31 protein-coding genes are annotated in these 44,270 nt (G+C 50.2%); 11 read left to right on the top strand and 20 right to left on the bottom strand.

The window, feature by feature from the left end; genetic code table 11:
- Together ACCI49_RS15950 and ACCI49_RS15955 are read right to left on the bottom strand one after the other, a co-directional pair.
- A partial coding sequence (locus tag ACCI49_RS15950; protein ID WP_371840075.1) for a SpvB/TcaC N-terminal domain-containing protein occupies positions 1-5,759 on the bottom strand: 5,759 nt, incomplete at its 3' end.
- 1,175 nt (positions 5,760-6,934) lie between these two features.
- A complete protein-coding gene (locus ACCI49_RS15955) occupies positions 6,935-7,276 on the bottom strand; it encodes a hypothetical protein (protein WP_371840076.1) in 342 nt (113 codons plus the stop codon).
- A gap of 1,332 nt (positions 7,277-8,608) precedes the next feature.
- On the opposite strand from ACCI49_RS15955, the gene ACCI49_RS15960 reads away from it, so the two are divergent.
- Together ACCI49_RS15960 and ACCI49_RS15965 are read left to right on the top strand one after the other, a co-directional pair.
- Entirely contained in the window at positions 8,609-9,034 is a 426-nt protein-coding gene (locus ACCI49_RS15960; RefSeq protein ID WP_371840077.1) for an acyl-CoA thioesterase, read from the top strand.
- Positions 9,035-9,186: 152 nt separating this feature from the next.
- Positions 9,187-9,618: a DUF1810 domain-containing protein gene (locus ACCI49_RS15965; RefSeq protein WP_371840078.1), complete on the top strand. Its 432-nt coding sequence runs from the start codon at positions 9,187-9,189 to the stop codon at positions 9,616-9,618.
- A gap of 27 nt (positions 9,619-9,645) precedes the next feature.
- Here ACCI49_RS15965 and ACCI49_RS15970 read toward each other — a convergent pair whose 3' ends face one another.
- Positions 9,646-10,983 carry a dicarboxylate/amino acid:cation symporter gene (locus ACCI49_RS15970; RefSeq protein WP_371840079.1) on the bottom strand — a complete coding sequence of 446 codons (1,338 nt, stop codon included), beginning with the start codon at positions 10,981-10,983 and terminating at the stop codon, positions 9,646-9,648.
- Between the two features lie 484 nt (positions 10,984-11,467).
- A complete protein-coding gene (locus ACCI49_RS15975) occupies positions 11,468-12,418 on the bottom strand; it encodes a LysR family transcriptional regulator (RefSeq protein ID WP_371840080.1) in 951 nt (316 codons plus the stop codon).
- A gap of 92 nt (positions 12,419-12,510) precedes the next feature.
- On the opposite strand from ACCI49_RS15975, the gene ACCI49_RS15980 reads away from it, so the two are divergent.
- Genes ACCI49_RS15980 through ACCI49_RS15990 form a run of 3 tightly spaced genes read left to right on the top strand, consistent with a single transcriptional unit; the run spans position 12,511 to position 15,666 of the window.
- Positions 12,511-13,425, top strand: coding sequence for a CmcJ/NvfI family oxidoreductase (locus ACCI49_RS15980; RefSeq protein WP_371840081.1), 915 nt, complete (start codon positions 12,511-12,513; stop codon positions 13,423-13,425).
- A gap of 58 nt (positions 13,426-13,483) precedes the next feature.
- Positions 13,484-14,812 (top strand): aldehyde dehydrogenase family protein, encoded by a 1,329-nt coding sequence (locus tag ACCI49_RS15985; protein WP_371840082.1) that lies wholly within the window; start codon positions 13,484-13,486, stop codon positions 14,810-14,812.
- Positions 14,813-14,838: 26 nt separating this feature from the next.
- Positions 14,839-15,666, top strand: a complete 828-nt coding sequence (locus ACCI49_RS15990) for a prolyl hydroxylase family protein (protein ID WP_371840083.1) — start codon at positions 14,839-14,841, stop codon at positions 15,664-15,666.
- A 57-nt stretch (positions 15,667-15,723) separates the two neighbouring features.
- Here ACCI49_RS15990 and ACCI49_RS15995 read toward each other — a convergent pair whose 3' ends face one another.
- The gene (locus ACCI49_RS15995) at positions 15,724-16,368 is read right to left on the bottom strand and encodes an SOS response-associated peptidase family protein (protein WP_371840084.1); all 645 of its coding nucleotides are present in this window, start codon (positions 16,366-16,368) and stop codon (positions 15,724-15,726) included.
- Between the two features lie 434 nt (positions 16,369-16,802).
- On the opposite strand from ACCI49_RS15995, the gene ACCI49_RS16000 reads away from it, so the two are divergent.
- On the top strand, positions 16,803-17,051 hold the full coding sequence (locus ACCI49_RS16000; protein WP_371840085.1) for a hypothetical protein: 249 nt from the start codon (positions 16,803-16,805) through the stop codon (positions 17,049-17,051).
- A 339-nt stretch (positions 17,052-17,390) separates the two neighbouring features.
- Here the strand turns inward: ACCI49_RS16000 and ACCI49_RS16005 are convergent, their stop codons facing one another.
- Positions 17,391-19,304 carry an MFS transporter gene (locus ACCI49_RS16005; protein WP_371840086.1) on the bottom strand — a complete coding sequence of 638 codons (1,914 nt, stop codon included), beginning with the start codon at positions 19,302-19,304 and terminating at the stop codon, positions 17,391-17,393.
- 1,255 nt (positions 19,305-20,559) lie between these two features.
- Here ACCI49_RS16005 and ACCI49_RS16010 point away from each other — a divergent pair.
- Complete coding sequence (locus ACCI49_RS16010; RefSeq protein WP_371840087.1) at positions 20,560-22,062, top strand: tetratricopeptide repeat protein; 1,503 nt, start codon at positions 20,560-20,562, stop codon at positions 22,060-22,062.
- Between the two features lie 130 nt (positions 22,063-22,192).
- Here ACCI49_RS16010 and map read toward each other — a convergent pair whose 3' ends face one another.
- Both map and ACCI49_RS16020 read right to left on the bottom strand, forming a co-directional pair.
- Positions 22,193-22,969 (bottom strand): type I methionyl aminopeptidase, encoded by a 777-nt coding sequence (gene map / locus ACCI49_RS16015; protein ID WP_371840088.1) that lies wholly within the window; start codon positions 22,967-22,969, stop codon positions 22,193-22,195.
- On the bottom strand, positions 22,962-23,168 hold the full coding sequence (locus tag ACCI49_RS16020; RefSeq protein ID WP_371840089.1) for a ParD-like family protein: 207 nt from the start codon (positions 23,166-23,168) through the stop codon (positions 22,962-22,964). The genes map and ACCI49_RS16020 overlap by 8 nt, the downstream gene beginning before the upstream one ends.
- 153 nt (positions 23,169-23,321) lie before the next feature.
- On the opposite strand from ACCI49_RS16020, the gene ACCI49_RS16025 reads away from it, so the two are divergent.
- The gene (locus ACCI49_RS16025) at positions 23,322-25,025 is read left to right on the top strand and encodes a phytoene desaturase family protein (RefSeq protein WP_371840090.1); all 1,704 of its coding nucleotides are present in this window, start codon (positions 23,322-23,324) and stop codon (positions 25,023-25,025) included.
- Between the two features lie 81 nt (positions 25,026-25,106).
- Here ACCI49_RS16025 and ACCI49_RS16030 read toward each other — a convergent pair whose 3' ends face one another.
- From ACCI49_RS16030 to ACCI49_RS16055, 6 genes are all read right to left on the bottom strand, one after another.
- Entirely contained in the window at positions 25,107-25,676 is a 570-nt protein-coding gene (locus tag ACCI49_RS16030; protein ID WP_371840091.1) for an OmpA family protein, read from the bottom strand.
- A gap of 110 nt (positions 25,677-25,786) precedes the next feature.
- Positions 25,787-26,434, bottom strand: a complete 648-nt coding sequence (locus tag ACCI49_RS16035; RefSeq protein WP_371840092.1) for an HAD family hydrolase — start codon at positions 26,432-26,434, stop codon at positions 25,787-25,789.
- A 14-nt stretch (positions 26,435-26,448) separates the two neighbouring features.
- A complete protein-coding gene (locus ACCI49_RS16040) occupies positions 26,449-26,814 on the bottom strand; it encodes a hypothetical protein (protein ID WP_371840093.1) in 366 nt (121 codons plus the stop codon).
- A gap of 52 nt (positions 26,815-26,866) precedes the next feature.
- Positions 26,867-27,613 carry a 16S rRNA (uracil(1498)-N(3))-methyltransferase gene (locus tag ACCI49_RS16045; protein ID WP_371840095.1) on the bottom strand — a complete coding sequence of 249 codons (747 nt, stop codon included), beginning with the start codon at positions 27,611-27,613 and terminating at the stop codon, positions 26,867-26,869.
- A 136-nt stretch (positions 27,614-27,749) separates the two neighbouring features.
- On the bottom strand, positions 27,750-30,881 hold the full coding sequence (locus ACCI49_RS16050) for an efflux RND transporter permease subunit (RefSeq protein ID WP_371840096.1): 3,132 nt from the start codon (positions 30,879-30,881) through the stop codon (positions 27,750-27,752).
- Entirely contained in the window at positions 30,881-32,122 is a 1,242-nt protein-coding gene (locus tag ACCI49_RS16055; protein ID WP_371840097.1) for an efflux RND transporter periplasmic adaptor subunit, read from the bottom strand. Before ACCI49_RS16055 ends, ACCI49_RS16050 begins: the two co-directional genes overlap by 1 nt.
- Positions 32,123-32,414: 292 nt before the next feature.
- On the opposite strand from ACCI49_RS16055, the gene ACCI49_RS16060 reads away from it, so the two are divergent.
- Positions 32,415-34,769, top strand: a complete 2,355-nt coding sequence (locus ACCI49_RS16060) for a Tex family protein (RefSeq protein WP_371840098.1) — start codon at positions 32,415-32,417, stop codon at positions 34,767-34,769.
- 76 nt (positions 34,770-34,845) lie between these two features.
- Here ACCI49_RS16060 and ACCI49_RS16065 read toward each other — a convergent pair whose 3' ends face one another.
- The 6 genes from ACCI49_RS16065 to ACCI49_RS16090 form a co-directional block, all read right to left on the bottom strand.
- Positions 34,846-35,298: a hypothetical protein gene (locus ACCI49_RS16065; protein ID WP_371840099.1), complete on the bottom strand. Its 453-nt coding sequence runs from the start codon at positions 35,296-35,298 to the stop codon at positions 34,846-34,848.
- Positions 35,299-35,426: 128 nt separating this feature from the next.
- The gene (locus ACCI49_RS16070) at positions 35,427-36,110 is read right to left on the bottom strand and encodes a pseudouridine synthase (protein ID WP_371840100.1); all 684 of its coding nucleotides are present in this window, start codon (positions 36,108-36,110) and stop codon (positions 35,427-35,429) included.
- Between the two features lie 77 nt (positions 36,111-36,187).
- Positions 36,188-37,027, bottom strand: coding sequence for a methylenetetrahydrofolate reductase [NAD(P)H] (gene metF, locus ACCI49_RS16075; RefSeq protein WP_371840102.1), 840 nt, complete (start codon positions 37,025-37,027; stop codon positions 36,188-36,190).
- 61 nt (positions 37,028-37,088) lie between these two features.
- Positions 37,089-38,474, bottom strand: coding sequence for an adenosylhomocysteinase (gene ahcY, locus ACCI49_RS16080; protein WP_371840103.1), 1,386 nt, complete (start codon positions 38,472-38,474; stop codon positions 37,089-37,091).
- Positions 38,475-38,570: 96 nt separating this feature from the next.
- Complete coding sequence (metK, locus tag ACCI49_RS16085; protein WP_371840104.1) at positions 38,571-39,791, bottom strand: methionine adenosyltransferase; 1,221 nt, start codon at positions 39,789-39,791, stop codon at positions 38,571-38,573.
- Positions 39,792-39,862: 71 nt separating this feature from the next.
- On the bottom strand, positions 39,863-40,819 hold the full coding sequence (locus tag ACCI49_RS16090) for a metalloregulator ArsR/SmtB family transcription factor (RefSeq protein ID WP_371840106.1): 957 nt from the start codon (positions 40,817-40,819) through the stop codon (positions 39,863-39,865).
- A 257-nt stretch (positions 40,820-41,076) separates the two neighbouring features.
- On the opposite strand from ACCI49_RS16090, the gene tkt reads away from it, so the two are divergent.
- Together tkt and gap are read left to right on the top strand one after the other, a co-directional pair.
- Positions 41,077-43,077, top strand: a complete 2,001-nt coding sequence (gene tkt, locus ACCI49_RS16095) for a transketolase (RefSeq protein ID WP_371840107.1) — start codon at positions 41,077-41,079, stop codon at positions 43,075-43,077.
- An 86-nt stretch (positions 43,078-43,163) separates the two neighbouring features.
- On the top strand, positions 43,164-44,186 hold the full coding sequence (gene gap, locus ACCI49_RS16100) for a type I glyceraldehyde-3-phosphate dehydrogenase (protein ID WP_371840108.1): 1,023 nt from the start codon (positions 43,164-43,166) through the stop codon (positions 44,184-44,186).
- The last annotated feature ends 84 nt before the right edge of the window (positions 44,187-44,270 follow it).

Raw genomic sequence — 44,270 nt, forward strand, 5'->3', positions numbered from 1 at the left:
CCGTATTGCAGGGTCAGCCCGGAGGGATAGCTGAGCCCTTTTAGGCGGCCGTAATTACTGTCGTAGTGGTTGACCGTAACAAAGTCTTCGCCGTCGATGGCGGTGGTGACTTTGTAGGGGCGGCTCAGGGCGTCGTAGCTGTAGCTGCGCGCATAGCTGGCATCGCTGCGGCTCTCCCTCGCGGGCAGGCCTTTGCCGTTGGCGGCACTGTCGTATATCCAGCTGGCTTCCTCTGTGCCATTGACACTGCGGCTGTCTATACGGCCGAGGCGGTCGTAGGTAAAGCTGGTGATATCCAGGTTGCCGTCAACCTCGGTTTCCACTTCGCCAAAGCCGGTATAGGTGAACGATTTAGCCCCCATATTGGGGTCGTCCACCCATTCCTTTTGACCGAGGGCATTGTACTTGGCGGTGATGCGATTGCCGCTGGCATCCTGTAAGACAATGGGATTGCCGGCACCGTCGTAGGCATAGCGGGTAGTGCCGCTTAGGGCATCGACAGTTTCAGTGAGCTGCTGCAGGCCGTTGTAGGTGCGGCTCATCAGGCGGCCATTCACCTGAATACTGGTGGTAAATCCACTGGCCTGTTCGTGGGTGTAGGTTACATCCAGCTGCTGGCCATTGGTCTGGTTCACCGTCTTGTGCAGGGCGCGGCCGAAGGTGTCGTAATCCAGGTAGCGGGTGCCATAACTGGTGCCACTGCTGGCATAGTGCGGTACCGATTCGAACGTGGTCTGGCCCAGGGCGTTATAGGTAACCGTTCGTGCAATCCAGTCGCTGCCGTCGAAGGCTTGAACTTCGGTGCGGATTACGCGGCCGAGCTGATCGTGGTAGGTAATCTGCTCCGGCGTGCCGGACTGCTGCTGAATAGTTTTAAATACCGCACCCGGCGCGCGGCTACAGCCGGAACTACACCATTGCAGGGCAGTATAAATATCCGGTGCGACCTTGAGTCCGAGATCAGATCGATAGGGTGTTGTAACCTTAGTGGCGCGGCCAAAGGCATCGTAACTGTAGCGAGTGGTCAAACCATTGGCATCAGTGACGGAATCCGGTTGGCCGAACCTGGCGTTGGTCTCGGTGGTTACCGTGTGGCCCAGGGCATTTTTAACCGTTTTGGGGAAGTAACCATCGGTGCTAAACGCGGTGGTCTCCGCAACCCGTGTCTGCGCTTCCCCTTCTGCAGAGGTGGTGACCTTGGTGGGCAGGCCGTAATTGTTGTAAACCGTATCCACCTGGGTCCACTTGCCATTAGACGGCGTGGTTTTTACCTGCTTGGGTTTGCGGGCGTTGCTGTCCCACTGCAGGAAATCCACCACTACGGATTGCTGTGTATCCGTATTTGCGGCAATGGCTACCCCTTTGCGGCTCTGGATGGATTTTTTGGTGACCGTCTGCTTTGAGGGCTTATTGATCCACCAGTTGGTCTGATCCGCAGCAGCATATTGGGTATTGGTAGTGGAAACCACAATATGAGAACTGTTGGCCTCCTCATAGCGATTTTCCGCCAACAGCACGTTGCCCCAGGCATCAAAGCTTGTGGTTTGGCTCTGGGTGTACAAATGCGTGCGGCTGTTGCCCGACCTTTTTAGGGTGCGGTGAATCGAACTCTGTTCTTTAGGCCCTACAAAGTAAGGATCATTGGCGGAGACATTCCACGAGTCCGCAAGGGCATCCACCACTGTTGGTGACGAGTGACCACCCTTAAGCCAGAACTGCCATTCAAAAGTGGATTCCTTAAAGGCATTGACGCTGCTGGTATCGGAAGTGCGATCTGCCAGCTCCCATTGACGCTGTTTATGCAGTTTGCCCGCCAGCGGGAATATCTGGTGGAAGTCGGATTGAGCTTCAATATCCGCGGCCAGATCTTCCTCAATAATGCTGTGGAAGCCCTGGAAGCCGCGGCCTTTATTATTAAATACCGCGCCCTTGTAGCGGTATTGCTTTTTGTTCAGGCCACCCAGGCCATTGGACTGGCGGTGTTCTGCCACCACATACATGCTGGAAGTAAACTCGAAGTGATCTTCCTGAACCGAGGAGGATAAGCTATCAAGGTATCCGCCACGCTCGTAAAAGGGTTTTGCACTGGAGTGGTAGCGGTCGTCGCGAGAAGACAAGGGCCGGTAGTGCCATTCATCCCGAGTACCGAAGCCATTTTCTACAGCGATAAGCATATCAGTAGGTTCGTAGCGACTCTCATCGCTCACCGAACCACGATTGCGCAGAATATAAACTCCTTGCGCCTTGCCTGCCATAACGCCACCGGCAGTTTCGATACGACAGTCGTTATCTCCTATGTCACAGCCATAGGCAAAGACAAAGTCCATCAGGCCGTTGCCCGTGGCATCTACCACTGCGGATTGATAAGCAGAGCCCACAATGTCGGAGGTAAAGTATTCGGCCGCAATACTGCCGTTTGATTGCTCAACAAACCGAATGCCATCGAACTGATAAATACCGCGATCAAAGTTACTAGCGGCGATATTATCGTAGGTAGGTGGCTCCAAGTCGTAGGGACGGCGCCAGCCATAGAGATCATCGCCACAAAACTCTTTAAAGTCCTGATAATCAAAACGTGTTTGACAGCTGGTGACCAGGCGCTGCCCGGGGAACAGCAGTTCCGCGCGGCCATCATTATCGGTATCCATCTGCTTGAACGCGCTCATATATTTGGGCGCCCGCACATGTGCAATCGCCGGATCGCCCATACTCACATTGTAGCGATATGACCTGGAGGGAATGGCATCGGGCAAGCCAAGGTCAATCCAGCCAGTCATCTGACGATTGCCTTTATTTAAACGATACTGCAGGTTTTCCCCTGCACCACTCCACTTTAGCCAATCCGTAAGGCCATCGGCATTCATGTCGATAAAGGTGTAGTGATTGATGGTGAGATCATCGACCGTCAGTGCAGGCAGTTCAGTTGTAGCATCCACCGGAACAAAATTGACCGAGGTTCCGTCACTTTCTGCATAGAGAAAATAACTTGGGCGCGGCTGAGGTGCGCTGACAACATCAGCACCAGTAATATTGATCCGGACTTCCGAAACCAGCAGGTCCGGGAGGCCATTGCCATCAACGTCTCCCATAAACTGCACGTCGTACTTAGCGAGCCTTTCTACAATGTGATATTCATAATCAACAATTTCTCTACCATTGTTGATAAAGGCATTGTCGGGATTGCCAGTATGCAAATAGAGGTATAGGAGTTTATTCGTGGGCGCTGCAGGGCCTACATCTCGTAAAATAAAGAGATCCGGCCATCCATCACCGTTATAATCGTCACTGTTAACGATTCGATCGTAGTTTGTTAACGCGATTGATGTACTGCTCCAGATAAAATTACCGGCGCTATCACGCTTAGTGGCAATTTGTAACTGATCACTTTGCCGGCGCCAACCATCGGTTTTACCGTCTTGGTCGATATCTATCTCCGCACACTCATAGCGGCCGGCATAACTATTACGGAAACAATTTTCCTCGCCAGCAATAAAGGTCCCGGTAAGCTCACCCTCCGCAGAGATATGGTATCCGGACCAATCACGTACACCATCGCCGTTAAAATCTCCGCGCGGCAGCGCCTGGTCAATACGGCGGACATCCTGGAGTATGCCTGTTGGCTCTGCCCCATTCTCTTGCCAATTCCCTGCACCAAACTTATAGCCAAACTTCTCCAATAGGTAGGCATTATTACTATCCTGCCAGGTGAAGTTGGTGGGTTCTCCACACTGGAAGAACCCTAGGGCATCGTAACCACACTCAGTAATACTATTTAATAAACTGCGGCTGGAGGCGGCACTTGTGCCGTAGGCGAGCTGATATTCACGCACCGGTAAGCCATCCAAGCTGATCCGTACGCTAGTAAGACGTTGAGTTTGTCGGGTGAGCCCTCCAGCCAAGTACTGCGATGTGCGATCGGGTCTACCACTATAAATAAACTCTATGTGGCGATTACCAACCGTACTGCTGGTTCCTGTGTAATAAATATCCGCTAATTCATACTCCCCAGAACCAAAGCTTTGGTACTCATAGTGAATGGAATTATTACCATTCGCTAAACCATCCTCACGGGATAGAGCCCAGGTAAGCACTTGGGTGCGACCACTGGCAATATGTCGGCTGTTAGTGTTAACACCGTAGTGGCGTACACGGCCGTCCTTCATTTCCACTTTAAAAGAGGTGCCAGAGCTATTAATGGCCCCGCTTTGAATAATACGAGCGAAGGTGTCCAGCTCTGTTCGATACTCGGCGCCAGACTGGCCATAAGTGCCCGCTACCAGGAGCAATCGCTGGCCATCGATGCACAGGCGATCATTGGTAGCATTGTATTGAACACCAATTTTACGGCCATCATGAATTAGGGTTTGAGGGCAGCGACTGATTGCAGACCCCGCGGCCAAACTCCAACCCATCCCCATTGTGCTACTGCCAGACCGGCTGGAATATGCGAAGGATACCGAGGGCATTACATTGTTACGCCCTAGAGGCAGAGTTAGCGGAACTTGATAACTCGCGGCACCACCGCTGACACTACCCTCACCTGCAAGAACCTGAACATTGTGATGACTTGCCAGTGAGGGCTGGATTGTTGCGCTGCCCGGAATGTAAAGCTCCGGAGAAGCGCGTTTGGCCCATCCAGGAGAGCTCGGATCAGGGTCCACATAGTCGTAGCTAACGGCCACGGGATCCGAACATTTCCTGCCCTCTGGAATTAAGTTACAAGCGCGTACATCAAACTGGTATAAACCATAGCCACCTATACGCTGAGTGGTGCCAGTGAGAGTGTCTGTCGCCTGCCATCCTTCCCCGTTTAGCCGGAATTCATAGCCATCATCGTTACCATCGGCAGATCTTATCCAGCTTAAATGCAATTCGCCGCTTAAGTGCTCGACTTTTAATTCGGTAGGAGGTTGCGGTTGAGGGTGAGCAATACGGAGGCTACCAGTACTGACCTCAGGACCGCAGCCTTCGGTATTACATGCACGAATTGCATATTCATAAGTACCATCTGGCTTTGTGATAGGCCCCAATTTCTGCGCTAAGTCTATACCCTGGTAATCAAGCCAAACTTCGTTAAGCTTTTCCCGGTACTCATAATAGTCTACCGGGCCCGTAGGACTACTCCAGGTAATTGTATATTCACCATTTTCCAGATCTCCAGTAACAGCCAAATTGCTAACAGTACTGGGTTTTCGCAATAGCACTATACTCTGACTATCACTCCAATCACTACAGGAATCATACTTATTACAGGCACTATAAATGTAACTGTAATTCCCGTTATTACGGTTGGAAAATACCGCCTTGAGGGCCGGTTCATTGATTTTTTGGAGGGCCCCTGAAGTAACTTCCTTAACGTTATAGTAATCAGTATTGGGCTCCGCCTGCTCCCAGCTTATGGAAATATCGCCAGTATCTGTATCCGCTGAAACTGAAAGTCCTCCTTGGATTTCTGGCTTGGACAAGATTTCTATGGGGGCACTGAGTGCACTCTCACTACCGCACACAATTATTGTAGCGTCATCGCCACCCGGCTCCGGAACTCTATCACAATAGGCAATCGTATACTGGAAGATTCCATCCTCAGTGGGGTTGATGGTAGTGGAAAGCTCATAATTATAAAAATACAGAGTTCCCCCACTGGGGTAGCTGCGGAGCTTACGTATCTCGCCACTTCCCATAGGCCAAGACACAGTGTACTTACTGCCATCACTGTAACTCGGAAGCGTAGGCGCTGTATCGGCACTTGGGTAGGCCACAGTAGTACTTGAGCTGGGACTAGTCGTGCAAGCCCATGAAAATTCATTACAAGCTACAATACGAAAAAGATAATTTCCTTCCTCATACGATTGAATCGTATAAGGTATACTTGTAACAGTATCAATGGTTAGCCAGCCACTACCATTTACAGACTCCTGGATGTTGTAGTGCGTCACCGTGCCAGTAGCTTCCACCCACCGTACGGTAAAATACCCCGTGCTACTTTGACTTGGGACAGTGGGGGCCGATAGACCTGTAGGCTTTTGCCGTACAGTTATATTAGTGCTGTACCCCGAGTAATTTGAGCATGCCCAACTATACCCATTACATGCCCTAATCCGAATATTCCATATCCCGTCTGTTAATCCCGGTATAGTCCCGGAGTTTCCAGCCGCACCCGAAATAGCAATAGCCTCGCCACCACTGCTCTTTTTTAAAATGTCATAATAAGTAGCACTTCCCACGGCATTCCAAGATAGATTCAGACTACCTGTGCTGGTCGTTGCGCCAGGTATTGGCGCAGATGGGGTGGACGGTATAGCCCTCACCACTACATCACTGCTGTAGACACTATAGGCAGAACAAGACCAGCTGTACTGGTTACAGGCGCGCAAACGGAAATCCGTTGTACTATCGGGCAGGCCCGTCACGGTCTTTGACGTACCACTAATGCCGGACTGCACCAAAGAAAGGCTGCCATTGACACGTTTCTGAAGATCGTAATAAGTTGCCTTAGAAACTGAATTCCAAGAGAGACCAACACTTCCACTCGTGCTTGTGCTCGCAGAAAGCGTGGGAGTCGCAGGGGATGACGGTTTGAGGCGGACAATTGCAGTACTACTTACACTGCTATAAGAGGAACAGGCATTGACGTGTGAACAGGCTGCTACTTGGAAGTTCCAATTACCATCAGAAAGGCCTGTGACATAGGCTGAGGTACCAGCGACATTGGTATTTTGATTGACCCAACTACCATTATCCTTCCGTTTCTGTAGCTTATAAAAAGTTGCCCCACTAACCGCACTCCAGGAAACATTAGTACTCGAGGTCGTAATTTGAGTAGATGAAGAGGGCTTGCCAGGGGCTGCCGGAGGCCGGTAAACCTTAACATTAAGCGACGAAAAATTATCCGAAGAGCTAGCGCTAGATACTACAGGTTGAGTTGTTGACTTTGCTACAACCAGTGGAATCGGGCCACCACCACCGCCACCGCCACCATAGCCACGGATTTGATATTGCCACTCGCCGGTGCTCCTTCCCGTAACAGTAAGCTGGTTTTATTGTTGAGCTCCCAATCTCGCTGTAACACACCATTTTTATATTCTTGCAAAACATAGTTGGTGTAGCCACTACTCCAAGTGAGCGTAAAGGTACCTGTAAAGTTCTCTGATGGGCCTCTAAGGTAGAGGAGAGCATGAGCTTGCGAACACCAAAAAAGCACGGCCACATAGATGAAAAAACGCACAATAAAAAAAGAAGCTATAGAATTACGAAACCCCAAAAATAAAGAGAACACGCTACACCCTAAATATTATATTTTTAATAATTGTCACATATGGGACAAAAGATCTATATGCAAAATCCTATAAAGATGCCCTTGAGGGCTGGCATCCATATCAGGTAGTAAGTCAGGGCCAGGAGTGCCCAAATTCAACCATTGAATCATCAGTCATTAGAGAGGGTGTGATACCCATAATCCTCCATAGATTGGCTATGAGGATTTTTCTTAAAGTCACCGTGAAGCAGTCTGCCTAACCTATTTCTAAGCTAATAAACCGCTTATTCTGTTTTTTAACAGCGCTTAATTATTGTTCTATGCCAGTCACAAAAGCCCCATTACCCGAAAAATATTGACATTGAGCGGACGCGAACACTAACTGAATTAGTGGACCAAGTAAATGACGCTCCATTACGCGCTCAGAGCACGCTCATTAAAGTGACTCACCCACAAGGAAAATATGGATGCTCATTGATTGAGGAGGGGATTAATTGATCAACTGGGTTTAATTCAGGTTAATATGACAAAAAACATTCTATTTCATCCTCGCATTCTGACAACCAAGCTGTAACAACTGATGCATGATATACCCTAAGGTTATCCAGAATTAGAGGACTTCACGGCCAGTCTTCTTGATCAATCGCTTGAAGTACGCACAATACGTAGTCAAGCTTGAACTGATCCGACTATTTTTCCATGATTTATTTTTGAAGATTTTTCCTAGTGTTAAGATGCGACTTATACTTTCGGGTCGCCCGCATCTTTTAGGCATTAATATCTTGAAAACACCTACTTTATAAGCATTGATTCAGATTTGCACTATTCGACTGAAAACATCCAAGGTCCGCACAATTTATTTTATAGACTCTGAATTTCCCCAAAGCGTCACAGCGATTCGACGTTTATCCGCCTGGACTCAGGCAGACATTCTTGCGTATTGGTTACAGCTGCTATCAAAGCAACTAATGGTATAGGTCAGGTTGTCTTAGGGATCGCAGCTGCGATATCTATTCTGTTTGTATATTATTCAGGGATGATTGGCTTTAATACATTGGCCTCAGGACAGCTAGAGAAATATAAATTAAATAATGAGTTAGGTTTTTGGCTTGTACTCACACTAGCTTTCCTAATTCCAAGTGCGCTCCTCTTCGGGCTTATTACTGCAATATTAAGTTTGATACCGCAATAAAGCTCGATTCAATTAATGCAGTAGAGACCATAAGGAATCATATAGACCTAACTTTCGCCAACAGCCATTACAATTCAAACAGCGTACATAATTAAACTATCAACAATAAAGAGAGCCAGTTAAACTTAGCTCACTAGTTAATGAATTACAGTGGAATGATAATGAACGAAGCACCTCGCAATCTTTTACACCAGGAAAAATTAGTAGTTCGCTGGGGAGATATGGATGCACTAGGGCATACTAATAACGCCATATACTTCACCTATTTTGAACAGTGTCGTTGCGGCTGGCTAGCGGCTATAAATCGCTCTGGCGCAGTAAGTAGTAATCTAGGCAATGGCCCGGTGTTGTTGAATGCAGCGGCCAGCTTCCATTTGCCATTGATATTTCCTGCCAATATTATTGTCAGTATGTATGGGGGTACTCCCGGGCGCAGTAGTTTCAATAGCTATTATGAAATCAGAGATGCAGATGATACCGATACGCTATACACCACGGGCGAAGCAAAGGTTGTCTGGGTCGACCAGCAAGCTGGAAAATCAGTGCCCGTACCTGAAGACATACGAGCTCTACTACCAAGCAACTAAAATAGAAAGCCCTCAGTGGTGAGGGCTATTTCAAGTGCTTGGCAATACTTTCCATAATTATAACTACGATTTATCTTCATAATTTAACCAAGCTTCTTATTACTGCTATCCTAACATCCAACTATATTTTTTCTTACTCAAGGGTGATGGAATTGGCGGAAAAATTTAATCTTGCTCGATTTGTTGAAGCGCAAAGAAATTCCTATGAGACCGCTCTTGCTGAGTTACAACGTGGAAAAAAGCGTTCCCACTGGATGTGGTATATATTTCCACAAATTGTTGGACTTGGGCATAGCGCTATGGCTCAACAATATGGGGTAAAAACCCTGGGGGAAGCAAAGGCATATCTAGACCATCCCCAGCTAGGTAAAAGGTTGAAGGAGTGCTGCGATACTCTTTTGGAAATACAGGATCGCACAGCACACCAAGTTTTTGGCAGCCCCGATGATATGAAATTAAAGTCCTGCATGACCTTATTTGCATTAGCCTCAGGTAGTGGCAATATATTTGAAAAGGTTCTGCAGAAATATTATCAAGGACAGAAAGATCCTCGAACTCTGGAAATACTGCAAAAACTGCACTGATAATATCCAGAAACTATCATTTTTAAACTAAGCTGTCTGGGTGGCAACCTCTTCCAGCTTATCGCTCCCCAATAGTTTATCCATCACCAGGCAGGCCGTCAGGTCACCAGTGACATTCACCGCAGTCCGGCACATATCCAGAATCCGGTCCACACCGATAATCAAGGCAATTCCCTCTGGGGGAACGCCAATTCCAGCAAGGATAGTCGCAAGAATAACAATGCCCACACCTGGCGTACTGGGCGAGCCGATGGAGGCTCCCACGGTAGTTACCGTCAGCCCCACCAGTTGGGCAGTGCTGAGATCAATTCCGTATACCTGAGTCAGGAATACCGCCGCTATTACCTGATAGAGTGCAGTACCGTCCATATTCACTGTAGCGCCAAGTGGCACAATAAATTTAGTGATTGAGGGTTTCACTCCAAGAGAGCTCTCCGCAGTTCGCATAGATAACGGCATCACTGCCGCGGAGCTGGAAGTGGAAAATGCGAGAAGTTGTACACCGCTAATACGCTGGAGGAATCTCAGCGGTCCGGCTGGGGAAACCAGGGTGACAATTACCAGGTAAAAAACCAATAGGATCAGCAGCCCTAGAATTACCGTGCCAACATAGACTGACATTCCGAGGATTGCGGTCAAGCCAACACGAATGGCGATATCCGCCAATAAACCAAATACGGCAAGGGGCGCAAATAACATGGCCCAGCCGACTATCTTCAGGGCAATCTCCTGAGCTATACCAAAGGCGTAAACTGCCGTTTCACGCTGCTTCTGTGGCAGCAGCATCACGGCAATGCCAGTAAAGATGGCGTAAACCACCAGCTGTAACATATTGCGCATAGCGATGCTTTGGTTCAGGTTGGCTGGTATTAGCTCGGCGATGCGCTCGGGGAGGGGTTTTGGTTCCAGTAACTGTGGAGCGGTAGTTCTGGGTAGTTCGGTTGCTGCAGTGAGCAGCGATTCATCAATATAGTTTCCAGGTTGAATCAACTGGACCAATAGAATGCCGATAATAACGGCAACTGTGGTTGTGGCGATAAAATAGGGCGCTATGCGTAAACCCACCCGCTTTAGCTGGCTCACATTGCCGCTACCACAAAGCCCGAGGATGATAGATGAAACAATCAGGGGAATAACCACCATCTGAATCATATTCAGGAACAGTGCGCCGGGCAGCTTGAACCAACTGGCCAACACTACACTGAGATCCTGATTCACCAGGGCTGCACCTTCCGGGGAAAGCAGTAGGCCCACACCCAACCCCAGAACCATGGCCACCAAGATCTGCATCCACAGGCGCTTTCGAACCAGCAAGCCCAGGGATTCAACCATTCTTATCAGGTAAATATTGGTGCTGTGGTGCATAAATTGAGTACCGGTTTCCAAGTGACTCGTCATCAGTGGAAGAAAAGGGAAGATTATGCCCTTGACCGGAATCCATACGTTTGGGTCAGATCAAGCCCTCGAGAGAAAGTAGCGTATCTTTCCGGGCGATGGTATTTCCACTGATAAAAGATAAAAGGGTAGGAAGTAAAGGTTTCAACTTTATAACCTGCCTGATTTTGGTGCAGCGTTTCAAATATTCATAGTAGTTTTTTGTTGTTGAACTCTATTCAGGTTTCTGTGGTTTTAGGGCCCTGCTGCCGGAGAAATTGCACTGGTTCTGGTTTTTGCCCAGCGCACATCCCCTCTCTCCCTTCAGGCAGTGCAGGATATCGTTTTCCGCTGCGAGATTGGCGCGATAATGAAACCCAAGGATGGCGGGCTTTATCACTATGAGGAGAGACTAGGACACTGTACAAAACCAAGACAATATCCCAATTCTCATGATCTCCACCCCTGGGCGGCACTATGTCACGGTGGCTTCCGGTGTAAATTGCCCGGCTAACAATTGCCTTACCCACTTGTTTAATGGGTCCTGCCCGCTACGAGTGTGCCAGGCGGCGACCACATCAAAGCCAGGTGGCTGCTCACTAATCGGTAAGGTATCCAGGCGCGGATCGGGCAGCAGGCGAGACGGCAGAAAAGCGACCGTATTGGTGGAGGCGATACATTCAGCTGCGGCGGCAAAAGAGGGAACCGACAACACAACATTGCGCTTTAATCCAAACTGCTCGAACCAGCTATCCACCATGCCACGCAAGTCACCGCGGGAAGGCGACACAACCAGTTGGGGAATCTCTGCCAGCTTGTCCAAGCCCAAGGGTTCTCGACTTTCCAGTTGCATCCCTGTATGCCGGCAACACACGCATACGTAGTGCTCACGATATAACAACATGCTGGGGCAGCTATCCGGCACAAAACCTGGTGTACTAAACACCAGATCCACCTCACCGGTTTGCAGCTGCTGGGCCATGCGGTCAATTTCCAGCTTGAGCACCACCACTTTGAGGCCCGGCGCCCGTTCACGCAACTCCTTGAGCAGGGCCGGCAACACCACTCGCTGCTCGAAATCGGTGGCACTGATGGTGAAAATCCCGTGGTGCTCCGCGGGATCGAATTCATCGCCGCGCAAAAGAGCGGCGATATCATTGAGAATACTATCCAGCTTGGGCGCCAGGCGCTCGGCTAGGGGCGTTGGAATAACACCATTGCTGGTTCTAATGAACAGTCGGTCGTCAAATATTTCCCGCAGACGCTTCAGCTGTTCGCTAACTGTCTGCTGGCTAACCCCTAGCTGATCTGCCACCCGCGATAGGTTCAATTCCCGCAAAATGGCCTGCAATAGGCGCAACTGTTTCAGTTCCAGCCTGCCCAGGCGATCAATACCATGATTTCTGCTCAAACCTGTATCACTCACAACTGTTACTTGGTTTTCATTGTATCCATCTGAACCTAGCATTGCCCATAAGACATGATGTATTCGCCATCAACCCTTGGGAGGAAACCACTATGCTGACCGCGACTCTGCACTCATCGCCGAGCCGACTGCTCAAGGCGACAATCAATTACGCAAATACCGATAGTGAATTGGTATACGACCAGCGGCAGGCGGGGCCTGGTCCCACCCACCTGCTCGATCAGGTAAACCCACAACCTATGCCGATTGAGGATGGCCGCACCCTGCAAGTTACGGGGGAAAAATTCAACTTGGATATTCAGGGTTTTGAGCTGGTGAAGCCACAACTAACAATCGACCTACACCAGTTTGACGATGCCCTGTTGGCTCTGGATAACCACGCTGCCGATAGTACAGCGCCAACCGAGCGCGATGATTTAATTCGCCGAGAATGGTATCCGGCTATCGAAACCTGGATAGCAAAACGCCTGGGCGCAGCCCGTGTAATCACCTTCGACCACACCCTGCGGGCACAACCTTCGACAGAGGGACCTACCGAGCAGAGCCGCAGCCGCCGCTCTCCGGTGAAAACGGTACACAATGATTACACGCCTTGGTCCGCAGACAGGCAGCTCCGACAGACCCTACCTGAACACGGATTAAATGCGGCAGATTTCCCTCGCTATAAGTTTATCAATTTATGGCTGCCATTACTGCGCACAGTGGAGGAATCTCCCTTGGCGATGGCAGATTTGCGCAGTGTAGGCGAAGCAGACTTCCACAAGATGCGCCTGATTTACCCTGAGCGGGAGGGGCAGATCTCAGTGATCAGCGCCAACCCAAAGCACCGCTGGATCTGGTTCAGTGATATGCAGCCGGGCGAGGGCCTGCTGCTGCGCGTATTCGATAGCGAGCACCAGGGGCCCGTCACCGGTGTACCCCACACTGCATTTGATCTTCCTGGGAGCTCCGGTGCTCCACGCCGCACCAGTATTGAGCTGCGCACCATCGCCTTATTTAACGATTGAGCACTGAGTTTCGGGGTGAAAAAAACACGACTCCGCATCATTTATTTGAGACCAAGGTATGACCCAAACTTTACTTTCTATCGATCCCCTTACCGGTGAACAGGTCGGCAGTGTAGCAATCAGCGACCGGGATTCCATTTCCGAGAAAGTCGCCAAAGCCAGGGAAGCCCAGATTGGGTGGTCCAACCAATCAATACAGCAACGTGTACAGGCTCTACAACAAGCCTATAAAACACTGCAGCCACTGCAAAGCAACCTGGCACAACTTATCAGCCGTGAAATGGGTAAGGACGCTCGACGTGCAAACTACGAGGCTGGCGGTGCTATTCAGGGTGGCATTTGGCTCGCGGAGGACGCCGGCAAAGCTTTAAGGGAGCGACGCAACGGCGGCAGTGAAATCCAATATCGTCCACTCGGTGTCGTGGCCGTAATTTCCCCCTGGAATTACCCACTGGCCATGGCCAATAACCTACTCGTACCCGCCCTGGTGGCCGGTAACAGTGTAATACTCAAGCCGTCAGAGGAATCCCCGCTGGTAGCAGATCTCCTGGTAAAAACCCTGAATGAAACGCTGCCCGAGGGCATCTTGCAAATCGCCCATGGAGACAGGCACACCGGTGAAGCCCTGGTACAGTCAGATATTAATATGATCGCCTTCACCGGCTCACGGGCAACCGGCCAGAAAATTATGGCTAATGCCGCTCCTGCGCTGAAACGCCTGGTAATGGAACTCGGCGGTAACGATCCCATGATCGTATTGGCCAGTGCCGATATTCAAAAAGCCGCCCAATTTGCGGTGGCCTCCAGCTTCGAGAATGCCGGGCAGATGTGCACTTCCACAGAGCGTATTTATGTGGATGCGAATATTGCCGATCAATTCGAAAAAGCGGTGACTTCCATCGCACGGCAATATCACACCGGAGGCTGGCAGGACCCACAAGCCGATATTGGCCCTCTGGTTAACCAGCGCCAACATCAAAAAGTTGTCGATCATATTCAGGATGCTTTAAAAAAAGGCGCGACGCTGCTGCTTGGAGAAAAAGCACCAAAACCACCCTTTATTCCCCCCACGGTGATTAGCGGAATGCAACCGGGTATGCAGCTGGAGGATGAAGAAACCTTTGGGCCGGTAGTTGCAATCGACCGCTTCACCAATGTGGAAGACGCCATCCAAAGAGCAAACGATTCAGTCTATGGGCTTGGAGCAGTGGTTTTTGGCGGCGCAGATGCCGTACAAGTAGGCAACCGACTGCAAGCCGGCATGATCGGGATTAATCAAGGCGCTGGAGGCACACCCTGGGTCGGAGCAAAGCAAAGTGGTTTCGGTTACCACGGCGGTGCCGACGGTCATCGTCAATTTGCCCAATTAACCGTGATTAATCTGTAAGAATATGTTGAGCGGAATTTGAAGTAATGAGCACAGTAACTTTAACAAAGGCACAGGCAAAGACACCTCAAGAATTATCCAAACTGCCGATTAAAGACTTTTATGTGATTGCCAGGGAACCAGGAGCGGAGCATCCAGCCCTACCCACCTGGGCAACCCACCGGGAAAATCCGGCGTCACTCTCAGGCCATACCCCTTCCAATATAGAAAGACGGGATATCGCCGAAGTACCTGGTGCTTTTCAACTGCTGAATATATTCTCTGCTGAGGAATGCCAACGTCTGATTGATATTACAGAAGCCGTTGGTTACTTACCGGATGCCGCAGTATCTCTCCCTAGGGACGTTCGTCACAATGACAACCTGACCTGGGTTGTGGACGAGAGCACTGAGCGCCTTATTTGGCGACGTGTACAAGATTTAATGCAAGACCCGGAAGGTTATTTTGGCGGACGCGAACCAGTGGGAATAAATCAGCGATTTCGCTTTTATCGCTATGGAACTGGAGATTACTTTAAATTCCATACCGACGGTGCCTGGCCGGGCAGCAGAATTATTGATGGGCAATTAATCGCCAACGGTTACCCGGATCGCTTTAGCGAAATGACTTTCCTGGTGCTGCTTAGCGAGGACTTTGATGGAGGCGCAACCCGCTTTAGGGTTAACCCAGATAATCCACTTCAGCAACCAAGCCGCAGTGCCATTCAGGATATCGACGTGCGCACGCCTGCTGGCTCCGTACTCTGCTTCCCCCACGGAATGCACCCATTACACAGGATACACAGCTCTATGCCCATAGAACGGGGAGTAAAATATATTATTCGTACGGATATTTTATTTCACCAGAATCAATGACCTTCTCACAGGATGGCAAATGGCCTGACCAAGTTTCAGGTTTACTCCTAAATTCAATCAACTGATAGTGATAGGATCACCTGTATATTCGGTGGAGGTCGCCCGTGCCACTGGTCGAACTTTCAACTGACAGTTATCATATTCAATATGTGGCTGCAGAAAAGCCGTAAATTGGTCGGTGGGCGCACTGCTGCTCAGCCAGTTATTAACAAAATCTGTATCCCTTGGGGCGACCATCGGTAGGGATTTCTCATGATAGATTTTTGTGGCCGGGTGAGCATCCAACGTAATAATAGAACAACTTAATATCTCTCCCCAGGTTTTAAATAGTCCACAGAAGAAAAAGGGTTCTCCATAACTAAATTCAACCGGGTTCTTTCCCCGTAGGCTTTCAACCCAAGCAGTCGCAGGAATCAGACAGCGGGATCTCCGGTATTCCGGGCGTTGTTCCAGTTTTTTCCAGTTGCTGTTAATTGACCAATATTTTTTGTGAGGCTTCCACTGATTCCCATCCTTTTCCAGATATAGGTGCCAAATAGCATTTTCCACCTGAGGACGCCCCATCCTCTCTGTGACTATCGACACTTGCTGGGTCGGCCTCCGGCGACGGCTAAAAATAACGCGCTCGGGATGCTGTATTCCATAGATATCAAGAAAACGTTCCATTGCCGCTTGGTTATCAACATCAAAAACACTGCACATGTTCACTACTCTAATCTTTCAACGTTTAACTAAAGATACTATCTTCATTTGACCTCGTTAGATCTAACGCACTTGTAACAATACACACTCGACACAAGGCGAGTTCAAGTTTATAACGCAAATCTATACCTACTCGAATCGATAATCGGTGCACCTATTTTCGTAATGCACAATAGTGATGCTATGTACTTGAAAAATCTCCCCTCACAACCAAACAGTTTATATATACAGTGTTCGCTTTAAAATATACGGCCGTACCAATTTGAGCAAATAACTTCTCTATCCCACCTATCATATTGGCACTGAAAATCACATCTTTCATACGGTGTATTTACTATCAATATTTTATTGCCTTTATACTTAACAAAAAAGATCTTAACGTAAGTTATTGTTAACTGAATTAAAAATCGCTTTAAATTAATTGAGATAATTTCATGAAAAATAGAATATATGTAAAAGTGTATATTCTCTTATTGTTCGCTGCATCCACTTCAGCTTACTCCCTAGATTGGCATGAATACAAAAGCGATAATTTTACTGTTTACTCTGACCTTTCATTCAAAAAAGCCAAGAAACTGCTTTTGGATATGGAGCGTTTTCGAGCTGCAACCTTGCTTCTAACTGGCCTTAAAGACCAGCCTGAAAATGCCAGGTTGAGGATTTATCATTTCAACAAGCCTTGAGAATTTAGAAAATTCTCAAGAGAACGAAGCATAGCAGGATTTTATATAAACACATTAAATGGCCCATTGATATTTTCTAAGGAAAATAGAACTAGCATATTAGACGGTGGAGAAATCATGTTCCATGAATATGTCCACCATCTGGTTAGAGAGAGAAGTACTAATAGAAGCCGCTGGAGGCTTGACTCGCTCTAAACTCTAGATATGAAATATATGGCTTTTGGGTAACTGAAAATAAACAAGCATCAGCTGAAAATTACAGGATTAACTCTCCAGCTTTCCCGTCATTTTGGATGGGAGGGTAGGGGCCGGTGATATTTCCAGCCCCGGAGTCTCAGATTATCGTTGCTCTCCAAGTAGCCCCTGGACTTCATCGTACAGTGTTTGTGCCTTGACCTCAGGCGGCTCAATAGGATTGCCGGCCACAACGCTGACCCTGGACCAGAAGCGCCGTGGCCAAGTGGTAAATGCATGGCCATCTTTATGGCTGAAAAAGCTGCCCCACAGGCCGCGCAGGGCCATGGGGATAACCGGTACTGGGGTGCGTGCCAGTATTTTTTCAATACCCGCCTTAAAGGGTTGGATTACTCCGTCCTTTGTCAGCTGACCTTCCGGAAAAATACACAGGAGATCGCCGTCCTTGAGGCCTTGCTCAATATCCTGGAATGCCTTCTCGTAACCTTCGGGGTCTTTTAGCTTGGAGCAGATGGGAATGGCACGTCCGGTACGGAAAATAAAATGCAGTACCGGAATTTCGTAAATCGGCTTGTACATGATAAAGCGAATAGGGCGGCGCACTGCACCAGCTAACAGCAGTGCATCCACATAGCTAACATGATTACATACGATAAGTGCTGGGCCATTGGCTGGAATCTGTTCCAGCCCCTCATGCTTTACCCGGTATATAGTGTGGGAGAGCATCCAGATTAACAGGCGCATGGCAAACTCAGGCACTTTAGCGAATACAAAGATAGCCACGGCGGCGTTCATCAGGGCGATCACCAGAAAAAACTGCGGAATAGTGATTTCCAGCACATTCAGGAAGAAAATACCCAGAAGTGCCGAGACCACCATAAACAACGCATTTAAAATGTTGTTCACCGAAATAATTTGTGCCCTGATCCCCGGCTCTGAGCGATCCTGCATCATCGCATAAAGCGGCACTATGTACAGGCCGCCAAATATACCAATCAGGACTAAGCAGCTAAGGATAGAGTAGGCACCGTCACTGCTTAGAAATGCGCTTAGTGATGCCTGCTGCAACACTGTAAAGTGATCACCGGCAATAAAAAGAGCGATACCGGTAATGGTCAGGCCGGCAGCGCCCAAGGGAACCAGGCCAAGCTCAATATGCCCATTGGACATGCGCGAACACAGTAGTGAACCCAATGCTATGCCGATGGTAAAGGTACATAGCAGCAGGGTAACGAGGGACTCGTCGCCACCTAGAACATTCTTGGTGAAACTGGGTATCTGGGTCAGGTAGGCCGCGCCCAATAACCAGAACCAGGAGATGCCGATAATGGCGTAAAAAATCGAAGGGGTCTTGGCGGTTTTGCGTAGTATGTTGGTGGCCTGAGTGAATGGGTTAGGGTTCACCCGCAAGTCTGGTGCCGGCGCTGGAGCGAACGGAATACCGAGGCTGGTCAAGTAGCCAAAAGTAGCAGCTCCCATAATGATCAGGCCCAAATAAAACAGCCCGTGTTCGCCCTGGCCAGTTAGCCCCGCCAGTAATCCTCCAACGATGGTGCCGGTGAGGATACCTACAAAGGTGCCCATTTCCACCAGGGCATTGCCACCAACCAGCTCGGAGCGCTTCAAGTGTTGGGGGAGGATGGCATATTTTATCGGGCCAAAAAATGCGGATTGCACGCCCAGCAGGAAGAGTACCGCGAGGCAAAATACATTATTACCACTGTAAAGTGCTGTGACACCCAATGCACCAATACAGATCTCCCCCAGTTTAATCAGCCTGATTAGGCGGCTTTTGTCGAATTTGTCTGCCAGTTGTCCGGCAGAGGCGGAAAAGAGAAAGAAAGGCAGAATAAACAGACCTGCAGCTATATTAATCAGCGCATTAGCCTGGCTTTCCACAAGGCGAAACGCGATCATCACAATCAGTGCATTTTTATAGACGTTGTCGTTAAAGGCACCGAGAAACTGCGTGAGAAAGAAGGGCAGGAAACGGCGACTGCTGAGCAGTTGGAGCTGGGTGCGATAGACCATAGATATTTTCTCTTCTAAACGCGCCATCTACCTTACGCCAAAGAGGTACTGAGTTGTCCAGCATGCAGTGGCAACAAAATAGATGGTATGATGATGTATAGCGCAAGCGTCTACTCGTGGACGGTAATAGTGCTCAAGACGCTTTTTGGGTCAATTCTCTCAAGTGGACCACCAACAGCTGCGCTAGCTAGTCAGGGGCTCCTTGGGGGAAATTAAAAACGGTAAGCCTCCCACCAATCAGCACAAACTATGTCGCTATCTGCAGAGCTTTCCTATTCTCGAGGCATAATAGTCGCCATACTCTGCTTTCTATCTTTGGGGTGGCGTCCACCATCCTAGTAAAGAGTATTTAAACAGAGGCACTTACTGCCAAACGAGTCGGCGGGGAACCACTTTAAGGGGCCTCTATAAATTACTTTTTTGGCATCTGTCAGCACCGATTCACGAGAGCTTCAGGGCGATAAAATTCAGGAAAGCGCAATTTTTAGAGGTGCCTCATAATTATCTTCTGTGGACATTTCTCTGATTCCTTGGCAGTAGCATTACTCAGTCAATTAATTCAAAAGGCTCTTGCTATATATCCCAGCACTCACCTCTGAACGGCTGGAAGCAGAACCTGTAGGTAAGTGTGTCACAAAATGAAACTATTTTGCCTTAATGTCACCAAATGCCAAGCGCGCATTCCTTAAGCGCAAGTGGCGCACACAATATAAATTGTTAAAGATCTCACCCATTGGTCCACATTGAGAGGGTTAGCCGAGCTTGCATCTCTCCGAATTCAAATAATAGATGAGTTGATGCTTGAGAAGCTCTAACATTCCATGTCCTTCAATACGCTAATCAGTTGGTGAGAATCGGCTTTGGATTGATGGACCGGTAATTGAAAGCAGCTACCATTCGGTAGCTCGTTCTTAATTATACCGCTCTCCTTCGCAATTCTTTATCTACAACGTCAACCGGTGTAGACCAAGTGTTCTGCTCTGAAGCGGATTTTAGCTTGAGCTTCCCACTGATCAATGTGTTGTGTTGTTGTCGACCAGCACTGCCAAGGCGCTTTTAGGTGTGGACATGGATGTTCTCCCAAGGGTTTTGGGAACCATTAGCTCTGATTTGGCCGGGTCGGTAGGGTGCACTTTAAGTGGCGTTTACAAAATATGCAGGTATTAGCATCCGCAGGTATAGAGGCAGACATCTACACCTTAAATGAATTTATTTGTATAATCCAAATGAAATTATCATAAGCATATGTAATCGCGTAAGCACATTCAATTTGAGATATTTTATGAAAGCTAGAGTATTTAGCTTAATATTTGTTCTTTTTTTACCCACCCTTTCCAGTTCAGCTTACTGTCGGGATTGGCATGAATTTAAGAGCGAAAATTTCACTGTTTATTCGGATGTATCTGCTAAAAAAGCAAAGGATTTACTGCTTGACTTGGAAAAGTTTCGCAGAGCCTCACTTCTACTCACGGGATTGGAAAATAGGGCTGAAAACTCAAGGCTCAGAGTATATCATTTCAACAAATCTAAGGTTTTCGATGAATTCTCTGGAACAAGACGTGTCGCTGGATTTTACACAAACACAATCAATGGCCCGTTGATTTTTTCCCAAGAAAACAATCGGGGAATATTTAAGGGTGAAGAAATCATGTTCCATGAATATGTTCACCATCTTATGCGAGAGCGTGGCGGCATGCGCTATCCCAAATGGTATTCCGAAGGATTTGCAGAACTATTGGCAAGCGCCGTCATTAAAAAAGACTCTATAGTAATCGGAAACCTTCCCAAATGGAGGCTTTATGCCTTGCAAGAAGGTCCTTTAAAAGCCGAACAAATAATCAAACTCGATACAACTAAAAAAGGCGGAAAATATAATGACAGGTATTATGCTAGTGCCTGGTTACTGCTGCACTACTTATTTTTCAGTGAAGACTCCAGGAAAAACTCATACAATCAAGCTACAAAAGAATATTTAGCAAAAATTAATGAAGGGGGCAATGCTTTAAAGGAATTTCCTCTACATTACAATATTGAACTGAAAGAGCTAGACGCTGCATTAGTCCGCTACCTAAGAGAGCGTAGACTATCAGGGTATGAGGTCAAACTCACAATAAACGATATTAAAGTTAGCAAAAGAAAACTCAGTAAAAATGAAGAACTACTACTTCTAGCAGAGAGAGCCGTCGATCTGGAAAAATACGATCTCGCACTTAGATACCTGGAAAGGGCAGAAAGTAAGTCAACTTCATCTCATGCAATTGATTCTCTTAAAGCCAATCTTTTGTTTTATAAAAAGGATTATGATTCGGCAAGCACTCTTATCGAGGGGCTGTTAGGGATAGATGAGATAGATTATCGGGTAGCTACTAATTTAGCTATATATTATCTCAATCGACTGGAAGGCAACCTTGAATCCAATCATTGGGACGATGATAGCTACTCTAAAATTCTGGATTATGCTGATATAGCTATAAAATTAAATCCAAATTCACTTTCGGCTTATCAGCTTAAGTGGATGGCTCAGCAGAGAAAGGATAGTACTATCGATGCCTTAAAGACCATGATGGCCGCTTACCAACAAAATCCAAATAGTATTGAAATCAATAGCTCTATTGGTTTTTTCCTGGCTGAACTCAAAAAACCGAAGCTGGCCAAGCCTTTCCTTGAAAGAACCCTGGCTTGGTCCCACGATAAAAAAGTCCGCGCACAGGCAAAAAAGCTACTCAAATGGATTGAGAATGATTCTGTCATTGCAGCCGAGTCAACTGCAAAGAAATCGGCATAACCCTATACTTTAAGGTTTGTTTACTTGTGCCCCTATATTAATTTTATGAAAGTTAATATAGGGGCACAAATTGCGGATATTCAAAATACTTTAGACCTGATACGTAACCAGAGAATAGAAATTTATTGGGCTAATGCCCTTTTTCTTCTTCTCTCAAGGTCAATACTTCACAACCATCCGCAGTAACCAATACTGTATGCTCCCACTGGGCTGATAATTTTCCATCTTTGGTCACAACGGTCCAGCCATCTTTTTTCAACTTTGTCTTGCGATTACCCTGATTAATCATAGGCTCTATGGTAAATGTCATACCTTCCTGTAAAATGGCTCCACTGCCAGCGCGGCCATAATGTAGAACTTGTGGCTCCTCGTGCATTTCCCGGCCGATGCCATGCCCACAGTATTCACGCACCACACTAAATCCCTGTCGCTCCGTATAGCGTTGTATTGCATTCCCAATATCACCCAGAGTCGCCCCTGGCTTAACCGTACGGATTCCTGTCCACATAGCTTCGTAGCAGCTCTGTATCAATTTTTTCGCAATAGGAGTGACACTGCCGATCATGTACATTTTACTGGAATCTGCAATATAACCGGATTTTTCCAGGGTAATATCCACATTCACAATATCGCCATCGCGCAGCGCCTGACCCTGTCGCGGCATACCGTGGCACACTACTTCATTAACTGAAGTATTGAGGGCGTAAGGGTAACCGTACTGGCCTTTACTGGCTGGTCGTGCTTTCAGCTCCCGAACAATAAACGTCTCTACCTGATTATTAATTTCCATCGTAGTAATGCCCGGCTTCACAACATCATCAAGCATGCTAAAAACACGACTCAGCAATTCACCAGAGGCACGCATCAGCTGCTGTTCTTTTGCACTCTTGATCTTGATGTTACTCACGGACCAGCTCTTCCAGGGTAAATGTTTCAGTGCGCAATAATTTTTTACACAGCTGGCTGTAACTCAGCTCGGGGTTCAGCTCAGCTAGCATGCCAATCTTTATCCAGTACTCAGCCTGAGCGTTAATTGAACGCGCCAAGCTTGTACTCGCCTTACGAATCTCGTCATGCAGATCCTCGGAAATTTTGACAATACCCATTGCTATACGCCATATATATGATTTATATACGAAGTGTATATTACAAAAACAGATGGGTACAGGAACAAATTGTGACAATATTATGCAACTTATTGCATAGCTAATACGGGGACGATAAGGTTAAGCAATAACAACAATAGCTATGAGGCCACCATGACCGATACCATTGAGAAAAAGCGTAGCGCCCCCAAGCCAAGTCGCCTGCGCATTGGCCGGCGCTATCGCGCAAGTCGTTTGGAGGGGCCTTATGACGCCCTGGTGATTGGCTCCGGGATTGGCGGCCTGACCACCGCAGCGATGCTCAGTGCTGCCGGCAAGAAGGTTCTGGTGCTTGAACAGCATTACACTGCTGGCGGCTATACCCATGCCTATGATCGCAATGGCTACGAGTGGGATGTCGGTGTGCACTACATCGGCGATGTGGGCAAACACCCAACCATGACCCGCAGGATCTTCGACTTTATTTCTAATCACCAGTTGCACTGGGCTCCGATGGACGAAACCTATGATCGAATCTGCATCGGTGAGGATCAATTCGATTTACGTGCCGGGCGCCAGGCTTTTATTGATGAGTTGGTAAAGCACTTTCCAGATGAGCGTGAAAATATCGAACGCTATCTGGGCCGTCTCAGTGAGGTGGCCCAATCCATGCAGCGCTTGGCCTTAGAAAAATTACTGCCTTCCTGGTGCGGCCCACTCGTACGCTTGTGGCGAAAACTACGCGACCCATCCTGGCTCAATAAGACCACTCGAGAAGTACTAGCTGAGATCACCCAAAATGAAAAGTTAATTTCTGTGCTCACCGGCCAGTGGGGCGATAACGGTATGACCCCAGCGCAGGGCAGCTTTATTATCCACGCACTGATCGCCAAGCACTATTTATACGGTGGCTATTACCCAGTTGGTGGCGCAAGTAAAATATCTGAAACCATAATTCCGCAGATCCAAGCCGGTGGTGGAGAGGTCTTCACCTATGCCACCGTGGAAACTATCCTGCTAAATGGCAATCGCGTGCGTGGGATACGTATGGCGGATGGCACCGAAATAGAGGCACCTTTAGTGATTTCGGGAGCCGGGGTTTTCAATACCTTCGAAAAGCTGCTGCCGCAAAGTACCAGCGAGCGCTTAGGTTATATACGGGATCTGAAAACCGTGACACGCTCTATGTCCCATCTCTGCCTCTATATTGGCCTGGAGAAAACCTCGGAAGAATTGCAGCTACCCAAAACGAACTACTGGCTCTACTCCAGTGATAAATACGAGCAGGACATGCAGGACTTCCTGGAAGATGGGAGCAAGGATATCCCCCTAGTCTATATTTCTTTCCCATCTGCAAAGGACCCCACTTTTACCCAACGTTATCCAGGGCGCGCCACTATCGAAATTGTAGCGCCAGCCAATTACGATTGGTTCACCCAGTGGCACGACAAACCCTGGGGCAAGCGTGGCGATGATTACGAAACACTGAAAGAAAAGTTCAGCCAGCGACTGTTGGAGCAGCTATACAAGCACTTCCCACACTTGCGCGGACAAATCGATTATTACGAGCTGTCTACACCACTCTCCACAGATTACTTCTGTTTTTACCCGCGCGGCGAAATTTATGGGCTCGACCACGACCCGAACCGCTTTGAACAGGGCTGGCTGAGGCCTCAAACCCGGCTCAAGGGCTTGTACCTCACCGGCCAGGATGTGATGAGCTGCGGTGTGGCCGGTGCCATGATTTCAGGTGCATTAACCGCTCAGAGCATTCTCGGCTGGCGCAAGGGAGCAAAGTTGATGCGCCAAGTACTCACCAGCAAACCGACACCAGGAACTGATAGCGCTGGAGAAGGGTTCAGTAAAGCTACCAGTTAACTATTCCCTAAGTCCCAATACCATTAAACCCGGCTGCAACGCCGGGTTTAATGGTATCTCAGTGGATTTCACCAGAAGTGGTCAACGCCGGGGTAACTTACTCGGCACCCGATCAAAATTCAGCACTCGGATGACCAGGCGGCGGTTTTCCTTTTGCCCTGCTTCAGTGCTGTTATCGGCAATGGGGTCAGTATCCCCATAACCCTGAGCTTCCATGCGCTCTGCCGCGATACCCCGCTCCTTCAAAAAGTGTTGCACCCATTCCGCGCGCCATTGGGATAACCGCAGGTTTTTCTTCGGCTCGCCAGCATTGTCGGTATGGCCTTCAATGGCAATGCGCAGATCGGGAAAATCACGCATGATCAATAGCAGCGCCTCCAGATCGGCAATGCTATCCATACGCGGTGCGAATCCGCCTGGATCAAATTCCAGACGCAGGATAAAGGTATCCCCGCCCTTGCGCGTGTTTCCCCGAAGGAAGCGCACCAGATCATCAGCAAAAGGGGCCGCCTGTCGCGCTGCCTTTTCGCTCTCTCCAGTTTGCACTTCTGTCAGGGGCTTCAACGCGTATTTCTTGTTGGGGTCGGGGCAGCCGGTGAGGAATATCACCTGTAGTAAAAGATAGCAGACGAATAATGATTTGCCCGCCATAAACAGGACTTCCAGTTTCTAGACGTCTGATTCAGTGTAGAACACAGGTGGAAACCCAGATTTAAGAGGAATCAGAGGTCAGCAGTGGTGCTCAGCCCACTTCCCCACCATCAGATAAAATTCAAAACCGCCATCAAATCGCTGACCACCCGCGCGCCATGGTGCTCAAGCTGAGGTGCACGCACGGGATGGCCACTATAGCCAACCACGCGCATGCCTGCTGCGACAGCGGCCTGCACCCCAGAAATGGAATCCTCCACTACCAGGCAGCGCTCGGGCGCGACACCCATAGTATCGGCCGCGTGCAAGAATAGTTCGGGCCAGGGCTTGCCGCGAGATACATCTTCGGCACTGAATATTCTGCCGTCAAAATATTCATACAGACCGGTTTTATTCAGAGTCAGCTGCATTTTCTGGTGGGAACCGGAAGAAGCCACACAGCTACGCATGCCAACTTTCTGCAGCTGATCAAGCAAACCCTCAATACCGGCTACAGGCTGCAGTTCAGCGTGAAAAGCTTCGCGAATTAGCCTCTCGGTGTTGCCAAAATAGTGATCAGGCAGGGGGCCACCGTAACGCTTTTCGATTTCCAGCAGACAGTCCTTGGCGGGCCGTCCACTGAACTGTTCATCCAGTTCTTCCGCAGTGGTGGATATACCAAGCTTATTCATTTCCTCAGCCAGTATACGGCAGACAATACTCTCGCTATCCACCAGCACACCATCGCAATCGAAAATAATCAAATCGGTGGAAGACATAAGACCCCGTCAAATCAACGCGCAGAAAGCAACATCAGGCCGAGTATCACGCCGATAATGCCGCTAATGCGCAGAAAGTTTTCATTGCCATGTGAGAGCTTGATCGCCAGCGCCTTGCTACGCTCAAAACCAATTTGCAGCATATAGGCGCCACTGAGTAATACCAGCACACCTAGTGCATTAAACAGGATATACCAGTGGCGTGTATCAGCGATCAGCAGCAGTATCAGGCCGACAATGATCCGCGCCCAAGCGGAAAGTGCATAACCCGTTTCATTCAGGCGCTCGCTGAGATCTCGCGCCAGATGAGGTCGTGCAATAATCGCGGCAGACAGCACAATTATTGAGATTCCCAATAGCCATATAATTACTTTAATCATACTTTTCCTTCCCTGAGCACAATTGAGTCAATATTATCCGCTGGATTTCTGCCTACAAATCGCCCCATTGGAATTGCAATACCGAGAGTGCGGCAATGGGCGCAGTTTCTGTGCGCATCACCCGCGGCCCCAATCGCAGTGGCATAAAGCCCTGCGCCAAAGCCGAATCAATTTCCAGCTGGGACAGCCCTCCCTCTGGGCCCACCAATAACAGGGCAGAGTCCGGTTTACCGCGCTCAGCCTGCCACTGGCGCAAATCCAACTGGGTGCGATGATGCAGTACCAGTTTGGACTCGGGCTCGTCATTCTGTGTAGCACTTTGCAGATAGTGCGCCAGTTTTACCGGCTGAGCAATCTCCGGTATCCGGTTGCGCTCACACTGCTCACAGGCACTGATCGCTATCTGGCGCCAGTGGCCAAGCTTTTTCTGCAGGCGCTCGCCAGATAATTTCACTTCGCAGCGCTCGGTAAACAGTGGCTGGATTGTCGTCACTCCCAGCTCGGTAGCTTTCTGCACCACCCAGTCAAACCGGTCACCGCGGGAAATGCCGATAGCCAAAGTCAGAGCCAGGGGAGACTGGCGATCCTCTTGACGAAACTCCCCAGTGCGCGCCCGTGCGCGCTTGCCAGCCTCGATTAACTCCGCACTATATTCCCCTCCGCTACCATCAAAAAGCGTCAGGGGGTGGCCGGCACTCAGGCGAAGCACTTTGACTAAATGACGGGAAGCCGATTCATCCAGTTCCACCTCTTGTTGTGTGGCGAGGGACTGCCTGGAAAAAATACGCGGAATGCGCATGAGTGAAAATCCTATACAAACGCCATAAAAAAGCCGACAGGGATGTCGGCATTTTGCAGGCTTTTAGTTTAGGCATTTATGCTCTGAGTAAGCAATGGTGGAGTGCTACCACCATTGCTTACTGCACAACTAACGGTCACACCGTCTCCAGTGACACTGTGGTTTCATTTTCACCCAAGCGCTTTACCTTAGAGCGTATCACCTCAATCACCTTGTACAGATTTGGCACCAAAATCAGGGTCACCGCCGTAGCGAACAATACCCCGAAGGCAAGGCTGATCACCATCGGGATCAGGAACTGTGCCTGGATAGAGCGCTCGAACATAATCGGTACCAGACCGATAAAGGTGGTGATGGACGTGAGGATAATTGGGCGGAAACGGTCGCGTCCCGCCTGGACTACTGCGTCCATTACCGCCAAACCCTCAGCTCGCAACTGATTGATGCGGTCCATCAATACCAGGTTATCATTCACAACTACCCCGGCTGCAGCAAGGAACCCGAGCATGGACATAATGCTAATGTTATGCCCCATCAACAGGTGCCCAACTACCGCTCCGAAGAAACCAAACGGCACTGCAGTGAGAATCAGCAACGGCTGCGAGTAGGAACGGAAAGCAATGGCCAAGAGCGCATAGATGGCAAACAGCGACAGTACAAAGAATGCCATAATTGCACCATTAAACTCCTCTTCCTCCTGCATTTCACCGGCGGTTCTCAGGGAGAAGCCAGGAAACTTACGCTCTAGCTCGGGCACCAAATTCTCACGCATATCCTTGAGGATTTCCTGTGCAGTTGAGGTGTTTGGAGTAATCTCTGCAAAGACCCGCACGGTGCGCTCTCGGTTGTTGCGACGGATGGTGGTATAACCCGGCACATAAACCGCATCTGCCACTGCAGAAAAGGGCACCTCCCCCTCCGCTGTGCGAATGCGGATGCGATCCATCTGCTCTTCGCTGGCACGCTCCTCTTGCGGATAGCGCACCATTACTCTCACATCCTCACGGCCTCGGGGAATACGCTGTACCTCTTCGCCGTAGAAACCCTGACGCACCTGCCTGGCTACATCCGCCAGATTAACGCCCATAGTAGTGGCGTAGGGCTTCAGCTGTATCTCAATATCGCGGCGGGCGCTGGTGAGGTTGTCACGCACATCGTAGACACCAGTGTAGGTATCCAGCTTTTCCTTAACGGCATCTGCAGCGGCGCGTAATTCAGCCATATCCCCGGAGGCCGTGCTCAAGTTCAGGCTCATACCGTTACCACCATTATTAATGGTTGAGGCAATATCCATCTCTTCGACACTCGCGGGCAGTTCGCCAATCAACTCTCGCCAGCGCAGTGCCAGAGACTTGGATGTTACATCGCGCAATTCACCTTCAGTGAGCTGTAATATCACATAAATATTACCGCGCCAGTTGAATACCAAAGAGTTTTCAACAAAGGGTTCGCCCTTGTTTTGCTTCAGCATTTCCTCGTCAGTGGCAAGCTTGTCTGCCGCGGCCAGCACCTGCTCCATCACGCGCTCTGACTCGTGGAAAGGCTCGCCAGAGGCCATAGTCGCCTTTAATTCCAGTAAATCCGATGGTACCTGCGGTGAGAAAGAGGAGCCGACATAGCCACTCATAAACACCGTAACCGCCAGGCCCAAGGCCAATAAGAATGCCATTACCGTGGTACGGCTATTACCCAGAGACTTTTTCAATAACGGTAGGTAGTACTTGTCGCCAGCGGTTTTCATTGCACCGGCAAAATATCCGCGCAGCTTCTGCAGCTTGATGCCCGCTTTCGACTTCGCCGGCTTCTCAGGCTTCATACCCACCAGATGTGCCGGCAGGATCAGCAAAGACTCCACCAGGGAAAAAGCCAGGCACAACAGCACCACCACCGGCAAGGCCAGCATCTGTTGTGCCGTATAACCCGGCAGGAACAGCATCGGAATAAAGAAGACCATGGTAGAGGTCACAGCGAAGATCACCGGGGCAGAAACCTGCTTTACTCCCGCCTCTGCAGCCGCAAGACCAGTAATGCCCCGGTCATGGGCGGCATGTACCGCCTCTCCCACAATAATCGCATCGTCCACCACAATCCCGAGAATTAGCAGGAAGGCGAATAACGACAGCATATTCAGGCTGACACCGGTGACTGGCAACAGCCAGAGGGCACCGAGGAATGCAACAACAATTCCCACAGTCACCCACAACGCCAGCGCTGGCCGCAGGAACAACATCAGCATAATAAAGACCATGGCAAAACCGCCCAACGCGTTCCCGGTGAGCAGGCTCATACGACCTTCAAATGCCTTGGAGAAATCGAACCAGATATCGAATTCCATACCCGGTGGCAACTGGGTCCGGGCCTCCTCCATAAAGGCCTTGATACGCTCAGCGGTGCCCACTACATCCAGCGGTTCACCCTGGGTCACACGCAGGTTCATGGCCGGGTTGCCATTAAAAAGGATAACGTTGCTGTTTTCCTCAAAGCCGTCACGCACTGTCGCCACATCGCGCAGCAGCAGTACTGAGCCGTCGGCACGGCTGATTACCGGAATACGCTCAAAATCCTCAGCGGTATATGCCTGACCGCGGGTTTGCACCTGAATATCACCGCGATCTGAGCGAACCATACCCGCGGGCAAATCCAGGGAGGAGCTGCGCACCGCATTGGCCACATCGTTAAAACTAAGGTTGTAGCGGCGCAAATCCACCTCAGAAACTTCTATCGAAAGTTCATCCGGGCGGTCACCCCAAACATCCACTCGGCGCACTCCAGGAATCAGAGTGAGCTTGTCGCGAAGATCCAGTGTGGTCTCCTTGAGCTGGCGCTCAGACACAGGACCACCCACTGCGATCATCATCAGCTGAGCATCCCACTCTGTCAGATGGATTACCGGGCGCTCAATCCCCTCTGGGAAGGTATTGATACTATCCACCTGTACCTTGATATCGTTGAGCAGGCGTAGCTGGTCATAACCATCCACTGCCTGGATATCTACTGCAGAATGCCCCCGTCGAGAGGCGGAATTTATCTCCTTGATACCCTTTACTTCGGAAATCGCCTCCTCCACACGCAAGGTAACCTGCTGTTCGACTTCTGCCGGACCGGCGCCTGGAAAGGAGATATCGACCTCGATAATACCTGGTTGAATCGTCGGGAAAACTTCGCGATCTATACCGCTGATACCAAAAATACCGCCGATGATAATCATAATCATCAACAAATTGGCGGCCTTGCTGTTGCGTGTAAACCAGGGAATGATGCCGTTCATCAGTGGCCTCCCTGAGATGCATTGGTCACTGCAGAGTCACTCGCCGCTGTGGTCTCTTCAGAGTTACTTTCGACACTGTCGAGCAGACCGGCCGGCTTTTCATTCAGGGGATTAGCGGTAAGCGCCATACCCTCGCGGGAATAACCCAGGCTGGAAACCACGACTCGATCACCAGCGGCAATATCGCCACGCAGCCAGACCTTGTCACCGACAGTTTGCAGCAATTCCACTTCTATAAAAACGAGGCTGCTCTCTTCGTTCAGAACCAGCAGGTGGTCTCCTTCGTGTAGAGCCTGGCGGGGCAGTTCCACCACATCATCAAAAGTTCTGCCTGCGATATCCGCTTCCACAAACAGACCATTCATTAGTGGTGCATCACCCTCATAGGGATTCTGTACCTGAGCTACGGCAAAGATAAAGCGGCTGTTGGGGTCGATGCTCGCCTCGGTGCGAACCAGCTGTGCGCGCCACTCGCGATCACGCCCGGCCACTACTGCTTGAAGCCGCACAACCGGACCATTTTCAATGGATTTACCCAACGGCAGGTCGAGCAGAGCCAACTGCTGATCAGTGAGGGGAAGGCGTACCTCAGCGATACTGGTACTGTGGATTTTTGCCAGCTTGGTGCCGGGGGTGATGTACTGTCCCAGGTCGACATAGGTTTCTACTACACGACCGGCAAAAGGCGCAGTAACTGTTGTGCGTTTCAGGTCCAGTTTGGCTTGATCGCGATCCGCACCGGCTGCAGCTACTGCAGCTTCCGCTGCGGCCAGGTGGGGCTTGCGCAGGAACAGGGCGTTTGCAGCATCACTACCCAGATCACGCCACTCTCGCTTGGCCTGCTTGGCGCGGCCCTGCTCCTGTGCAAGCGCGGATTTGGCATCGGCCAATTGTGACTCGGCGCGAGTCACTTTATAAACGTAGTCGGCCTGTTCGAACTTGAGCAGAGGCTCCCCTTCAGAAAAGAAACCGCCGGGTACAAAGGCATCTGCCACGCTTTCAATTACACCGCCGACACGAGCCACCACTTCAATTTCATGACGGGCGTGTACCGTGCCCTGGCTGGGTACTAATAATGTCTGGCGACCCGGCTCCACATAGAGCACATCGGCGACTGGCGGCACAACGGCTTCCGGTGGCTTTTCTTCAGGCTTGGGCTTGAGGTACACCAGCGCAGTAATGGCTGCGGCCCCAACAATCATAACGGTAAGTAATAGCTTGTTCTTGTTCGAAACGTTCACAGGCACTCTCTACCCCAATTCTCGTGACCGAAACTGGTCAAATTTTAATTAGCGCGCATTCTACAGGTCTTCGACGCGGATAAGCGTGTATTTGGATGCAGGTTGCCGCATGAGTTTGTGCCCTACCGCAAACCTTCCTCACAGCGTCCTGGTAACGCATAATGCCAACCCAATTTACCGTAGTAGGAGAGACAGCCAGGCCACACAAAGCCAAGGAAACCGATAGGCTATTTCCCGGTCAAACGCCGCTCCTAAAAGTACGAACCCCCCGGAAAATGGATGTAAACATCAAATGCTGGATATCAACGTTCGCATCGCCGAAGAACTCAATGTACGCCCACAACAGGTCACGGCCGCAGTATCCCTGCTCGATGAAGGCGCCACTGTGCCATTTATCGCCCGCTACCGGAAGGAAGTGACAGGGGCCCTGGATGACACCCAATTACGCAACCTGGAAGATCGCCTGCGCTACCTGCGCGAGTTGGAAGAGCGCCGCGCAGCCATCCTCAAAAGTATTGATGAACAGGGCAAGCTCTCACCGGAACTGGCACAACAGATCAACAGTGCCGACACCAAGAACCGCCTCGAAGACCTCTACCTTCCCTACAAACCCAAGCGTCGCACCAAAGGACAAATTGCCATCGAGGCGGGCCTGGAACCATTGGCCGATGCCCTGATTAACGATCCCAGCCTAGACCCTGCAGTAGAAGCTCAGCAATATCTCAACACAGATAGCGAAGACACCTCCTTACAAGTGAAGGACATCAAGGCTGCCCTGGACGGGGCCAAATTTATCCTGATGGAACGGTTCGCCGAGGATGCCGAGCTTCTGGGCAAGCTGCGCGATTTCCTCAAACGAGATGGGCAGGTCAAATCCAAACTGCTGGATGGTAAAGAAGAAGAGGGGGCCAAGTTCCGCGATTACTTCGAGTATGCAGAAGACTGGTCCAAGGTTCCCTCCCACCGCGCTCTGGCAATTTTCCGCGGCCGCAATGAGGGCATCCTCGCTATCAGCGTGGGCTTGCCGGAAGAAGAGGGGGCTTCTCCCACCGCCGGCCACCCCTGTGAAACCATGATTGCGAGACACTTCGATATTAGCGATGAAGGACGCGCTGCAGATAAGTGGCTCGGCGAAGTGGTGCGCTGGACTTGGCGTATCAAACTGCTCACCGCATTGGAAACCGACCTGCTTGGCGGGCTGCGGGAAAAAGCGGAAGAAGAGGCCATCAAGGTATTCTCCCGCAACCTTAAAGACTTGTTACTGGCGGCACCTGCCGGGCAAAAGGCCACTATCGGCCTGGACCCAGGTCTGCGCACCGGGGTTAAAGTGGCTGTAGTAGATGCTACCGGCAAAATGCTTGACCACACCGCTATCTTCCCCAATCCACCGCAAAACCGACACCAGGAATCCGCTGCTGTCATCGCAGCCCTATGCAACAAATATAATGTGGGCCTGATCGCTATTGGCAACGGCACCGCCAGCCGTGAGACCGATAAGTTTGTAGGCGAGACTATCAAGCAATACAAACTCAGCGCACAGAAAGTAGTGGTGAACGAGGCCGGTGCCTCCGTGTACTCCGCCTCTGAGTTTGCCGCGCGGGAATTCCCTGACCTGGACGTGACTATTCGCGGTGCTATCTCTATCGCCCGCCGCCTGCAGGACCCACTGGCGGAACTGGTGAAGATCGAACCCAAATCCATTGGTGTTGGTCAGTACCAACACGATGTGTCCCAGACACAGTTGGCTCGCTCCCTCGACGCAGTCGTGGAAGACTGTGTAAACGGTGTCGGTGCCGAACTGAACTCCGCCTCGGCACCACTGCTGGCCAAGGTTTCCGGTCTGACTGCTTCTATCGCCAGCAATATCGTCAGCTATCGCGACCAAAACGGTGCCTTTAAAAATCGCAAACAGCTAATGGAAGTGCCGCGCCTGGGGCCCAAGGCTTTCGAACAGGCCGCCGGCTTCCTGCGTATTAACAACGGCGATAACCCCCTGGATAAATCCGGTGTACACCCGGAGTCCTACATCGTGGTTAAGCGCATTGCCGAGAAAAGCAGCCGCGAGATCAACAGCCTGATCGGCGACTCCGCCTTCCTGCGTCGCCTAAACCCAGCGGACTATACCGATGAGAAATTCGGTGTCCCCACCGTTACCGATATCATCGCCGAACTAGAGAAACCTGGCCGTGACCCGCGCCCGGAATTCCGCACTGCTCGCTTTGAAGAGGGCGTGGAAGAAATCAAAGACCTGCGCCCGGCCATGGTGCTCGAAGGTACGGTTACCAATGTCACCAATTTCGGCGCGTTTGTGGATATCGGCGTTCACCAGGACGGCTTGGTGCATATCTCCGCACTCTCAGAAAAGTTCGTTAAAGATCCCCATGAGGTGGTTAAAGCCGGCGATATTGTAAAAGTAAAAGTGATGGAAGTGGATGTAGCGCGTAAACGTATTGGCCTCTCCATGCGCCTGTCGGATGAGCCCGGCGAGCAGGGCAGTGGTGGGGTTAAGAAAGGTGATCAGAGAGAAAGCCGCCAGGCTCAACGCTACAATAAGCAGCAGGGCAATCGCCAACAGAAGGGTAGCCAGGCTAGTGGCCGTGGTAGTATGGGGGATATTCTGGCTGCGGCCATGAACAAAAAGAAATAATTAACCAACTACAAATACTTACAGAAAAACGGTCCTCTGGAGGGCCGTTTTTCTTTTAAAAAGGAAGAAAACAAGGCTATTTTTCTTTTAACTCGCCTTGCGGTTTAACCTCTGGCACAACTTCTGATTTCTCAGCCATATTTACCATTACTGAGGATGGGTATTTATAAAATGCATTATTTACTCCATCAATAATGCAAGAAGCTGTCAGTATGCACCCGTCCCAAACGAGATCCAGTAGCAGCCACTGCGCCTGAAAGCTGGGGCTTGCACTACCTGTGCCCTTCTGACTCTCATTCTCACACTCTACTTGTAACTGGTTGCCATCTTTATGGATAACTGAAGTTGTATTGGCAATGACACGCCACTCTCCCTCTTCATTTTTAATATTGCAGCGTGTTTGCTCTGGGGAATTATCGTTTAAGGTAGAAACGATGATATCCTGGTTAGCGCCATCAAATATTGTGGCACAGCCTGCCAAAGTAAAAGCCCCTGCAAAAGCACATACTGTAAATATTCTTTTAATCACTACTAAATCCTGAAATTAAAAAAGACAAATCACCAAAACTAAACAGCTTGGTGCGGGCGGCGCAATATTGCTCTGTATCAGAGTATCTCGTCAAGTCAGATATTGAATATATAAATTTTTAATAAGATTCAGAAGTAGGCTCTTTCTTGCCCCGCACTGAAAGATACTGGTAGAGGAATGGAAAAATGCAGTTTCTCTCCTGTATCGGGATGATCAAAATCAAGCTCATTGGCATGAAGCAATAGCCTTGGGGCTGCACTTAATGCTTCAGAAGAAGCATAAAAAGGGTCACCCAAGATCGGATGGCCTATCGCCTGCATATGCACCCGTAATTGATGTGAACGCCCAGTAACAGGTTTTAAGCGAATTAAACTGCTACTTTCTGAGATGGATACTTTCTCCCAATAGGTTAGGGAAGGTTTACCTACTTCGAAATCCACTTTTTGCCTCGGCCTATTTGGCCAATCGCAAATAAGCGGCAGGTTTACTTCACCAGATTCCGCTTCAGGAACCCCCCAAACTCGAGCCAGATAGGTTTTATTAACTTCACGATTTTGAAAAAGGGTACTGAGTTTTCTGTGAATCTCAGGGCCACGTGCCATCACCACAAGTCCTGATGTATCCATGTCCAGGCGATGGACAATCAAGGCTTCCGAGTAGCGCTGCTGGACTCGACTGGCCAAACTATCTTTATTGGCGGGATCTCGACCCGGCACGCTGAGAAGACCACTTGGTTTATTCAAAACCAGTATAGAAGTATCTTTATAAACTTCGGACAGAAATGGTTCTGAAGGAGGGCAGTATTTCCGCACTATCAAATTCCCAATACATGCTAATTTCTACTGGCCCTTCCCTGTGGCTAGTTAAATAATCAAATAAGAGAGAAACCCTATTGAGCACCCAACCCTAAAGAGCTCAATACATGTGCAGAAGCATCCACTTGATTCATCGTATAAAAGTGCAATCCAGGCGCACCGCCTTCCAGAAGTGTTTCACATAAATCCGTAACCAGTTCGAGGCCTAACTTACGAACATCCTCTGGGTCTCTATAGCTCTCCATGCGCTTTTTTAACCAACGCGGAATTTCAGCACCGCAATTGCGGGAAAAGCGCACTAAATTATCAAAATTGATAATTGGCATGATCCCCGGATAAATTGGTGCATCAATGCCAGCCTTCTCGCACTGATCAATAAAATAAAAATACGAATCTGGATTATAGAAATACTGCGTTAATGCACTATTTGCACCGGCTTCAAATTTACCTTTTAGATAGCGTATATCATCATCATAGCTATTGGATTCCGGATGTATTTCCGGGTAGGCGGCAACTTCCAGGTGGAAGTAATCACCGGTATGGCGGCGGATAAAAGCTACCAGTTCATTCGCATAGACCAGTTGAGCAACCGCGCCCATCCCTGAAGGCATATCACCGCGCAAGGCAACGATTCGATTTACACCGGCCTCTCGATATAAATTCAAAAGTTCGAGAATCGCCTCTTCAGTATCGCCACCGAACGATAAATGCGGTGCGATGGAGATCCCATCGCGGCGCATATCCGTCACAATATTCGAGGTGGTCTCTCGAGTAGTGCCACCTGCGCCATAGGTGACAGAGAAAAATTCGGGATTAAATACCTGTAAAGCTTCGCGGGTTTTATACAGCTTTGCGCGTCCTTCGGGGGTTTTTGGTGGGAAAAATTCGAAACTGATGCGAATGGAGTTTTTCATGTTATTTTCCAGACCCTCCGAAAGTAAGGTGCCGGCACGCCGGCACCTTACTATGAGGATTTTAGTATTTATAACTTTCTGGTTTGAACGGACCGTCCACGGAAACACCGATATATTTGGCCTGCTCTTCAGTCATGCGGGTGATTACACCGCCGAAACCTTCAACCATGTAGCGAGCGACTTCTTCGTCGAGGCGCTTAGGCAGTACTTTCACATACAATGCAGATACTTTTTGATCTGCAGGCAGGTCGGCAAACTTCTCTTCAAACAAGTGAATTTGTGCAAGTACCTGGTTGGCGAAAGAGCCATCCATAATACGGCTGGGATGACCAGTGGCATTGCCAAGATTTACCAGGCGGCCTTCGGACAGCAGCAGTAAGTGATCATTGGCTTCACTGTTGCGCACCACTTTATGTACCTGGGGTTTCACTTCCTGCCACACCCAGTTCTTGCGCATAAAGGCGGTGTCAATTTCGTTGTCAAAGTGGCCAATATTGGACACTACAGCACCACTCTTCAGGGCTGAGAGCATATGTGCATCGCATACATTGGCATTGCCGGTGGTGGTCACGATCAGATCGGTGTTGGCCAGCAACTCCTTATTGATATCTTCCGCGGTACCAGTATTGATACCGTCAATGTAGGGGGATACCAGTTCAAAGCCGTCCATACAGGCCTGCATGGCACATATGGGGTCTACCTCAGATACTTTTACAATCATGCCTTCCTGACGCAGGGAGGCCGCGGAGCCTTTACCTACATCACCGTAACCGATAACCAGTGCTTTCTTACCGGCTAGCAGGTGGTCGGTGGCACGCTTGATGGCATCGTTCAGGCTGTGACGACAACCGTATTTATTGTCGTTTTTACTCTTGGTTACAGAATCGTTTACGTTAATCGCCGGCACCTTCAAGGTGCCTTCACGCAGCATGTCCTGCAAACGGTGCACGCCGGTCGTGGTCTCTTCACTGATACCATGGCAGTTATCGAGAATATCGGAGTATTTACGATGTAATAGTTCAGTGAGATCGCCACCATCATCAAGAATCATATTCGGCTGCCAGCCGGCAACATCGGCGCCGACGGTGCGCTCCAGGCACCATTCATACTCTTCCTCTGTCTCACCTTTCCAGGCAAATACCGGAACTCCACTCGCGGCAATAGCAGCCGCCGCATGGTCCTGGGTTGAGAATATATTACAGGAGGACCAGCGCACCTCGGCACCCAGGGCGACCAGGGTTTCAATTAGAACCGCAGTCTGGATGGTCATATGGATACACCCCATAATGCGTGCGCCTGCCAACGGCTGCTCTGCTCGATACTTTTCACGCAAAGTCATCAACGCTGGCATTTCACCCTCGGCGATTTCTATCTCACGACGGCCCCACTCAGCCAGGGAAATATCTGCAATTTTAAAATCTTTAAATTCAGTACTCATCTGATTCATTCTTTTCAGGTCCAGTGAAGTTATTTTACTTTGGAGCTCTACATCGCTTCCGATCGAGTGGCCCCCGATCTGGGACCACTATTTGATAAAGAGAAATTAAAGCCCGGCTTGAGCACGCAGGGTGTCTAACTTGTCGGTTTTTTCCCAGGGGAAAGCGGTGAAGGTCTCACTGCGCTCCTGGCCGTTGCTGTCCACCCAGTTATAGGTATGGGTGAAGGGGTCACGCCCGAAGTGGCCATAAGCCGCTGTCAGCTGATACATGGGGTGCAACAAGTCGAGGGACTTGGAAATGGCGAAAGGACGCAGATCGAAATTCTCACGCACCAGCTCAACCAGCTTTTCCTCTGGAATAATGCCGGTGCCAAAAGTGTCGATAGCAACAGAGGTGGGCTCGGCCACACCGATGGCATAGGAAACCTGAATCTCGCAACGCTTGGCCAGCCCGGCAGCAACGATATTTTTCGCCACATAGCGACCAGCGTAGGCTGCGGAACGATCCACCTTGGAAGGATCCTTGCCAGAGAAGGCACCGCCGCCGTGACGTGCGGAGCCGCCGTAGGTATCCACAATAATTTTACGCCCGGTGAGACCACAGTCGCCTACAGGGCCGCCAATAACAAAGTTACCGGTTGGATTGATATGGAACTTGGTATCCTTATGCAACCATTCCACCGGCAGCGTATGATACACAATCAATTCCATCACGGCTTCGCGCAGATCGGCCTGGCTGACATCCGGGTTGTGCTGGGTGGAGAGCACTACCGCATCAATCGCACAGGGGCGACCCTGTTCGTCATAGCGGAAAGTCAGCTGGCTCTTGGCGTCCGGGCGCAGCCATGGCAGCAGACCGGACTTGCGCGCTTCCGCCTGGCGCTCCACCAAGCGGTGGGAATAGTAAATCGGCGCCGGCATAAAGGTTGGGGTTTCATTGGTTGCATAACCAAACATCAAACCCTGGTCACCGGCCCCCTGATCTTCCGGCTTGGCGCGATCGACACCCTGGGCGATATCGACAGACTGCTTGCCGATCACATTGATCACACCACAAGTCTCACCATCGTAACCCACATCGGAAGAGGTGTAGCCGATGCCGGTAATTACCTTGCGCACCAACTCCTCCAGGTCAACCCAGGCAGAAGTGGAAATCTCCCCGGCAATCACTGCAATCCCAGTTTTCACCAGAGTTTCACAAGCCACGCGGGCTTGTTTATCGCGAGCCAGTAAAGCGTCCAATACCGCGTCGGAAATCTGATCGGCTATCTTATCCGGATGCCCTTCGGACACGGATTCCGATGTAAACAATCTGTATTCACTCATGTGAGAGTCTCCATTTATTCCGCCGCGGGCGGTTAGAAAATTCTGGTTCTGACAATACGTATCAGTTGCCGTCAAGGTTTAACAAATTCTCGTATCTGGATCTGGAAACCGTTGCGCAGGGCGCTGTAGACACTGCGCCCATCTTGTAATCCGGCACTCTGTGCCCAGTCGCTCAACTGCTCTGGAGCAAATCCCAGCCACAAATCACCGCAAGCCTCTCTGGCCCAGTCCTGGCTATGCTCTTGAAGCTCCGCCACCAATAGCTGGCCGCCACTCTTCATAGCATTTTGCAGATCGTTGAAAATCTGTGCAGGGTCTGGGGTGTGATGCAGCACCATATTCACCACAATAGTATCCGCACTGGCTGGGCGCGCCGCCGCAGCGCGGGTATCGCTACAGACAAACTCAATATTGTCGAGTCCCTGTTCATCGGCAAAAGCCTGGGCGCGCGCCAACATGGCCGATGACAGGTCTAGCGCTGTCACAGTGCCGAATCGTAATGACAATTCCTGCAAAAACTCCCCTTCTCCAGGGCCCACCTCCAGTGCATGGCGCCCCACATTGAGCAGCTCTGCTACCTGGGGCCCATACACGCTATAGCTGGCAATCAGCTCCTGCTGTTCACGGAAACAATTGCCATAATCCGCAAAGAAACGGCGCGAGGCCTCAGCGCGTTCTTCAGAGATTCGCGCCACTGATTCAATCCGAGCCTCGGACAGGGGCAGCAGATCCAGACTCGCAAACAATTGCGCAAGCAGCGGAGTGCTACTTGTGCGCCTATAAAAGATGTTATTGCCTTCGCGGTGCTTGCTCACCAACCCAGCTTGAGCAAGCACTTTCAGATGGTGGCTCAGGGCCGGCTGACGCAGGTCGAAAATGCGACACAGTTCCAGCACGCTGTAGGAGTCCTGGCTGAGCAAGCGCAATATCTCGAGCCGCAGGGGATCTCCTGCGGCCTTCAGCATCGCCGCCAACTGCGGAATTTCCGTGCCGGGGCTGGATTCATGGATGGGCTGGGATTCAGGCATGCGGATGAGTCTAGCAGGCACCGAGCACAATATCAAAATATTTTGATATAGCTTTATAAAATTATTTTGATGCAGATAGCCATGATCGATTTAAAGACACTAACACGGGAAATTGCTGCCGCACTCAATGGCAATTTTTCCAGCAAGCCTTTGCGTGGGACAGGTCTTTACGGGAAAATACGCCCCCATTTTGTCGTCGCGGGAAATTGCCTATAGAGCGGCACCGCGGCCTACCCGAAAACCAGAGAGCTCTTCCTATGTCTTCTACTCCCTCTCGCACAGACATGGCCAACGCCATTCGCGCCCTGTCCATGGATGCGGTCCAGAAAGCCAACAGCGGCCACCCGGGTGCGCCTATGGGTATGGCGGATATCGCCGAAGTGCTGTGGAATGACTACCTGAAGCACAACCCGGCAAACCCCGAGTGGGCCGATCGCGACCGCTTTGTGCTCTCCAACGGCCACGGCTCTATGCTGCTGTATTCCCTGCTGCACCTATCCGGCTACGACTTACCGATTGAAGAGCTGAAGAAGTTCCGCCAAATGCACTCCAAGACCCCAGGTCACCCGGAGTACGGTTATGCGCCCGGTGTTGAGACCACTACCGGCCCCCTCGGCCAGGGCATTACCAATGCCGTGGGTATGGCACTGGCCGAGAAAGTACTCGCGGCTCAATTTAACCGTCCCGGTTACGAGCTGGTCGACCACCACACCTATGTATTTTTGGGCGATGGCTGCCTGATGGAGGGCGTCTCCCACGAAGCCTGCTCCCTGGCCGGCACCCTGGGCCTGGGCAAGCTGATCGCCTTCTATGATGACAATGGTATCTCCATCGATGGCGAGGTAGAGGGGTGGTTTACCGACGACACGCCCAAACGCTTCGAGTCCTATGGCTGGCACGTAATCCCCAATGTAGATGGCCACGACGCCGGTGCCATTAAGGCCGCAATTGAAGCGGCCCGTTCAGTTACTGACAAGCCCACCATCATCTGCTGTAAAACAGTGATCGGCTTCGGCTCCCCGAACAAGCAGGGTCGTGAAGAATGTCACGGCGCACCACTGGGTCACGATGAAATTGCCCTGGTACGCGAGACCATTGGCTGGGCTCACGCACCTTTCGAGCTGCCCGAAGATATCTATGCCGCTTGGGATGGCAAGGCCAAAGGTGAGGCCCAGGAGGATGAGTGGAACGATATCCTGGCAGACTACCGTGAAGAGTTCCCGGAGCTGGCCGCCGAATTCGAACGCCGTATGAGCGGTGAGCTTCCGGCCGACTTCCTGGTGAAAGCCGATGAATACATCAAACAGTGCCAGGAAGATGCACAGAAAATTGCTTCGCGTAAGGCGAGCCAGAATGCGCTGAATGCCTATGGTCCACTGCTACCCGAGTTCCTCGGCGGCTCGGCCGACTTAGCCGGCTCCAACCTCACCATCTGGTCTGGTTCCAAAGGCGTGAGCGCTGAAGATGCCTCCGGCAACTACATCTTCTATGGCGTACGCGAGTTCGGCATGAGCGCCATGATGAATGGCATCGCCCTGCACGGCGGTTTCGTACCCTATGGTGCAACCTTCCTGATGTTTATGGAATATGCGCGCAATGCCGTGCGCATGGCCGCACTGATGAAACAACGCGTCATTTTTGTCTACACCCACGACTCTATCGGTCTTGGCGAAGACGGCCCTACTCACCAGCCGATAGAGCAACTCAGTGCCCTGCGCTCAACGCCTAACCTGCACACTTGGCGTCCCTGTGATGCCACTGAATCTGCAGTGAGCTGGAAGATGGCTATCGCACGTAAGCAAGGGCCCAGCACCCTGGTATTCAGCCGTCAGGGACTGGCACCACAGGAGCGCGATGCCGCTCAGCTGGCGCAAATTGAAAAAGGTGGCTATGTGCTATCCGACTGCGAAGGCACTCCCGAGGCAATCATTATTGCTACCGGTTCTGAGGTCGAGCTGGCCATGGCCGCACAGGAAAAACTCGCCGGCAAGAAAGTTCGCGTAGTCTCCATGCCTTGCGCCGAAGCCTTTATGGAACAGGATGAGTCCTACCGCGAATCTGTACTACCCTCTGCTGTGCGTGCACGCCTAGCAGTTGAAGCCAGCCACAAAGACTACTGGTACAAGTTCGTCGGCTTTGATGGCGAAATTATCGGCATGAGCACCTTCGGTGAATCCGCCCCCGGTGGCGAGTTGATGCAACACTTCGGCTTTACCGTAGACAACGTGGCCGAAACCGTCGAGAAGCTGCTGAAATAATTCAGCACTTTAACTGAACGCTCCCCACAGTTGTTTACTGGGGGAGCGCTTGGCGTGCTCCATAATTCCTATCTGACAGTACTGCTATGACGACCAGACTCGCTATCAATGGTTATGGCCGTATCGGCCGCTCTGTTCTGCGCGCCCTCTACGAATCCGGCGCCCGCGATACTCTGCAGATTGCAGCCATTAATGAGCTGGCAGACTGCGCCACTATCGGCCACTTAACAAAATACGATTCGGTTCACGGACGTTTCGCTGGTGAAGTCTCTGTAGAAAATGACACTCTGGTGGTCAATGGCGATCGTATTGCGGTGACACACTGTGAACGATTGGAAGACCTGGACTGGAAGCAGGAAAACATTGATATTGTGCTCGAGTGTACTGGCAGCTTCAAAGAGCGCAGATACGCCGAGATACACTTGGCCGCTGGAGCAAAGAAAGTTTTATTTTCTCAGCCCGCCAGCCGCGATGTGGATGCCACTATTGTTTACGGCGTAAACGATCACACTATAAACGGCAATGAGACAATTATTTCTGCAGCCTCCTGCACCACCAATTGCAGCGTGCCGGTAATCGCAGCACTGGATCAGGCATTTGGCATTGAAGCTGGAGTTTTAACCACCATCCACTCAGCCATGAACGACCAACCGGTGAGCGATGCCTACCATCACACCGATTTAAGAAAAACCCGTTCCGCCGTTACTTCAATTATTCCTGTCGACACAGCTCTGGCCCGAGGTATCGAGCGCATACTGCCGCACTTATATGGGAAATTTGAAGCTCAGGCCATGCGCGTACCCACGGTCAATGTCTCCGCCATTGATCTGTCTGTGCAATTACAAAAAAATGTGAGCCAAAGTGAAGTCAATTCTTTACTGAAATCCACAGCCGCAACAGAATTTAAAGGCGTACTCGGCTTTACCGAAGAACCCCTCGCTTCCTGCGACTTTAATCACGATCCGCGCTCGGGAATTATCGATGCCAGTCAGACCCGGGTTGCAGGAGGGAAGCTGGTGAAGATTTTAATCTGGTTTGATAATGAGTGGGGCTTTGCAAATCGAATGTTGGATGTTGCAACTAAAATTACTGATATATCTAATACCTAGAGTTTAGAGCGAGCCAGACCACCAGCAGCTTCTTTTTTGCCGCTGGAGCCCTAGCCCGATTACAACCAATTGTTTAAAAACTCC

It is taken from the genome of Microbulbifer epialgicus, assembly GCF_041447265.1.
GTDB classification, from domain to species: domain Bacteria; phylum Pseudomonadota; class Gammaproteobacteria; order Pseudomonadales; family Cellvibrionaceae; genus Microbulbifer; species Microbulbifer epialgicus.

Coding starts and splice junctions, on each gene's coding strand:
- ACCI49_RS15960 (WP_371840077.1), top strand. CDS start 8,609: ATGAACGAAGCACCTCGCAATCTTTTACACCAGGAAAAATTAGTAGTT.
- ACCI49_RS15970 (WP_371840079.1), bottom strand. CDS start 10,983: ATGCACCACAGCACCAATATTTACCTGATAAGAATGGTTGAATCCCTG.
- ACCI49_RS15980 (WP_371840081.1), top strand. CDS start 12,511: ATGCTGACCGCGACTCTGCACTCATCGCCGAGCCGACTGCTCAAGGCG.
- ACCI49_RS15985 (WP_371840082.1), top strand. CDS start 13,484: ATGACCCAAACTTTACTTTCTATCGATCCCCTTACCGGTGAACAGGTC.
- ACCI49_RS15990 (WP_371840083.1), top strand. CDS start 14,839: ATGAGCACAGTAACTTTAACAAAGGCACAGGCAAAGACACCTCAAGAA.
- ACCI49_RS15995 (WP_371840084.1), bottom strand. CDS start 16,368: ATGTGCAGTGTTTTTGATGTTGATAACCAAGCGGCAATGGAACGTTTT.
- ACCI49_RS16000 (WP_371840085.1), top strand. CDS start 16,803: ATGAAAAATAGAATATATGTAAAAGTGTATATTCTCTTATTGTTCGCT.
- ACCI49_RS16005 (WP_371840086.1), bottom strand. CDS start 19,304: ATGGCGCGTTTAGAAGAGAAAATATCTATGGTCTATCGCACCCAGCTC.
- ACCI49_RS16010 (WP_371840087.1), top strand. CDS start 20,560: ATGAAAGCTAGAGTATTTAGCTTAATATTTGTTCTTTTTTTACCCACC.
- ACCI49_RS16020 (WP_371840089.1), bottom strand. CDS start 23,168: ATGGGTATTGTCAAAATTTCCGAGGATCTGCATGACGAGATTCGTAAG.
- ACCI49_RS16025 (WP_371840090.1), top strand. CDS start 23,322: ATGACCGATACCATTGAGAAAAAGCGTAGCGCCCCCAAGCCAAGTCGC.
- ACCI49_RS16030 (WP_371840091.1), bottom strand. CDS start 25,676: ATGGCGGGCAAATCATTATTCGTCTGCTATCTTTTACTACAGGTGATA.
- ACCI49_RS16035 (WP_371840092.1), bottom strand. CDS start 26,434: ATGTCTTCCACCGATTTGATTATTTTCGATTGCGATGGTGTGCTGGTG.
- ACCI49_RS16040 (WP_371840093.1), bottom strand. CDS start 26,814: ATGATTAAAGTAATTATATGGCTATTGGGAATCTCAATAATTGTGCTG.
- ACCI49_RS16045 (WP_371840095.1), bottom strand. CDS start 27,613: ATGCGCATTCCGCGTATTTTTTCCAGGCAGTCCCTCGCCACACAACAA.
- ACCI49_RS16050 (WP_371840096.1), bottom strand. CDS start 30,881: ATGAACGGCATCATTCCCTGGTTTACACGCAACAGCAAGGCCGCCAAT.
- ACCI49_RS16060 (WP_371840098.1), top strand. CDS start 32,415: ATGCTGGATATCAACGTTCGCATCGCCGAAGAACTCAATGTACGCCCA.
- metF (WP_371840102.1), bottom strand. CDS start 37,027: ATGAAAAACTCCATTCGCATCAGTTTCGAATTTTTCCCACCAAAAACC.
- ahcY (WP_371840103.1), bottom strand. CDS start 38,474: ATGAATCAGATGAGTACTGAATTTAAAGATTTTAAAATTGCAGATATT.
- metK (WP_371840104.1), bottom strand. CDS start 39,791: ATGAGTGAATACAGATTGTTTACATCGGAATCCGTGTCCGAAGGGCAT.
- ACCI49_RS16090 (WP_371840106.1), bottom strand. CDS start 40,819: ATGCCTGAATCCCAGCCCATCCATGAATCCAGCCCCGGCACGGAAATT.
- tkt (WP_371840107.1), top strand. CDS start 41,077: ATGTCTTCTACTCCCTCTCGCACAGACATGGCCAACGCCATTCGCGCC.
- gap (WP_371840108.1), top strand. CDS start 43,164: ATGACGACCAGACTCGCTATCAATGGTTATGGCCGTATCGGCCGCTCT.